This is a genomic window from Myxococcus sp. CA056 (assembly GCF_013336715.1).
Lineage (GTDB): Bacteria > Myxococcota > Myxococcia > Myxococcales > Myxococcaceae > Myxococcus > Myxococcus llanfairpwllgwyngyllgogerychwyrndrobwllllantysiliogogogochensis.
Map to the genome: position 1 here is coordinate 414,545 of NZ_JABUMT010000005.1, position 57,671 is coordinate 472,215.

At 69.3% G+C, this 57,671-nt stretch carries 38 protein-coding genes (2 of these 38 running past the window's edge); 13 read left to right on the forward strand and 25 right to left on the reverse strand.

The window, feature by feature from the left end:
• From HUA76_RS23875 to HUA76_RS23890, 4 genes are all read right to left on the reverse strand, one after another.
• On the reverse strand, positions 1 to 1,074 hold the 5' portion of the coding sequence (locus HUA76_RS23875; RefSeq protein ID WP_141640646.1) for a glycosyltransferase family 4 protein. The gene continues 231 nt to the left of window position 1, outside the view; 1,074 of the gene's 1,305 nt are visible here — the first part of the coding sequence; the start codon lies at positions 1,072 to 1,074; its stop codon lies beyond the left edge, outside the window.
• A 31-nt stretch (positions 1,075 to 1,105) separates the two neighbouring features.
• Entirely contained in the window at positions 1,106 to 4,186 is a 3,081-nt protein-coding gene (locus HUA76_RS23880; protein ID WP_371823512.1) for a type I polyketide synthase, read from the reverse strand.
• 15 nt (positions 4,187 to 4,201) lie between these two features.
• Positions 4,202 to 8,809 (reverse strand): type I polyketide synthase, encoded by a 4,608-nt coding sequence (locus HUA76_RS23885; RefSeq protein ID WP_174462165.1) that lies wholly within the window; start codon positions 8,807 to 8,809, stop codon positions 4,202 to 4,204.
• Positions 8,810 to 8,977: 168 nt separating this feature from the next.
• A complete protein-coding gene (locus HUA76_RS23890) occupies positions 8,978 to 10,021 on the reverse strand; it encodes an LLM class flavin-dependent oxidoreductase (protein WP_141640648.1) in 1,044 nt (347 codons plus the stop codon).
• A gap of 232 nt (positions 10,022 to 10,253) precedes the next feature.
• Between HUA76_RS23890 and HUA76_RS23895 the strand changes: the two genes are divergently transcribed.
• Complete coding sequence (locus tag HUA76_RS23895; RefSeq protein ID WP_141640649.1) at positions 10,254 to 11,624, forward strand: MFS transporter; 1,371 nt, start codon at positions 10,254 to 10,256, stop codon at positions 11,622 to 11,624.
• Positions 11,625 to 11,643: 19 nt separating this feature from the next.
• On the opposite strand, the gene HUA76_RS23900 is transcribed toward HUA76_RS23895, so the two are convergent.
• Positions 11,644 to 13,089, reverse strand: coding sequence for a hypothetical protein (locus HUA76_RS23900; protein WP_254614427.1), 1,446 nt, complete (start codon positions 13,087 to 13,089; stop codon positions 11,644 to 11,646).
• Between the two features lie 74 nt (positions 13,090 to 13,163).
• On the opposite strand from HUA76_RS23900, the gene HUA76_RS23905 reads away from it, so the two are divergent.
• Both HUA76_RS23905 and HUA76_RS23910 read left to right on the forward strand, forming a co-directional pair.
• A complete protein-coding gene (locus HUA76_RS23905) occupies positions 13,164 to 13,526 on the forward strand; it encodes a hypothetical protein (RefSeq protein ID WP_141640651.1) in 363 nt (120 codons plus the stop codon).
• 104 nt (positions 13,527 to 13,630) lie between these two features.
• Positions 13,631 to 14,980, forward strand: coding sequence for a DUF2254 family protein (locus HUA76_RS23910; protein ID WP_174462166.1), 1,350 nt, complete (start codon positions 13,631 to 13,633; stop codon positions 14,978 to 14,980).
• A 35-nt stretch (positions 14,981 to 15,015) separates the two neighbouring features.
• Here HUA76_RS23910 and HUA76_RS23915 read toward each other — a convergent pair whose 3' ends face one another.
• From HUA76_RS23915 to HUA76_RS23930, 4 genes are all read right to left on the reverse strand, one after another.
• Positions 15,016 to 15,483: a hypothetical protein gene (locus HUA76_RS23915; RefSeq protein ID WP_174462167.1), complete on the reverse strand. Its 468-nt coding sequence runs from the start codon at positions 15,481 to 15,483 to the stop codon at positions 15,016 to 15,018.
• 136 nt (positions 15,484 to 15,619) lie between these two features.
• Positions 15,620 to 17,194 (reverse strand): AbgT family transporter, encoded by a 1,575-nt coding sequence (locus tag HUA76_RS23920; RefSeq protein ID WP_217440075.1) that lies wholly within the window; start codon positions 17,192 to 17,194, stop codon positions 15,620 to 15,622.
• A 72-nt stretch (positions 17,195 to 17,266) separates the two neighbouring features.
• A complete protein-coding gene (locus HUA76_RS23925) occupies positions 17,267 to 18,082 on the reverse strand; it encodes a YdiY family protein (RefSeq protein ID WP_174462168.1) in 816 nt (271 codons plus the stop codon).
• A gap of 228 nt (positions 18,083 to 18,310) precedes the next feature.
• Complete coding sequence (locus tag HUA76_RS23930) at positions 18,311 to 20,008, reverse strand: alpha/beta-hydrolase family protein (protein WP_174462169.1); 1,698 nt, start codon at positions 20,006 to 20,008, stop codon at positions 18,311 to 18,313.
• 340 nt (positions 20,009 to 20,348) lie between these two features.
• Between HUA76_RS23930 and HUA76_RS23935 the strand changes: the two genes are divergently transcribed.
• Positions 20,349 to 21,170, forward strand: coding sequence for a siderophore-interacting protein (locus HUA76_RS23935; RefSeq protein ID WP_174462170.1), 822 nt, complete (start codon positions 20,349 to 20,351; stop codon positions 21,168 to 21,170).
• Positions 21,171 to 21,226: 56 nt separating this feature from the next.
• Here the strand turns inward: HUA76_RS23935 and mxcL are convergent, their stop codons facing one another.
• From mxcL to HUA76_RS24000, 13 genes are all read right to left on the reverse strand, one after another.
• The gene (gene mxcL, locus HUA76_RS23940) at positions 21,227 to 22,495 is read right to left on the reverse strand and encodes a myxochelin B biosynthesis transaminase MxcL (protein WP_141640657.1); all 1,269 of its coding nucleotides are present in this window, start codon (positions 22,493 to 22,495) and stop codon (positions 21,227 to 21,229) included.
• Positions 22,443 to 23,705, reverse strand: coding sequence for a myxochelin export MFS transporter MxcK (mxcK, locus tag HUA76_RS23945; RefSeq protein ID WP_174462171.1), 1,263 nt, complete (start codon positions 23,703 to 23,705; stop codon positions 22,443 to 22,445). The genes mxcL and mxcK overlap by 53 nt, the downstream gene beginning before the upstream one ends.
• 40 nt (positions 23,706 to 23,745) lie before the next feature.
• Entirely contained in the window at positions 23,746 to 24,579 is an 834-nt protein-coding gene (locus HUA76_RS23950; RefSeq protein WP_174462172.1) for a TonB family protein, read from the reverse strand.
• Positions 24,566 to 25,021, reverse strand: coding sequence for a biopolymer transporter ExbD (locus HUA76_RS23955; protein ID WP_141646971.1), 456 nt, complete (start codon positions 25,019 to 25,021; stop codon positions 24,566 to 24,568). Before HUA76_RS23955 ends, HUA76_RS23950 begins: the two co-directional genes overlap by 14 nt.
• Before the next feature lie 2 nt (positions 25,022 to 25,023).
• Positions 25,024 to 25,713, reverse strand: a complete 690-nt coding sequence (locus HUA76_RS23960) for a MotA/TolQ/ExbB proton channel family protein (RefSeq protein ID WP_141646970.1) — start codon at positions 25,711 to 25,713, stop codon at positions 25,024 to 25,026.
• A 131-nt stretch (positions 25,714 to 25,844) separates the two neighbouring features.
• Positions 25,845 to 27,095: a hypothetical protein gene (locus HUA76_RS23965; protein ID WP_174462173.1), complete on the reverse strand. Its 1,251-nt coding sequence runs from the start codon at positions 27,093 to 27,095 to the stop codon at positions 25,845 to 25,847.
• A gap of 43 nt (positions 27,096 to 27,138) precedes the next feature.
• Positions 27,139 to 29,691: a TonB-dependent siderophore myxochelin receptor MxcH gene (mxcH, locus tag HUA76_RS23970; RefSeq protein WP_254614428.1), complete on the reverse strand. Its 2,553-nt coding sequence runs from the start codon at positions 29,689 to 29,691 to the stop codon at positions 27,139 to 27,141.
• 114 nt (positions 29,692 to 29,805) lie between these two features.
• Positions 29,806 to 31,185: a class II 3-deoxy-7-phosphoheptulonate synthase gene (locus HUA76_RS23975; protein WP_174455420.1), complete on the reverse strand. Its 1,380-nt coding sequence runs from the start codon at positions 31,183 to 31,185 to the stop codon at positions 29,806 to 29,808.
• Positions 31,185 to 35,552, reverse strand: a complete 4,368-nt coding sequence (gene mxcG / locus HUA76_RS23980) for a myxochelin non-ribosomal peptide synthetase MxcG (protein WP_174455421.1) — start codon at positions 35,550 to 35,552, stop codon at positions 31,185 to 31,187. The genes HUA76_RS23975 and mxcG overlap by 1 nt, the downstream gene beginning before the upstream one ends.
• A 69-nt stretch (positions 35,553 to 35,621) precedes the next feature.
• Positions 35,622 to 36,548: an isochorismatase family protein gene (locus HUA76_RS23985; RefSeq protein ID WP_174455422.1), complete on the reverse strand. Its 927-nt coding sequence runs from the start codon at positions 36,546 to 36,548 to the stop codon at positions 35,622 to 35,624.
• Positions 36,549 to 36,588: 40 nt separating this feature from the next.
• Positions 36,589 to 38,220 carry a (2,3-dihydroxybenzoyl)adenylate synthase gene (locus HUA76_RS23990; protein WP_174455423.1) on the reverse strand — a complete coding sequence of 544 codons (1,632 nt, stop codon included), beginning with the start codon at positions 38,218 to 38,220 and terminating at the stop codon, positions 36,589 to 36,591.
• Positions 38,217 to 39,449, reverse strand: coding sequence for an isochorismate synthase DhbC (dhbC, locus tag HUA76_RS23995; RefSeq protein WP_141646963.1), 1,233 nt, complete (start codon positions 39,447 to 39,449; stop codon positions 38,217 to 38,219). Before dhbC ends, HUA76_RS23990 begins: the two co-directional genes overlap by 4 nt.
• 135 nt (positions 39,450 to 39,584) lie before the next feature.
• Positions 39,585 to 40,358 carry a 2,3-dihydro-2,3-dihydroxybenzoate dehydrogenase gene (locus HUA76_RS24000; RefSeq protein WP_141646962.1) on the reverse strand — a complete coding sequence of 258 codons (774 nt, stop codon included), beginning with the start codon at positions 40,356 to 40,358 and terminating at the stop codon, positions 39,585 to 39,587.
• A 241-nt stretch (positions 40,359 to 40,599) separates the two neighbouring features.
• Here HUA76_RS24000 and HUA76_RS24005 point away from each other — a divergent pair, with 241 nt between their 5' ends.
• Positions 40,600 to 41,280 (forward strand): Crp/Fnr family transcriptional regulator, encoded by a 681-nt coding sequence (locus tag HUA76_RS24005; protein ID WP_174462175.1) that lies wholly within the window; start codon positions 40,600 to 40,602, stop codon positions 41,278 to 41,280.
• Positions 41,281 to 41,439: 159 nt separating this feature from the next.
• On the forward strand, positions 41,440 to 42,246 hold the full coding sequence (locus tag HUA76_RS24010; RefSeq protein WP_371745681.1) for a cyclic nucleotide-binding domain-containing protein: 807 nt from the start codon (positions 41,440 to 41,442) through the stop codon (positions 42,244 to 42,246).
• Here the strand turns inward: HUA76_RS24010 and HUA76_RS24015 are convergent, their stop codons facing one another.
• Positions 42,247 to 43,443 carry an OmpP1/FadL family transporter gene (locus HUA76_RS24015; RefSeq protein WP_174462177.1) on the reverse strand — a complete coding sequence of 399 codons (1,197 nt, stop codon included), beginning with the start codon at positions 43,441 to 43,443 and terminating at the stop codon, positions 42,247 to 42,249.
• Positions 43,444 to 43,674: 231 nt separating this feature from the next.
• Between HUA76_RS24015 and HUA76_RS46105 the strand changes: the two genes are divergently transcribed.
• The 5 genes from HUA76_RS46105 to HUA76_RS24040 are packed head-to-tail and all read left to right on the forward strand — an operon-like array spanning position 43,675 to position 52,217.
• Entirely contained in the window at positions 43,675 to 48,576 is a 4,902-nt protein-coding gene (locus HUA76_RS46105; RefSeq protein ID WP_174462178.1) for a non-ribosomal peptide synthetase, read from the forward strand.
• Between the two features lie 6 nt (positions 48,577 to 48,582).
• A complete protein-coding gene (locus tag HUA76_RS24025; protein WP_174455427.1) occupies positions 48,583 to 49,797 on the forward strand; it encodes an aminotransferase class I/II-fold pyridoxal phosphate-dependent enzyme in 1,215 nt (404 codons plus the stop codon).
• Positions 49,798 to 49,817: 20 nt separating this feature from the next.
• A complete protein-coding gene (locus HUA76_RS24030) occupies positions 49,818 to 50,708 on the forward strand; it encodes an aldolase/citrate lyase family protein (RefSeq protein WP_174455428.1) in 891 nt (296 codons plus the stop codon).
• Positions 50,705 to 51,232 (forward strand): MaoC/PaaZ C-terminal domain-containing protein, encoded by a 528-nt coding sequence (locus HUA76_RS24035; RefSeq protein ID WP_141642298.1) that lies wholly within the window; start codon positions 50,705 to 50,707, stop codon positions 51,230 to 51,232. The genes HUA76_RS24030 and HUA76_RS24035 overlap by 4 nt, the downstream gene beginning before the upstream one ends.
• On the forward strand, positions 51,219 to 52,217 hold the full coding sequence (locus HUA76_RS24040; RefSeq protein ID WP_174455429.1) for an NAD(P)H-quinone oxidoreductase: 999 nt from the start codon (positions 51,219 to 51,221) through the stop codon (positions 52,215 to 52,217). The genes HUA76_RS24035 and HUA76_RS24040 overlap by 14 nt, the downstream gene beginning before the upstream one ends.
• Positions 52,218 to 52,220: 3 nt before the next feature.
• Here the strand turns inward: HUA76_RS24040 and HUA76_RS24045 are convergent, their stop codons facing one another.
• Together HUA76_RS24045 and HUA76_RS24050 are read right to left on the reverse strand one after the other, a co-directional pair.
• The gene (locus HUA76_RS24045) at positions 52,221 to 53,291 is read right to left on the reverse strand and encodes an ornithine cyclodeaminase family protein (RefSeq protein WP_371745617.1); all 1,071 of its coding nucleotides are present in this window, start codon (positions 53,289 to 53,291) and stop codon (positions 52,221 to 52,223) included.
• Between the two features lie 222 nt (positions 53,292 to 53,513).
• On the reverse strand, positions 53,514 to 54,548 hold the full coding sequence (locus tag HUA76_RS24050) for a formylglycine-generating enzyme family protein (protein ID WP_174455431.1): 1,035 nt from the start codon (positions 54,546 to 54,548) through the stop codon (positions 53,514 to 53,516).
• 274 nt (positions 54,549 to 54,822) lie between these two features.
• Between HUA76_RS24050 and aspD the strand changes: the two genes are divergently transcribed.
• On the forward strand, positions 54,823 to 56,496 hold the full coding sequence (gene aspD, locus HUA76_RS24055) for an aspartate 4-decarboxylase (protein WP_174462180.1): 1,674 nt from the start codon (positions 54,823 to 54,825) through the stop codon (positions 56,494 to 56,496).
• Between the two features lie 35 nt (positions 56,497 to 56,531).
• On the forward strand, positions 56,532 to 57,671 hold the 5' portion of the coding sequence (locus tag HUA76_RS24060; RefSeq protein WP_174462181.1) for a type II asparaginase. It continues 18 nt past the right edge of the window; the window shows 1,140 of its 1,158 coding nt (coding positions 1–1,140); it begins with the start codon at positions 56,532 to 56,534; its stop codon lies off the right edge, out of view.

Below are 57,671 nucleotides of genomic sequence, written 5' to 3' on the forward strand. Positions count from 1 at the left end.
CGCGCCGGGCAGCACCGGGACGAGCATGCCCGTCTTCTCGTGCTCGACGATCTCCGCCGGGCCTCCAGACCTCGTCGCCACGAGCGGGAGCCCGGAGGCCATGGCCTCGATGGCCGTGTAGCCGAAGGGTTCGTACAGCGAGGGCACCAGCGCCAGGTCCGAGATTCGGTGCAGCAGTCCGAGCTGGCGACGCGGCAACTTGCCCAGCAGCTTGATGCGGTGGCGCAGGTGCGCGTAGCGCTGGGTCAGCCCTTGCACCATCTGCGTGGACTCGCGCGAGTCGGTGCCGCCCGCCAGGAGGAAGCGCACCTCTGGACGTTTGGCGAGCACGCGCTCGGCGGCGGCGAAGATGGCGGTGATGCCCTTCTGCGGATGGAGCCGGCCCGTGTAGAGGACGACCGGGTCATCGGGCGTGGCCACCGTGGCGCGCAGCCGCGCGTACTGCTCGGGAGTGTGCGAGGGCTCCAGGAAGGGCCCCGCCTCCATGCCGCAGTGGATGGTGTGCAGCAGCGACGCCGACAGCCCGTAGGTCTCCCGGATGAGCTCGCTCATGGACTCACTCACCGAGATGACCGGCGTCGTGCCGTCGTAGAAGCTGCGCTCCTCCTCGAGGATCTCCGGGTCGGGCGTCTGGCCCCACCAGCGCTCGGCGGGCTCGGAGATGTAGTGGCTGGTGCCCAGCACGGGCACGCCGGCCTCGCGGCCGAGCACCCGCGCGGCGCGGTGTGTGTGCCACTGGTGGAAGTGGATGAGGTCCGGCTGCTCCTCGCGGATGCGCTCGCGGCCGTGGTGGACCAGGTCCTCGTTGAAGAGGCGGATGCCACGCACCAGCGAGAGCTGCGCCGCTTGCGAGAGGCTGCCCCGGCTTGGCGGGACCAGGTGCACGGTGAGGTTGGGCTCGCGAAGCACGGCCGGCTCGCCCGGGGTGTACGCCACGACGGTGACCTTGCACCCGCCACGGGCCAGCCCGCGGGCCAGTTCGTAGACGTAGGTGCCCACGCCTCCGGCCACGTTCGGGGTGTACTCCATGGCCAGGATGAGGGCCTTCAGGGGTGCGGAGTTGGGAGATGCCATCGGCTGTTTCTCGAAAGGGGTGGGAGCGCGGCTAGCGACTGGCCGCGACCTCTTCGGGGGTGAGCTCCGCCAGCATCTTCAGCAGGGCCTCGACTTCCGGATCATCATGGCCGGGGCTCTTGCGCTGCTCGGCCACCAACGCCGCGAGGCGGGCGACCGTCGGTGCCTCGAACAGGGACTGCAGTGGCACCGTGAAGCCGAAGGTGTCCCGCAGGCGACCCACCACCGTGGTGGCCAGCAGCGAGTGCCCCCCGAGCGCGAAGAAGTCGTCGTTGAGGCCCACCGGCCGCACGCCCAGCACGTCCTCCCAGATGCGCGCCACCGTCCGCGCGTCGTCCGTGTCGGGTGACACGTACTCCGTGGACAGCGCGGGGCGCGAGTAGCCCGCGGACGCCGCCTCTTCATACTCCCGGGCCTCGAGCGTGCGCTCCGGTGCTGGAGCGGAAGCCAGCGCGCGGTGTCCATCCGGGGAGACCCAGTAGCGCTTGCGCTCGAAGGGATACGTGGGCAGCGGGACGCGCAGTCGTCGCTCCCCTCCGTGGAAGGCCTCCCAGTCCACGTCCACGCCCGAAAGCCACAGCTGCCCCAGCGCGCCGAGCAGCACGGCCGTATCCGGCTGCCGCGTGTCCGGGTGGCGCAGTGCGGTCATCGTGGTGGGCGCCTGCGGGAGCGCGCCGGGCTGGGCGGCGAAGGTGGACAGCGTGCGTCCGGGACCGACCTCCAGCAGCACCTGCGCGGGCCGCAGCAGCGAGAGCCCCGCCGCGAAGCGCACCGGCTGGCGCAGATGGCGGGCCCAGTACGCCGGGTCCGTCGCCTCGGCGGCCGTCACCCAGGTGCCCGTGACGTTGGAGAGGTAGGGCAGTTGGGGCGCGGACAGCTTGACCCGCCGCACGCGCTCGGTGAACGGCGCGAGGATGGGGTCCATCATCGCGGAGTGGAACGCGTGCGAGGTGTGCAGCTTGCGAGCCTGCACGCCGCGCTCCTCGAGCCGGGCCCGCAGTGCTTCCACCGCGTCGTCGGGTCCGGCGACCACCGTCAGCGAAGGCGCGTTCACCGCGGCCACGGACACGCGCGCGTCCAGCAGCGGCGTCAGCTCCGCATGCGGCAGCGCGACGGAGAGCATGGCCCCCGACGGCAGCTCCTGCATGAGCTTGCCGCGCGCGGCCACCAGGGCCAGCGCATCCGGCAGGCTGAAGACGCCCGCGAGGCACGCGGCCACGTACTCACCGATGCTGTGGCCAATCATCGCCTCGGGCTGAACGCCCCAGCTCATCCATAGCCGGGCGAGCGCGTACTCGATGGTGAAGAGGGCGGGCTGTGCCAGTCGCGTCTGCTGCAACTGGCGCTGGGCCTCCTCCGCGCGGTTCGCCGCGGGGAAGAGGACCTCGCGCAGGTCCTGGCCCAGGTGTGGCGTGAGCCGGGTGGCGCAGTCGTCCACTACCGCGCGGAAGGCGCGCTCGCTCTCGTAGAGGCCCTGGGCCATTCCCGCGTACTGCGCGCCCTGGCCGGGGAACATGAAGACCGTGGAGCGGCCCGTACGCTCCTCGGCGGCGGACAACTGCCGCGCGGTGTCTCCCAGCGCCGTGAGCGCGTCCTCACGTCCCTGACACACGATGGCGCGGCGATGCGCGTGGCGACGCCTGCCGACCTGGAGGCTGTACGCCGCGTCCGCGGGCTCCAGGCCCGGGTTCGCGCGAAGGTGCTCCGCCAGCCGCTGGGTCTGCGCGGCGAGCGCGGCGGGCGTGCGAGCCGACAGGAGCAGGAGTTGCTGCGCGCGGGCGGCCCGGACAGGGGCTCGCGTCGGCGGCTCCTCGAGGATGACGTGGGCGTTGGTGCCACCCATGCCGAAGCTGCTCACGCCAGCGCGCCGGGGCCCGTGGGCGGAGGCCTTCCACTCGCGCAGCGTGGTGTTGACGTAGAAGGGGCTCTCGTCCCAGGGGATGTTGGGGTTGGGCGTCTCGAAGTTGAGGCTGGGCGGCAGCTTGCGGTGCTTGAGCGCCAGCGCCGTCTTGATGAGGCCCGCCACGCCCGCCGCCGCGTCCAGGTGGCCCACGTTGGGCTTGAGCGAGCCGATGGCGCACGTGCGCGGCCCCGCCGCCTCGTCACCGAAGGCCCGCGTCAACGCCTGCACCTCGATGGGGTCTCCCAACGCCGTGCCGGTGCCGTGCGCCTCCACGTAGCCGATGCTCGCGGCGGACACGCCCGCGCTGCCCAGGGCCTCGGAGATGACGGCGGCCTGTCCCTCGACGCCCGGCGCGGTGTAGCCCACGCGCGCGGCGCCGTCGTTGTTCACCGCGGAGCCCTTGATGACGGCGTAGATGTGACTGCCATCCGCGAGCGCGTCCTCCAGCCGCTTGAGCGCCACCACTCCCGCGCCGCTGCCGAAGACGATGCCCTTCGCCTGCGCGTCGAACGAGCGACAGCGCCCATCCGGCGAGAGGATGCCACCTTCCACGTAGCGATAGCCGCCCTGGAGCTGGAGGTTGATGGACACGCCTCCCGCGAGCGCGACGTCACACTCCTGGTTGAGCAGGCTCTGGCAGGCGACGTGGACCGCGACGAGCGACGTGGAGCACGCGCTCTCCACGTTGAAGCTGGGGCCGCGAAGGTCCAGCTTGTAGGAGACGCGCGTGGTGAGGAAGCTGCCCGCGTTGCCCAGGTTGAGCTGGAGCGGGTCCGCGGTGCGAAGGAGCTCCGCGTTCCCCATCAGGTTGAGCAACAGATACGTGCTCAGGGCCTGGCCACCGAAGACGCCCACCAGCACGTCCTGGGGCGGCGCTCCCTGGCCCGCGTCCTCCAGTGCCTCCAGCGCGCACTCCAGGAACAGGCGCTGCTGCGGGTCCATCACCTCCGCCTCGCGCGGCGTGTAGCCGAAGAAGGCCGCGTCGAAGCCCGCCACGTCCTCCAGTCGCGAGGCCACCTTGATGAAGTGGGGATCCGCGAGCACCTCCGGGGGCAGGCCGGCCTTCAGCACCGCGTCGTCCGACAGAGGCTCGATGGCCTCCACGCCGTCGCACAGGTTGCGCCACAGCTCATCCAGGCCGCGTGCGCCCGGGAAGCGCCCGGCCATCCCGGTGATTGCGATCTCCATGCCCGTGTTGCCTTCCGACACGCTGGTTCCTCCCCCTCAATTGCCGGACTGGCGGCGCTGCTGGATTTGCTCCCGGCGCCGCGCTCCTCGGCTCCTCCGGTCGCTGGTGGTCGTCGTCGGCGCCGGGTCCTGTCCGCGCGTCAGGAGCCGCGCCATGGCGCTCAGGGTGGGGTTCTCGAAGAGCGCCACCACGGGCACGTCCGTGCCGAAGCGGCGCTTCACCTCGTTGATGACCTTCAGGCCAATCAGCGAGTTGCCACCCAGCTCGAAGAAGTTCTCGTGCAGCGACACGCTCTCCACACCCAGGAAGCGCCGCCAGATGTCCGCCAGCTCGCGCTCCGCGTCGTCCATGTTCGTGGGCGCAGCGCGCTCTCCCTTGGGCGCGTCGTCCGTCTCCACCGGGCCCATCAGGTCCTGGAGGAAGCTGGCGCTGCGGGCCATGGCCGCGCGCAGGTCCTGCGTGGACACCACGACGTGCGTGGGCATCTGCGCGAGCACGCGCTCGAACACGTCCACGCCCTCGGTGGGGGACAGGGCGTGGGTGAGCATCGCCTCGCGCAGCGCGTCTGCCCCGCCGGGAATCTGGGTGGTGACGGCCTGGCCCACCTCGCGCCACGTGTCCCAGCCCAGGGAGATGACCGGCAGGCTCCCCGTCGCCGAGGCCTGATAGGCGAAGGCATCCTGGAAGGCGCACGCCGCGCAGTGGTCGATCTGCCCGGGCTCGGCGGTGAAGGCCGTGCGGGACGAGCAGAGCAGGAGGAAGTCGAGGGGCATGCCCTTCAACAGCTCGTGCAGGACCCACGTGCCTCGCACCTTCGGACGGAGGACATTTTCCACCGCCTTCCGGGTTCGAAGCTGCGCGAGCCCACCCGCGGGCACACCCGCGGCATGGATGACGCCATGCGGATCGCCAAAAGTCTCACGCGTGCGGCGCATCACCTCCGCCATCTGCCCCGCGTCGCCCACGTCCGCCTGGAGTACCAGGACCTCGGACCCGAGTGACTCCAACACGAGGACCCGGCGAATCCGCTGGCTCACCACGTCCTGCTCATCGTGTGCGCCCAGCCACGCATCCCAGTGGCTTCGTTCCGGCATCGCGCGGTGACCCACCAGCACCAGCCGGGCCTGCACCCTGCGCGCGAGAGACTCCGCCAGCACCAGGCCGATTCCGCCCAGGCCACCGGTGATGAGGTACGTGCCCCGAGGCCGCAGCCGCGTCGGCGCGCCCGTCTCCGGAGGCGTCAGGTGCGCGGGCTCCAGGGACTGCTCCCAGCGGTGGGCGCCTCTCAGCGCGACCGCGCCGTTGGAGGACGCCGCGGTGACCTCGCCCGCCAGTCGTGCCGCCAACGCCAGCAGCTCCGTCGGACTTTCGGGCAGCTCCACATCGAGCGTCCGACACGTGAGGCCCGGCACCTCATGGGGCAGCACGCGACATGCGCCGAGCAGCGTGGCCTTCTCCGAGGCGAGTGACTCGTGGCCGGTGACGGACTGCACTCCAGTGGAGACCACCGTGAGGTGTACCGACCCGGACGAACCCTGGCCTCCCAGCGCCTGCGCCAGGAAGAGCAGGCTGAAGAAGCCCGTGTCCTGGGCGCGCTCCACGCCTTCCAGGCCCGCGCCCGTCGCATCCACGCTCCACAGGTGGACGATGCGGTCGGGTCGCGGCCCGTCCTCGGTGAGCGCGGCCAGCAGCGTCGCGTAATTCTCCGCGCGGCCCGGGTTCACCTCGAAGTCTCCGTCCTCCAGCCGGCGGAAGTCAGGCCCGGACTTCACGCGGGTGACCCGGCCGCCGGTCTCCATGAGCCGCGCCGCCAGCGCGTCACCCAGCCCCCGCTCGTCGACGAAGACGAGCCAGTGACCCAGGGTGGCCGCGGGCACTCGCGGGGCGAGCGTCCGCTTCCACGACGGCAGGTAGTACCAGTCGGAGGCGTCCTTGCGCCGGGCGAGCGAGGCCTCTCCGCCCACGATGGCGCCCACCAGCTTCGGGTCCAACCAGTGCCGCTTGCGCTCGAAGGGGTAGGTGGGGAGCACCACGCGCCGCCGCTTCTCTCCGGCGTACAGGCGCTTCCAGTCCACCGGCACGCCGGCCATCCAGAGCCGCCCCAGCGTGGTGAGCACGAAACGCACGTCGGAGCCCGGCTCGCGAGGAGCACGCATCGACGTGAGCACGACGGTGGACTGGTCGCGAGCCACCTGGAGCCGCGCGAGCGAGCCCAGCGTCCGGCCGGGGCCCACCTCCAACAGCACGCGCGAGGTGTCCTCCATCAGGCAGCGCAGGCCGGGGCCAAAGCGCACCGTCTGCCGGAGGTGCCGCACCCAGTAGCGCGGGTCCGTGGCCTCCTCCTCCGTCACCCACGTCCCCGTTACACCGGACACGAAGGGCAGCTTGGGGGTCTGCAACTTCAGCCGGCTCACGAAGGCGGAGAACGCCGGCAGGATGGAGTCGATGATGTGCGAGTGCGCGGCCACGTCGATGTGGACCCGACGGTGCTCGATGCCACGCGCCGCCAGCTCCGTCGAAAGCGCGTCCACGGCGGCGGTGTCTCCGGCCACCACGCACTGAGTGGGTCCATTGACGGCGGCCAGCGACAGCCGCTCGCTCAGCAGCGGCAGCAGTTCCTCCTCGGACAGGGCCACGCTCACCATGGCGCCCGAGGGGAGCTGCTCGAAGAGGCGACCCCGCTCGGTCACCAGGGCGAGCGCATCCTCCAGCGAGAAGACACCCGCGAGGCAGGCGGCGACGTACTCGCCCATGCTGTGGCCAATCATCGCCTCGGGCTGGATGCCCCAGGACTCCCACAGCTTCGCGAGCGCGTACTCCACGGTGAAGAGCGCGGGCAGGCCCACGGACGGGCGAGGCAGGGGCGCCGAGGCGTCCGCGTCTCCAGGCGGGTAGAGCACCGCGCGCAGCGACGGGCCTCCCCGGCGCGACAGCAGGGCGGCGCACGCGTCGAACGCCTCGCGAAAGGCGGGCTCCGTCTCGTACAGCTCCTGCCCCATGCGCACGTGCTGGGCCCCGCCACCGGGGAAGAGGAACACGACGGGACGTCCACCGTCCTTCGCCATGCCGGTGAACACGCGCTCCGGTGCCCCATCGGTCAGCACGGTGGCCGCGTCCTGGCCGTCCTCGCAAATCACCACGCGCCGATGGGCGAAGGCCTTTCGGCCGATCTGGAGGGTGTAGGCCACGTCCGCCAGTTCCTGCTCCGGATGCGCCGCCAGGTGCGCGCCGAGGTTGTGGCTGAGCGTGTCCAGCGCGCCCGGCTTCTTCGCGGAGAGGGCCACCAGCTTCCACGGCCGGGTGGGGCCGGAAGGCGCGGGAGGAGGAGGCGCTTCCAGCAGCGCGTGGGCGTTGGTGCCGCCAATGCCAAAGGAACTCACGCCCGCGTGGCGCCGGTGGCCATGGGGCTGCCAGTCCTTCAGCGTGGCGTTCACATAGAAGGGGCTCCGGGCCCAGTCGATGTTGGGGTTGGGCGTCCGGCAGTGCAGGGTGGGAGGGATCTGCCCGTGCTCCACCGCGAGCGTCGCCTTGATGAGGCCGGCCACGCCCGCCGCCGCGTCCAGGTGGCCGATGTTCGACTTGACCGAGCCCAGCGCGCAGAAGCTGGTGGCCTCGGTGCCCGCGCGGAAGGCGCTCGTCAGCGCGGAGACCTCCACCGGATCTCCCAGCAGCGTGCCGGTGCCGTGCGTCTCCACGAAGCCCACTTTGTCCGGCGTCACGCCCGCCAGCGCATGGGTGCGGGCAATGACCTCCGCCTGCCCCTCGGAACTGGGGGCGGTGTAGCCGAGCTTCGAGGCGCCGTCGTTGTTGACGGCCGTGGCGCGGATGACGGCGTGGATGTGGCTGCCGTCCGCCAGCGCGTCCTCCAGCCGCTTGAGCACCACCACGCCCACGCCACTGCCGAAGAGCGTTCCCTGGGCCTCGGCATCGAAGGGGCGACAGTGCCCGTCCGGCGACGCGATGCCACCGGGCTGGTGCACGTAGCCGGTGCGCTGGGGCATGTCCACGGACACGCCCCCCGCGAGCGCCACGTCACACTGGAAGCCGAGCAGCGCCTGACAGGCCAGGTGGGTTGCGACCAGCGAGGTGGAACATCCCGTCTGCACGTCGAGGCTCGGACCCTTGAGGTCCATGTGGTACGCGAGCCGCGTGGCGAGGAAGTCCTTGTCGTTGCCAATCATCACCTGGAAGCTGTCGCCTGAATCGAGCAGCTCCGGGTGCGTGTGCAGGTTGAAGAGCAGGTAGGTGCTCAGGCTCGTTCCCGCGAAGACGCCCACCGAGCGCGACTCCGTGTCCAGCCCGTGGCCCGCGTGCTCCATCGCTTCCCAGGCGCACTCCAGGAAGATGCGGTGCTGCGGGTCCATCAACGCCGCCTCACGCGGCGAGTAGCCGAAGAAGCCCGCGTCGAAGGCATCCACCTGCTCCAGCACCGCCCCGGCCTTCACGAAGCCCGGCTGCCTCAGTCGCTCTTCGGGGACACCCCGCGCGCGCAGCTCGTCGTCCGTGAAGAAGCGGATGCCCTCCACGCCGTCGCGGAGGTTGCGCCAGTAGGCTTCCACGTCCGGAGAGCCCGGGAAGCGGCCGGCCATGCCGACAATGGCAATGGCCAGTGCATCGCCGTCATTCAGGTTGTCTTCGCTCATGGCGGTCGAAGCACTCACAGGCAGGAGGAGAATCAGGGGGAGGCGTGTCTGGAACGTACGAACGGTCCGCACATACGGTTTCAAGGCGGAGGAACGTCCGTGACGAATGTGCTGGAGCCGTCGCCCGCGGCGGTCCCCCGGCCGCCGCGAGTCACCCGAGGCCGCGAATCAGCTCGCGGTGCGGGCGGTGGGTAGGGCTTCGTCGCGCGTGTTCGTGAGCGAGAACGCGTCGGCGAGCAATTCGTAGGACCGCAGCCGGGCGCGGTGGTCGTGGACGATGGTCGTGATGAGCAGCTCGTCCGCCTGGAACTCCTCGGCCATGCCCAGCAGCTGCTCCTTCACCTGGGCCGGAGCTCCGCAGACGACGCGCTTGCGGTCGAACTCGAGCGTGGCCTGGTCCTCGGGCGTATAGGCGTAGGCCTCCGCCTCCTCGATGGAGGGAATGGGCTCTTCGTTGCGGCCCCGGCGGGTGTTGATGGTCAGCAGGTCGCTGCTGCGGGCTATCCGCCGAGCTTCCTGCTCCGTCGGTGCACAGATGACATACACACTGACGGAGGAACGAGGCGCCGATTGCACGTGAGAGGGCTGGAACCGCGCGCGGTAGCCGCGCGTCACCGGACCGCCGTGAATCGGATTGAAGAAGTGGGCGAAGCAGAAGGAGATTCCCAGCCGCGCGGCGAGCACGGAGCTCTGCTCACCCGAGCCCAGCGCCCACAGCTGCGGCATCCCCGGCGCCATCGTCCGCAACCCCAGCCCCTGGAACTCCGCCGTCGCGGGCGTGCTCCCCGAGATGAAGGCGATGAGGTCCTCGAGCTTCGTCGGGAAGCTCTCGTTGCTCGCGGGGACGCCGTACGCCAGCGCCTTGGCCACCAGGTCCGCGCTGCCAGACGTCCGCCCGATGCCCAGGTCGATGCGACCCGGGTGGAGCGCTTCCAACAGCCGGAAGACCTCGGCGACCTTGAAGGGGCTGTAGTTCGTCAGCAGCACACCGCCCGTGCCTACACGGATGCGCGACGTCGCCGCCGCGACATGCGCCACCATGATTTCGGGAGCGACACCGGCGAAGTGTCCGGAGCCGTGGTGCTCCGCGACCCAGAAACGGTGATAGCCGAGCTGCTCCGCCGCACGGGCCAGCTCCACCGTGTTCTGGAATGCCTCACGTGTCGTGCTGCCTCGGGCGACGATGGAATGGTCAAGGACACTGAGCTTCACGGCGAGCGCTTCTCCCGGGGCAAGTGACACCCTCGGCCGTGGACGACACGGGCCGGGGCGTCGAGTTGACCGCGTTTCGTTGGGGGTCGTTACTATAATAGCACCGTCAGCCGTGAGAAATGAGGCTTGGCTGATTTTGTTTGAACTCCGAGAAAATGTGACAGGCAGGAGTGCTGTGGTTGCGCGGACTCCTCCTTCTTCCCGGCCGCGACCTGTTATCAGCACCTCCCACATGTTCCGACGCGTCATCACGCACCCGCCCGCCGTCTTCGGGCTCACCTGGTTCGCGCAGCTGGTCTCCTCGCTGGGCTCGGCGCTGGCGGGCTTCTCGGTGATGGTCCACGTGTATCGGAGCAGTGACTCCATCACCGAGTACTCGCTCGCCTCGTTCTTCTCGTTCCTGCCGATGGTGCTGATTGCCCCCGTCGCCGGGGCGCTCGTGGACCGGTGGGACCGCCGCCGCATCATGGTGCTGGCGGACGTGGGCGCGGGGCTCACCATGCTGCTGATGTGGCTCATGCTGGTGGCGGACGGGGCGGGGCTCTGGAGCCTGCGCAGCTGGCACCTGTACCTGCCCATCGCGGTGTGCGCGGCCGCGGGCACGTTCCGGGCGCTGGCCTACTCGGCCTCCACGGCGCTGATGGTGCCGAAGCAGCACCTGGGGCGGGCCAATGGCCTGATTGAGCTGGCGCTGGGAATCGGCCAGTTGGGCGGGCCCGCGCTGGCGGGACTCCTGGTGGTGCGAATCGGCCTCCAGGGGGTGCTGCTCATCAACCTGGGGTCCTTCTTCCTCTCGGCGCTGGTGCTGCTGTGTGTGGGGTTCCCCCAGCCCGAGCAAAGCGCCACCGCGCGTGCGGCGAGAGGCTCCCTGCTGGAGCAGATGGCGGTTGGGTGGGGTTTCATCCAGGCGCGGCCCGGCCTGCTGGGGCTGTTGACGTGTATCGCCGTGGCCAACCTGTTCGTGAGCCTGGTGACGGTGCTCATCACTCCCATGGTCCTGAGCTTCGCGGACGCGTCGACCCTGGGGTGGATTGCCTCCTGCTCGGGCATGGGGGTGCTCACGGGGGCCTTGTTGATGAGCGTGTGGGGTGGGCCCCGGAGACGCATCCTCGGCGTGCTCGGCTTCGAACTGCTCGCGGGCCTGGCCCTGTTCGCGGCGGCGCTGCCGGCGGATGCGCGACTGGTGGCGGGCGCCGCCTTCGTCTTCATGTTCACCACCCCAGGGGTCATGGGGTGCTCTCAGTCCATCTGGCAGAGCAAGGTGCCGTCGGAGCTGCAGGGCCGGGTCTTCGCCGTGAGGCGGATGATCGCCCTGTCCACGCCGCCGGTGGCGGCCTTGCTCTCGGGACCGCTGGCGGACCGATTCTTCGAGCCCTGGATGGCCCCGGGCGGCGCGCTGGCGGGGCGCTTCGGGCCCATGCTCGGCGTGGGCCCGGGGCGGGGCATCGCGCTGCTCTACCTGGTGCTGGGCGTGCTGTGCGCGGTGAACGTGCTGGTGGCCTGGCTCTCCCCCCGCGTGAGGAACGTGGAGCTGGAGCTGCCGGACGTCCTGCGCGAGCCGCCTTCGAGCGTGGGGCCCCAGCCGGCGCCGACCTCGGCGTGACGGAGGGGCCCGGACGGGCTTACTCGACGACGACGAGCGCGCACATCAGCGCGCCCTGCGTCGCGTTGACCACGTCCTTGCCCCGACCCATGGGATTCATCCGGACCATCGTCCCGCCGTAGCGCTCACCGAAGACGAAGGAGCCCCAGATGAGGATGTGCGGGCCCACGGAGCCGTCGTCCCGCATGAAGTGGTAGGGGCGGGGTTCGACGCGCTCCTGGATGATCCACCCGCCGCTCTCCAGCGCCTCCTGGATGGCCGCGTCCCACGCCTCGGCGGTCATCGACCGGCCGATGAGCACCGACTTCCCTCCGTAGGCGCGGCCCGCCTTCAGCACCAGCCCATCGCGCTTCGAGGCGACGACCTGGTCGGGCAACCACACGCGCTCACCGGCCCGCCAGGTGTGGGTGCGCTGGAGCCGCCGCGTCCAGGGGATGTGCTGGCGGATGAGCTCGCGCTCCTCGGCGGAGAGGGCAGGGGAGTCCTCGTTCTCCGACAGCAGCGAGATGTTGAGCTTGTCGTCGAGGATCTCCTGCGCGGGGCCGTTGTAGAGGCAGAGGGTGCGGGCGGCGAGCGCGGCGCCGACGCGGGCATCGAACGCCGCTCCCACCACCTCCAGCCTGTCCCTCGCGTCATGCTCCTGCACCGCATGCACGCGTCGGCCGCGCATCGTGAAGCGGTGTCCCTCCGCGTCGTGGACCTCGCCGTAGGTGCCAATGAGCACCTCGCCCTTCGCACCCTCCGCTTCGAGCAGCTCCGTGAAGGTGGTGTTGAGCAGCAGGGTCGCCATCTCGACACCCACCGGGTCCGGCAGCTCGTTGTCCGGGAAGAGCACGGCCAGGTTGCATTCGCCCTCCCATGCAACGGTCCGGCGCACGTCGTCGATGACGTGGGAGAGGAAGGCCTTGAGGGTGTCCTGGAGCTGGACGCGCAGGCCCTGCTCCTGGGTGAAGCGCTGGAGCACGGGCTGGTCCATCACCACCTGGGCCTTGAGCGCCGTCTCCCAACCACCCAGGCCCGCCATCATGTTGATCTCAAGGCACTTGAGCCCGTCCGCGGAGTCGATGAAGTCGCCCCGGCTGAGCACGCCGCGCGCGTCGTCCGTGAGGGCCAGGGCCTCCACCGCCACGCGTGCGCGCTCGGGCGGGAGACCGAAGTACTCGGCGACACGTGCCGGGTCACCGCCGAGCAGCAGCCGGGGCCCGCGCTTGACGAGCCGGCTGAGCTTCACCGAGACGTCCTCCAGCAACTGGTTCCGGCGCGCGTCGATGAGGATGGGCCAGCGGTGCAGCTCGTAATACATGAGCGGCGACTCCTCGAACTTGCCGAAGCGGTGCTTCGCGAATGCCTCGGGAGTCCGCTCCGCGAACTTCAGGAAGGCCACCGCCGCGGCGGACAGCTCGCCGTGCAGCACGTGGGTTTCCTCGGAGAACATCTTGCCCTGCCGCCCATCTGCGCCTGACATCACGAAGGCTCCACGCCAAGAAATTCACGCAATTGCACTCTGTCGCAGTGTGCATGTAAAGCCTTCGTGACACCATGAAGCTTGAACGCCATGTCGGAGGGCTCTCCCTCGCGCGGAAGGCCAACTACCTGCGGGCGCGCGGTTGGCGTGAAGACGAGGGTCGGTGGTCGCATGAGATCTTCGGCCAGCATCCGCTGGCGAAGGCCATCCACCACCAGCTCACGGACGACCTGGCCCAGGCTCTCTGTCAGCGGGGATGGCAGGTGCTTGGGTACTCGGAGCGGGGCTATGTGCAGCTCCGCGATGGAGAGCGCGGCAAGCCATGCTCGCTGCCCAAGGCGCTGCGTACGCAGGCGCGCCGCGAGAAGCGTCCCGTGGCGGAGCTGACCTACTCGTTGTTCCTGGCGGCGCTCGTCGAAGTGAACGACGCCGGGTAGGGCGCGACCGTGCACCGAGTCCACGGGCTGCTGCCTGTCCGTGTGTCTGCTGCGTGCCACGCCCGCCGGGGCCACATTCTCCTTCTGGCCGAGAGGGAGTTCGAATGGTCGCCCGCCGTCTCCGCAGGCTCATCCGTGACCCCTACTGGCTGGTGCTGCTCGCCTGTCTCGGCATCGGCGGCCTGCTTGGCTTGGAGCTGGCGCGGGTTCAGACGGACTACGCGTCGGCCTTCTTCGGGCTGGCCTGGCGGGGGGACCCCTCCGAGACACGCTCCGCGCTCACGGCGCTGTTTGGACTGCAGATCACCGTCCTCACGGTGGTCCTGTCCCTGAATGCACCGGTCATCCAGTCCGCGGCGAATCAATACTCACCCCGGCTCGTCCCGCTCTACTTGAAGAGCGCGCCGCTGCGCCGCGCCATCCCGCTGTTCTGCGTCTCCAGTGGGTACATCCTCGTGGCCGGACGGGAGCTGGGTTTGATCACGGACGCGGGAGTCCGTCCACGTCCCGTGCTCTCGGGGGCCTTCATCCTGGTCCTCATCGCGCTCGTGTCCCTGGTCATCTGCATGATTCGCACGTTCCGTTACATGCGAGTGGAGCGCGTGCTCGGACTCGTCCAGGAGTTGGTCGTCTCGGCGGCTGAGCGTCGCATCCGGGCTCGACTGCTCCGACTCCCGTTGGACCCGGCGGCGACGCTGCTGCTGCCGCCCGAGGCCTCGGCGCTCACGGCGCCTTCATCTGGCTACCTCACCGAGGTCGACCTTCGTCGACTCACTCGACTCGCCCGGCATTGGCGCGTGCGGGTGCGCATCGACGTTTTCGTCGGCGACTATGTCGACACGGGGGAAGTCGTCGGCTGGGTGGTGGGGGAAGTTCCTGGACCCATGGACCCGCGCGCGATGCACGGCCTCGCCTCGGCCCTGCTCCTCACCGCGGCGCGTGAGCCCGATTGCGACCCCGCGCTCGGGATTCGCATCCTCGTCGACGTCGCCAACCGGGCGCTCTCGACCTCCGCGAACGACGCCTATACGGCGCGACAGGCGCTGCAGCAGGTCCGCTCGGTGATGCGCCGGCTGGGGCATCTGCCGCTGGGGGACTGGAACGTGGTCGACCCCGATGGACAGGTGCGTGCGTCAGTCGCGGGGATGCGCCTGCGCGACTATCTCTTCATGGCGGTGGATGGTCCGCTGCACCATGGAATGGGCAGTCCCGAGGTCCTCGAAGAGGTGCTCCAGATCGCGCTCGCCGTGGGGCTGACCGCCTGGGATGCGGAAGACCGGGCAGCGGCGCATGCGCTCGTGGCTCGCGTGCTCGCGAAGGCCACCGCACAGGAGACCCCCGAGCGTGAGCGCCTCCATCGACGGCTCACGGAATCCAGGCGCATTCGCGCTGCATTCGAGAACCGCTCGCCAAGCGACCCCGGAGCCAACGCGGGCGAGTGGGGTCCGCACTGAGCCGAGCCCGGCTCAGCAGGTCGCCACCTGTCGTCCTAACGCGGTTCCCCAGTGGGAGAGGAGGGGGCACTGGACAGACGAAGGAGCTCGGGCAGGGTCGTGAGGTCGCGGACAGCCATGTACGCCAGGCTGCCCACCACAAACGCCATGAACGTTCCGATGCCCATCATCACCATGGCGAGGGTCAAGAGCACGACGGTGGTCACCCAGTGCGCTCGGATGGCCCACTTCCCGGCGACGGTCGCCACCATCGCGCGACGAACCTCAAGCGCGGTTTTCGCGGCGCGGATTGCATCGGGAGCCGCCCTCAGGCTGCGTGCCTGAAGCGTGCCGACGATGACGCCGCAAAGGGCGCCCACGGCGGGCGGGAGGGCCGGCATCGGAGTGACCCACGGGGCCAGTAGCGCTGATGCCGCCGCGAAGGTCACAGCGAGCGCGGCGCTCTTCGCGGGTTGCAGGGTCCAATGAAGGCCAGTCCGCTCGACACCTGCATCCGGATTCATGGACGTAAGGTATCAGCTTCACCTCGTGGTCGACGAGCGAGTCCTTCGGCTCCTTGCCGTGCCCCACCTGCTCACCCTCGAGCCGTGCCAGGGCACTCGGCCCCGGCACGGCCTTGGTTCAGGTGTCCTCTTGGGCCTACCCGAGTCCCCACGGGAGCCCCAGCACCTGCCACGCCACCAGGAGGAGGATCCACGCGATGAAGACGACCACGACGTACGGCAACATCAGCGCCACGATGGTGCCCACGCCTGCTTCCTTCTGGTACTTCTGCGCGAACGTGACGATCAACGCGAAGTAGGCGTTCAGCGGCGAGATGGCGTTGAACGGACCGTCACCCACGCGGTACGCGGCCAGCACGGCCTCCGGGTCGACATTCAGCCGCATCAGCAGCGGCACGAAGACGGGCGCGAAGATGGCCCACTTCGGAATGGCGCCCGTCATGATGAGGTCCAGCACCGCGACGACGCCGACGAACCCGACGAGCAACGGCAGCGCCCCGAGCCCCGCGTCCTCCAGGATGTCGCCCATCTTCACGGCCGCGAGCGTCGCCATGTTGGTGTACGTGAACAGGGCGATGAACTGGCTGATGATGAAGAGCAGGAAGATCAGCGCGCCCAGCCCCGACACCGCCTTCTCCATCGCCTTGATGACGTCGACGCTGCTCCGGATGGTCTTCGCGCCGATGCCGTAGGCCGCGCCCGCCACGAGGAACAACACGGTGATTGCGACAATCAGGCCGTTCATGAACGGCGAGTCGCCGACGATGGCTCCCGTCTCCGGATTGCGCAGCGGCGCCCCCGGCGGCAGCGTCAGCAGACCGAAGAACACGAGGACCGCCAGCACCCCCAACCCCGCGAACTTGAGTCCACGCGACTCGTCCGCGCTCATCGTCGCACCCGCCGTGTCCGGCTTCTCGCCCTTGTACTCACCCAGTCGGGGCGAGATGACCTTGTCGGTGATGAGCGAGACGATGAAGGTCAACATGATGACCGACGCGACGGAGAACCAGAAGTTCGCCGTCAGGTCGATGGAGCGCTCGGGATTCAGGATGTGGATGGCATCGTTGGTGATCTCCGTCAGGATGCCGTCCAACGGCTTGATCAGGATGTTGACGGTGAAGACCGCGGCCACGCCGGCGAACGACGCCGCCAGGCCCGCCAAAGGATGCCGCCCCACGGTGAGGAAGGCCGCCGCCGCCAGCGGAATCAAGACGAGATACCCGGCATCCGCGGCGATGCTCGACAGGATGCCGACGAACACGAGGATGTACGTCAGCGCCTTGCGGGGAGCGACCACCACCAGCTTGCGAATCAGCGCTCCCACCAGGCCCGCCGCGTCCGCGACACCCACGCCCAACATCGCGACGATGATGACGCCCACCGCGTTGAAGTTCATGAAGTTCTGGACGACGCCTTCGAACATGAAGCGAAGGCCTTCACCCGTCAGCAGGCTCTTCGCCGCGGCGGTCGTCTCCTCCGGGACGTGGGTCTCCGGATTGATGGTCTGGTACGTGACGCTGGCTCCCATCATGTAGAAGACATGGGAGAGCAGGATGACGATGCCAATCAGCGCGACGAAGATCACCGCCGGATGGGGGACCTTGTTTCCCACCCGCTCGACGGTGTCGAGAATCCGCTCCAGTCCCTTCTTCTTGGGCGGTGTCCCGGTCTGCCGTTCCGGCATCGAATCGTTGAAGTGAGCTGCCTTCATGGTCGTCCCGATCCTTTCCATCCGGGGACACGCTTGCCGCTCAATCCCGCGACGACGCGCGAGCCCCCTGCCTCAGAGCGTCAGTTCTGCTCCCACCGTGAGCGCGGTGTCCGTGGAGGCCTTTCCCTCGGCCGGTGAGCTGTCATGCCGTACGTCGAAGAACGTGGTGAGCGCCAGGCGCCCCGTCAGGTTCACGGAGAGCTTCGTGGTGGAGGTCAGCAGCACGCGCGTGTCGCCAAAGACATCCGGAAGCAGCATGGCGTACTCCCGGAACTCCACCCGCTCGTTGATGTCGTAGCGGAACATCACAGCGACCGAGGGAGACCACAGGTCGACGCTGGGGAGATCCTTCCGCGTGGGGACGTACTGGAACCTGCGGTCATGGGCGTAGTGAGCACCCAGGTAGGCCCGCAGGAACAGCTCGTCCGTCTTGCGCTTCTTCTGCTCAATCAACGTGAAGCCGACGCCCAGCTCGGCTTCCGCGCGCAGCTCGAGGCTCGACAGGTGATCGGTCTCCGCCCCCAGATACGTGTACGCGCTGAGCAGGGGCGTGGCCCGGTACTCTCCACGCACCCATGCTCCGAGCGCCTCCGCGATGAGCTCCTCTTCGTCCTCGGACGCCGCCGCTCTCCCGTAGGCGCCATCCGCCTCCAGGGTGAGTGCCCACTTGGGTGACTCGTATTCCGCCAGGGAATTGCCTGTCAGCGTGTACGAGCGACTGTTGCCGGTGAAGAACGAGAAGCCGACGCCGAAGGACCCTGTCCAGGGCCCGACGTCCTCTTCCTCATCCTCGGTGCATGGGCGCACCGGGCCGTCCTCCGGCACCGTGTCGGGCGGCGGCGTGGGAGTCTGGGCAAGGACCGTGAGGAGGAAGAGAAGAGGGCTCATACACACTCGGGTGAAGCAGTGAGGCGCTCCTGGAGCGATGCCAGGAGACGGGAGGCGCGGAGTTCACGGCCAGGACAGCGAGCAGGCGCGTGCCGCCCTCTCGGGTTCCGTCAAACACTCGTCATGCATGACAGGGCGCGCAATCGCCCAAGGGGGCAGCGCGGGACGCTCGCGTGCGCGTCAGGGCCCGACTCCGATTCACTGCCTTCATCCGACGCGCGACACTCGTCACGGCTCGGGCCGCAGGCGCTCCCTCAGTCGCGCGGTCTTCTCCAGGGTCCAGCCTTCCGGCCGCAGCAGCGCGAGCCAGCCGTCCACGTGCTCGCCCGTGTAGACATGGCCATAGCCGGGAGGGACCGCCATCCCCAGCGGCAGGTCGGCTGTCACCTGCCAGAACGTCACGAAGGGGAGCCACACCATCGCGTCCACGACGTCATCGCCCCGGGGCTCTCTCAGCCAGTCGGGACGGCTCAAGAGCAGCTGCGGGCTCCACCAGGTGATGGGGTCCGACGGGTGGAGCAGGTAGAGCACCCGGGAGTTCCCCCAGGGTGCGGACGCCGGAGGAATCTCCACGCCCGGCCGCCTGCTGAAACGCACGATGCGGCCATTGCGATAGGTGGGCTCCACCTCGGGGCTGCCAGCATCGCGCTGGTCGGTGAACTCGCGATACAGCGTGTTGAAGTGTGGCGGTCCGACGAAGAGCGCCCCGCTCGTGCGGTTGGCCAGGTCCCGCTCTCCACTGAACGCCGTCTCTCCGCCGTAGGAGCCCAGGCTCTCTCCGAACACGAGCAGCTTCGGACGACGGCCTTCGGGGAGCCGCGACCAACGCTCGTAGACCTCATCGAAGAGGGCGCGTCCCGCTTCCCGCGCGCGCTGCTGGTCCACCAGGACGGAGAGCCAGGACCACAGATGTGAGTACTGCATGGAGATGATCGCGGAGTCGCCGCCCGTCACGTACTCGAAGGCGTCCACGGACTCCGGCACCACCCAGCCGCTGCCCGTGGTGGTGACGACGAGCAGGTACTCGCGCTCGAAGCCACCGGCTCGCTCCAGGTCCTGGACGGCCAGCTTCGCGCGGCCCTCCGCGTCCGGCGCGGAGGCGTAACCGGCATAGACGCGGATGGGCTCCTTCGCGGCGGCGCCGTTGAACGTGGAGATCTCCTCGACCGAGGGACCCCGGCCCACGAAGTTGCGTCCCTCGCGGCCCAGCGTGTCCCAACCCACTCTCGAACCAGGGCCCCCGGAGCGCAGCGCGCTGCTCGGCGGATACACGCCCTCCGCGGTCGTCGTGTCCTTCACGGCGAGGGTGCGGTCCGCCAGGGAGATGAGCCCGTCCCACAGCACGCCGCTGGCGAGCAGGAAGGTGAGCGCCGCCACCACGACGCCGCTCGTCGCCCGGGCCGCACGCGGGCCGACGTGCCGCGCGAGCCGCGAGTCCAGTCGGCGATACACCGCGCGCAGCCCGCGCCCCGCCGCGACGAGCAGGACGAAGATGACCGCCGCGACCACGGGCGCGAACAGGTAGCCGGCGCGGCCAGGGTGGGGCATGCCCATCCGTTCGCGAATGCTTGCCTGCCAATGCCAGCCCAACGCCAGCGCGGCGACCAGGGCCACGCCCCCCACCACGAAGAAGCCGAGCCAGGCGCGTGGACTCGGAGCTCTCGGAGGTCGGTTGGCGAACTCGCGCCAGAGCCAGGCGCCCAGGACGCCCAGCCCGTAGCCGATGACCGCGCTCATGCCACTGACCAGGCCTTGAAAGGGACCGCTGCGTGGCAGCAACGACGGCGTGAAGGACAGACACGCGAACACGAGCGCGACCCACGCGCCGGGGAGCGTGTAGTGGAGCCACCGGGAGGAAGTTCGACTCCCATGCCAGACACCGCGCGCGGGTGGCTTCGGCGCGGCGCGATCAAGAAGGCGCTCCATGCGAACCCCCGGGGAGACGTTCTCGCGGCGCGGCACCGCATCCCTCGTTCCATGCAGAGGGTAGGACCTGCGAACGCGGCCCACAGCGGGCGCTCGTCATCCCTGCCAGGGACAAAGGGCCCGGGAGCTGTCCTGGGGTAGACGCACAGGCCTGCTCGCCTGACGTGCGCCCAGGCGGCGCTCGGCCAGGGCTCCGACTTCCCACCCGTCAGGCCTTCAAGCCTGGAGACGAACCCGGCCTCTTGTGATAACGAAATTGCGAGTCAATATCGTAGTCCTGGCTGTCGGACCGTCCTTCGGGGCGGGCCTCGAGGCAGCGTGAAGAGAAGAGGAGCGCGGCGTGACGACGAGCGTGAGCGAGAAAGTGTTCCGTCGGGGGCCCTTCCCCGTGAAGTTCCGACTGCTGGAGGTGCTGCGGGTGATTCCCATCACCCCGCATGTGGTGCGCATCACCTTCGGGGGCGAGGACATCCAGGGCTTCAACAGCGAGGGTGCGGACGACCACGTGAAGCTGCTGTTCCCCGAGGAGGGGAAGCTCAAGCCGGTCATCCCCACCATGGGGCCGAACGGTCCGGTGCTGCAGCCGGGTGAGAAGAAGCCGGACTCGCGCGACTACACGCCCCGGCGGCATGACGCGGTGGCGGGCGAGCTGGACATCGACTTCGTCCTCCACGGCTCGGGTCCCGCGTCGTCCTGGGCGTCGAAGGCGAAGCCGGGCGACTTCCTGGGCGTGGGCGGGCCCAAGGGCTCGCTGTTCGTGTCCAACGACTTCGACTGGTACCTGCTCGCGGGCGACGAGACGGCCATCCCCGCCATCGGCCGCAGGCTGGAAGAGCTGCCCGCGGGGGCTCGCGCCATCGTCTTCATCGAGGTGTCGGACGCCAGCGAGGAGCAGAAGTTCGACACGAAGGCGAACGTGACGCTGACGTGGCTTCACCGCAATGGCGCGGAGGCCGGGACAACAGACCTCTTGAACCAGGCGATTCGCGGGCTCGACTTCCCGCCCGGCGACTACTTCGCCTGGGTGTCGGGAGAGTCGCTCTCCATGCGCCCCATCCGCGACCACCTGCTCAACGAGCGGGGCACGAAGAAGAGCTGGGTGCGCGTCACCGGCTACTGGAAGCGCGGCCTGTCGGACCACCACCACGACTCGCAGAACTGAGTCGTCGCCCGGGGAGGCCGAAAACACCTCGACCTCCCCGGGACTTTCGACGAAGGCTACGCGGGCTTCGCGAGCGAGCGGAGCACTTCGCCCGCCATCTCCACCGTGTAGTCGATCTGCTCCTCGGTGTGCGCGGCCCCGGGGAAGTTCACGTCACGACGCAGCAGGATGCCCCGGCGCGCCATGCCGCCCTGGAAGGGCGTCATCAACTTCGCGTGCTCGACCATGTCGGTGGAGTAGCGGAAGAAGGGAATCGCGTCGTAGCCGAGCACGCGCAGCGGGGAGCCCACGGCCTCCGCGTGGGCATTGATGCCCTCGCGCAGCTTGCGGCCCAGCTTCGCCACGTGCTGGATGTGGTTGCCGTTCTTGTAGAACTTCAGGACGGCTTCCGTCACGGCCAGCGTCAGCAGCTCACCGCCGAAGGTGGTGGACACCTGGAGGTCGGCCAGCTTGCTCAGGTACTTCGCCGGGCCGGAGATGGCCGACAGCGGCATGCCCGCGGCGATGCCCTTGGACATGCACACGATGTCCGCCTGCACGCCGAAGAACTCCTGCGCGCCGCCCATCGCCAGACGGAAGCCGGTGACGACCTCGTCCATCACCAGCAGCACGCCGTGCGCCGTACAGGTCGCGCGCACCTGCTGCATGAACGCGGACGTGAGCACGCGGTTGTAGGGGATGGAGAGAATCACCGCCGCCAGCTGGCTGGCCTGCTTCTCGATGGTGGACAGCAGCACCGCCTCGTCCGGAGGCGTGAAGAGGGGCAGGCGCGTCGTCAGGCCCGCGTGCGCGGCCGGCACGCCCGGTGTGTCGAACATGAAGTGGTCGTGCCACCCGTTGTAGCCGACCGTGATGATGCGCTCCTTGCCGGTGACGTAGCGCGACAGCCGCACCGCCGCGGACGTCGCATCCGCGCCCGTCTTGAAGAACCGCGCCTGCTCCGCGCCGGGGACCAGCTCCAGCAGCGCCTGGATGGAGGTGACCTCGACGGGCGTGGGCAGCGAGTGGAGGACGCCTTCCTCCAGGTGCTTGCGGATGGTGTCCACCACCGCGGGGTGGTTGTGGCCCAGCATGTTGGCGCCGAGGCCGCTGATGAAGTCGATGTACTCCTGGCCGTCCACGTCCTCCACGAGCGCGCCCTGGCCCTTGGAGAGGAACACGGGGAAGGAGCCGGGAGCGAAGAACTCCGGCTTCTTCATCATCGACTGGGTGACGCCGGGGACCGTCTTGCGCGCCTCGGCGAGCAGCTGGTTCGAGCGCTCCAGCTTCAGCTCACCCAGGATGGGACGGGGGAGGGAAGGGTGCTTCCTGACGGGCATGTCCATGAGGCTTCCTTTGGCTTGATTCGAGTAACGTCCAGAGCAGGCACAGCGAGAGCGCCGTCACCGCCACGGCCATCCACCCCACCTGGCCGAAGCCGATGAGCGCTCCCTCCGGTGACGTCGCGATGAGCATTCCGCTCACCCAGGCGGACAGGCCGGAGGCGCCGTCGCTCGCGGCCATGTTCACCGCGAGGAACCGCCCCCGAAGCGACGGAGGCACCCGCGCCGTCACCAGCGCGATGGTGGGGATGGCCCGCGTGGACGTGAGGGCCATGAACAACACGAAGGCCCCCATGACGACGGGCAGCGGCGAGGGCGACAGGTGCGTGAACAGCAGGTGCGGGCCCACTGTGCCCACCAGGAGCAAGGCGAGCATGCGGCCCGGTCCGAGCCGGTCCGTGAAGCGTCCCACCAGCTTCGCCGCCACGAGTGTTCCCGCGCCGCCGCCCAGGTAGACCCAGGGCAGGTCCGTCTGCGACAGGCCCAGGTTGCCGACCATGTACGTGCCCAGGTAGGGGATGAGCAGGAAGCTGGCGAACGCCACGCTGAAGGTCAAAAGCCAGCCCAGCGCGAGCCCCGGCGCCGCCAGCGTGGACAGGGGATTGCGGCGGGTCTCCTCGGCGCTCCGGGACAGGTGCTGGTCCAAGCGGGGCAGGGCCTTCAAGAGCCCCAACCACAACACGCCCGCCAGCCCGCAGATGGCCCAGAACGGGGCGCGCCAGCCCAAGAGGTTCGCCAGGGCGAGACCGAGCGGAACGCCCGCGACGGCGGAGAGGCCGATGGTGGACATCACCGTGCCGATGGCGCGACCCCGTCGCTCGGGGGGAACGACGTCCGCGATGATGGCCATGATGACCGCGCCCATCAGCCCCGCGCACGCTCCCGCCAGCGAGCGCGCCACCAACATGGACACGTAGCCGGTGGCCGCGCCGCAGGCCATCGTGGAGAGGATGAAGCCCGCGAAGATGGCCAGCAGCGTGCGCTTGCGGTCGAACCGATCCAACCAGAACAGGCCCAGCACACCCATGGCCGCGGAGGCCAGGGTGTACGAGGAGACCATCGCCCCGAACTGCGCCGTCGTGATGCCGAAGCGCCGGATGAACTCCGGCCCCAGCGGCATGATGATCATGAAGTCCAGGAGGTGGCTGAACTGGACCCCGGCGAGCAGCAGGGTCAGCACTCTCTCCTGTCGAGGCGGAGATGCGGGGTTCACGAGGGGACTCCAGGTGTCGCGCGCGGCGGGGGCCGCGAGGCTAGGGGCGGACGAATCGCACCCGAATCGGTGGCGAGGTCGCCGCGTAGGGCCGGCCCTCGCGGTCCAGCGCGGTGTCGAAGCGCGCCTTGCGTGCACAGTCCAGGGCCGCCTGGCCGAAGCCATGTCCCGGGTCTGACAGCAGCTCCGTCGACGTCACCTCGCCGTCGGCGTCCACGGCGACGCGCAGCACGACGAGCTGGTCATCGATGCGCAGCGCATCCGCTTCCTTCGGCCAGGGGCAGCTCCAGCTTCGCGCCGCGAGCTGGATGGAGCGGGCCCGGCCGCCTCCGGTGCCCTGGCCCTGCGTCTCTCCGCTCGGCACGGTGTTGACCGCCGTCGCCGAGCGACCCGTGGACGCCGTCACGCCTCCCGCGTAGCGAGGCGCATTGCCGCTGGTCATCTCGAAGTCCGTGAAGTCGAGCGGGGCCGCCGGCTCCTTCGCGGCGATGACGGCGCCGGCCTGCGCGGGCTCGGCGGGCGTGGGACGTGACGACTCGCGAGGCGCGGGGCTGGGCGTCTTCACGCGCGGCGGTGGCGGGTCCGCCCTCGCGACGCGCTGAGGCGCGGGCGGCGGGGGCTCGGGAGGCAGCGGGGGCGGCTTCAGGTCCACCACGTGGTCGATTTGAAGCGTCTGCTTCTTCTGGGTGACCCTGGGCGCCAGCGACTCACCCTTGCGCCAGGCCTGCCAGGCGACGACGCCGGCGACGCCGTGCAGGGACGCGGTGGCCACCATGGCCCAGACGAGCCCGTGTCGCCGCCGCGCGGGCGGCGGGCCCAGGATGATGCTCGCGATGCTCGCGTCGGGGCGCGCGGTGGGGTCAGGGGATGACACGCCCGTCCTCCGTCGCAGGGGTCTCGGGCGTCGCCGGCTCGGCGGGGCGCACGGTGCCGAAGGCGACCTTCGTGAGCCCGGCTTCCTTGAGCTGATCCAACACCGCGATGACCTGCCGGTGCGGCACGGCGCCATCCGCCTGGATGACCGCGCGCAGCTCCGGGTCCTTCACCAGGGCATGCCGCGCGCTGTCTCGCAGCGCGGCCTCGGTGATTCCCTCGCCGTTCACCAGGAGCTGGCCCGTGGCGGTGATGGAGACGGCGAACACCGTCTGCACGTCCTCGCTCTGCGAGGCCTTGGGGAGATCCAGGGGCACGGCGGGGCTGTCCACCAGCCGGGCGGTCACCATGAAGATGATGAGCAGCACCAGCATGATGTCCACGAGCGGCGTGACGTTGATGCCCTCAATCAGGCCGCCTCGGGGCTGCGTTCCGCCCGCCATGGTCAGGCGCCTCCGGTGGAGGAGCGCGCCGCCGCCCGCTCACGGGCGGAGACGTAGGCCAGCACCAGGTTGGTGAGGGCCTCGGCGTCCGAGAGGATGCTCGCGATGCGCCGCTGGAAGTAGTTGTAGGCGGCCACGGCGGGCAGGGCCACGCCGATGCCCACGGCCGTGGCGACCAGCGCCTCGGCGATGCTGCCCATCACCGCGTTGGAGGCGACCTGGCTCGTCTTGCCCACCACCGCGCCCGCGGTCGTCTCGCTCAGCGCCTCGAAGGCGAGCAGCACGCCGATGACGGTGCCGAACAGCCCGATGAAGGGCGCGTTGTTGCCCAGCGTGCCCAGGAAGGCCAGCCGGTTCTCCAGCGTGGAGCGCTCAATCGCGAGCGCGCTCTGCATGCCCTTCTCCGCCGCTGTCATGCCCTGCGGCGCCAGCCGGAGCCCGGCGCGGGCCACCGTGGCGCCCACGGACGTGCGCTTCTCCAGCTTGGAGATGGCCGAGGGGAAGTCGCCGCTCGCCAGCGTCTCCTCCAGCGTGCCGGACAGCTCGCGCACCAGGTCCTGCTTGGTGCGGAACACAATCCACCGCTCGATGATGATGCCAATGCTCACCAGCGACAGGGCGAACAGCAGCCAGAGCACCCAGTTGGCACCCCACTGCACGAAGACATCCTTGACGATTTCCACGATGTGCATGGTCGCTCTCTCAGGCGTCGTCGTGATGACCGCTCGTCATCGCCGCGTCGTTGTCTACGGGTTGCCTTGAAGCAGGACTCCACGGCGCCGGATGCGACCTCCGCACCCGGCGCCATGGGATGAAAAAGTGACTAGCGCAGCTGCAGGAAGGAGAAGACCAGGCCCTGCGTGCTGAAGGCGACCGCGCCGTTCTGGCTGGTCAGGTCGCGGAAGTTCGTCGTGGAGGTGCTGGTGAACTCCGTGAAGAGCGTGCGGCTGTCCGTCACGTCATACAGGAACGTGCTGCCCGTGGAGACGGGGAGGGTGGTGACCTCCGTCGCGGTGAAGGTGCTGAGGTTGAGCTGCCAGAACTTCCAGGCGACGGCGCTGGCCACGGGGCGGGGGTGCACGCCCGGAACCACGGTGTAGGTGGTCTCGTCCAGGACGCGCAGGTACGCGGTGCCGTTGGGGCCGCGCAGCAGGGAGCCCGTGGCGTTGCCGTTGGTCAGGTCGGCCAGGTTGCGGAAGAACGCGCGGTCATAGGTCTGCGTCGTCGCGTTGAAGCGCAGCAGGCAGGGCACCGGCGTGGTCTCCGGGCCCGCCGTGCGGTACACGGCCGCGCCGTACGCCTCGGTGGCCAGGTACACCAGGCCGTCCGGACCGACGACGCCGTCACGCACGTAGCCGCAGCGGTCATCCGTCACGATGGTCGCCGTGTCGGCCACCGTGTCCACCACGACGACGCCGGCCTGCTTGGTGATGCCGATGCCCGCGCTCGGGCGCCAGCCGATGGGGATGATGATCTTGTTGCCGACGCGCACCGGCATCGTCGCGAAGGTGCTCAGCGCGCCCTCGATGGTCAGCCCGGTCAGGGTGATGGCGCTGGTGACCGTCATCGCGGTGGGGTTCCAGACGATGACCTTCCCCGAGCGACCGTCGATGTAATACGCCTTCGTCTCCGAGACGTACTGGAACTGGTGCTGGTACTCGCCGATGGAGCTGACGCCGCTTCCCTGGAAGCTGACCTCCGCGTCACGGCCCTGCGCGTCCTTGTCCTTCTCCAGCTTGCCTTCCGCGGTGAGCTTGTAGCGGGTGACGACGGCGCCCTCGCTGCTGCTCACGTACAGCAGGCCATTCTTCGCGATGCCAGAGCCCAGGGCGCGGCCCGGAACCTCGATGGCGTTTTCCAGGGCGAGCGGCGTGGTGACGTCGACCTTGTCGGTCAGGACGATGTAGCTCTGCGACTCACCGTCGACGCTCACCTGGGTGATGGCGGCATAGACGGGACCGGTGTTGGGGGTCGGCTCCGGATCCTTGTCGTCGTCATTGCAGCCCGCGAACAGCGACAGCGCGAGCGCCGCGGCGGTGATGCGCGACAGGGGGAAGAACGAGCGAATCTTCATGGGGGGCAAAGCCTTTCGGAGAGGATGACTGCGTGTTGGTGACTCAGAGCTCCGCGACCACCTTGGCGGAGACGCTGCGGCCGGGACGCTGAACGCCCATGAAGTCCATGGCGGTGGCGTCGGTCAGGTTCTGCACGTCGACCGTCCAGCTGAAGGTCGCGCGCGCGGTCCGGGTGACATAGGTGAGGGCCAGCGAGTGCAGGAGCTGCGCGTCGATGTCCTGCTTCGAATCCTGGGTGCCCAGCTTCTCCCAGCCCCGGTAGAACGAGTGGATGTACCGGGTGTGCCAGGTCAGCGACAGCTCGTCGCGTGACGAGGCCAGGCCGCTCAACTGGAAGCGGGCGCTGCCGTTGGCCAGCAGGTGCGGCCGGTTGGGCAGCCGCTGCCCCTCGAAGATGCCGAAGGCCCCCTCGCTGGAGACATTGCGGACGTCCTGCCAGGTGACGTTGCCGTCCAGCGAGAAGTACTGCTCCGGAGACGTCCACCCGGCCGCGCCGGTGCCGCCCAGGGCGCGAGCCGCGAAGACGTTCTGGTACGTGAAGTAGCCCTCGCGCCCCTGGGGGATGATGAGCTGGTCCGCCAGTCGCGCGAAGCCCATCACGCCGCCCCGGAACGAGCCGTGCCGCGTCTCGCGCGTGTCGAGCGCCAGCTCCAGGTTGAGGTTGTGGCTGGTCTCTGGATCCAGCTCCAGGTTCGCGTCGATGAGGATGCCATCGCCGAACAGCTCGTCGGGCCGGGGCAGGCGCGTGGCCCACTCGTAGGAAGCCTTGGCGATGAACAGGGACGACAGCCGATAGCGGAGCGAGTCACCGACGCCGAAGGTGAAGGTGTCCCGGTCCACGGGCATGAAGCTGTTGTCGGGGCTCAGCCGGTCCGCGCGGGCCAGCTGCACGTAGCTCTTCACGAAGGCGATGTTCTCCAGCCGCTCGTCGAAGGCATCCAGTTCGTGCTCCAGCCCGGTCACCTGGGTGTAGAGGCCGCGGCGGGCGCTGAGCGGATCCACCAGTCCGGTGTTCCGGAGCGCGCGGTCCTCACCGGTCCGCTTCACCCAGGTCGGTGACACCGCGAGCCGCAGCATCTGGTTGGGAGTGAAGCTCCAGCCCAGGTTGATGCGCGCGAAGCCGGTGTGCTGCCCCACATGACGGTCGACGGCGCGGCTCTCCATCTCTCCGGCCTGCGGGAGCTCGGCGACGCACCGGCCGAACCAGTCGTAGGCGCAGCGGCCCTGGTCGCTCAGCCGCGCCTGCCGGAAGACATAGCCGCCGACGGCATCGGCGATGAGGCCGCCGTCATAGGTGTGCTCGAAGCGGAGCGTGGCGCCGCCGGACTGGTTGCCCGAGTCGACCTCGCCGTAGGGCACCTTCATCGTCGTGTCGTGCTGGATCTCCTGGGTGGACGCGGAGGCGAAGCCACGCAGGATGAGGCGCCGCGCCCAGGGCTTGTCCAGGAAGCCGACCTCGACGCCGCCGCCTCCCGCGCGGAAGGCATCATTGAAGCGCGGCAGCCGCGCGTCGCTGAGCTTCCCCGAGCTGTCCTCCACCCGGACGTCGACGCGGTAGTCATTGGGGCTGGAGTCGAAGAAGCCGCTGGCTCGGACGAACAGGCCGGAGGCGCTGGCCACGTGATGCGCGCTCGCGGCGACGCGGTGGGTCTCGAACGAGCCAATCTCGTAGGACGCGGAGGCCCCGCTGCCCTGGAGGTTCTCGGTGGTGACGATCTGCACGGCGCCCCCCAGCGCGTCCGCGCCGAAGCGCACCGGCACGACGCCCTGGTACACCTCCATGCGCTGCACCAGGTTGACGGGGACGTTTGCGAAGTCCGGGCCGTAGCCCGCGAGCTCCAGCGGCACGCCGTCGATGAAGAAGCGGACCTGGTCATCCGCGAGCCCCGCCAGGGAGAAGCGGGCCCGGCTGCCCAGGCCTCCCGCGCGGCGCACGCCGACACCCTCGCTGCGCGCCAGCGCCTGGCCCATGTCCACGGCTTCGCGCTGGAGGTTCTCCGTCTCGATGACCTTCACCGCCTCGGCGGAGCGACGCCGGCGGTTGGCCACGGACTCACCCTCGACGGTGACGTCGATGGCCTCCTGGCTCACGTCGACCGGCGCCGCGGTGACCCCGGGCGTTTCGGGCTGAGCGGGCGGCTGGGCCACGGCCTCCGGTGCGGGCGTCGGAGCCGGAGCGGGAGTCTCGACCACGGGGGCGGGCGTGGGCTCCACGGGGAGGCGGAACTCGTAGCTGTAGGCGATGCGCGAGGCCACGGCGACGCCCTCACGCCGGGCCGGCTCGAAGCGGAAGCTCAGCGCGGCCTGTCGCGCCGCCTCGTCGAACCCGTGTCCCTGGGGCTCGAGGACCTCCGCCTCCGTGACGACGCCCTGGTCATCCAGCGTCAGCTTCAACCGCACCGTGGCTTCCAGCCGGGCCTGCTCCGCCTCGGCCGGGTAGGCAGCCTCCACGAACGTCACCAGCTTCGGCGCCACCACGGCCGGCACCGGCGCCGGGGCTTGCGCCGCCGCCGGCACCTGGGCCTCACCGGCCACCTGGGCTCGCGCCGGAAGGGCGAACGCGAGCCACACCATCACCGCCACGCTCCAACGCATCCGGCCAACGACCTCTCGTCCGCGCCCAGTGGGGATTATGAAAATGGTTCTCATTTTCATTTGCGAGGCCGTGTATTCCTGTAGACCCAGTGCTGTCAAGGGTTGATGGGTGACTCAGGCTGCCCTGGCGTGGGGGGTCTTCAGGGCCTGAAGCTTTTCCGCGACCATGAAGGAGAGCTGGAGTGCCTGGTCCGCGTTCAGGCGGGGGTCGCAGTGCGTGTGGTAGCGGCTGTGGAGGTCGTCCTCCGTCACGGCCAGCGGGCCTCCCAGGCACTCGGTGACGTTCTGCCCGGTCATCTCCAGATGGATGCCGCCCGGGTGGACGCCTTCGGAGGAGGCGACCTCCAGGAAGGACTTCACCTCGGAGAGGATGCGGTCGAAGGAGCGTGTCTTGTAGCCGTTGCTGGCCTTGTGGGTATTGCCGTGCATCGGGTCGATGGACCAGATGACGGGGCGGCCGTCGCGGCGGGTGGCGGCCATCAGGCGCGGGAGGCAGTCGGCGACCTTGTCGGAGCCGAAGCGGCCGATGAGCGTGAGGCGTCCGGGGATGGCCTCCGGGTTGAGCGCGTCCATCAGGCGCAGGAGGTCGTCGGGGTCCATGGTGGGCCCGCACTTGACGCCGATGGGGTTACGGATGCCGCGCATGAACTCCACGTGGCCGCCGTCGAGCTGGCGGGTGCGCTCGCCAATCCACAGCATGTGGGCGGAGGCGTCGAACCAGTGGCCGGAGCCGGGCTCCATGCGCGTCATCGACTCCTCGAAGTTGAGGAGCAGGGCCTCGTGGCTGGTGAAGAGGTCCACGGGCGTGGGCGTGGGCGCGGCCGTGTACTCCGGGGATGGCGCCAGCGCGCTCATGAAGCAGAGGGACTCGAAGATGGAGTCCGCGAGCTTGCGGTACTGGTCTCCCTGCGGTGAGCCGGAGACGCCGTCGAGCGTCCACCGGTGCAGGTTGCACAGGTCCGCGTAGCCGCTCTGCGAGTAGGCGCGCAGCAGGTTCAGCGTGGCGGAGGACTGGTGGTAGGCCTTGAGGAGCCGCTTGGGGTCGGGGATTCGCTCGGCGGCCTCGAAGTCCATGCCGTTGATGATGTCGCCCCGGTACGCGGGGAGGGTGACACCGTCGAGCGTCTCCACGGGGCTGGAGCGCGGCTTGGCGAACTGGCCGGCGATTCTTCCGACCTTCACCACGGGGCGTCCGCCCGCGAAGGTGAGCACCACGGCCATCTGGAGGATGAGCCGGAAGGTGTCGCGGATGTTGTCGGTGGTGAATTCCTTGAAGCTCTCCGCGCAGTCTCCGCCTTGCAGCAGGATGGCCTTGCCCTGTGCCACCTGCGCGAGCGAGGCGGTGAGCCGCCGCGTCTCCGAGGGGTGGACCAGCGGAGGGAGTCGGGACAGCTCTTCCTCCACTCGGTGGAGGGCGCGCATGTCCGGATAGTCATCCGGGATGTACTTCACGGGCTTCTCCCGCCAGGTGCGGGGATTCCAGGTTCGGTTCATCACGAGGGGGCCGTTTCCTTGGGGGAGCCAGGCGTCGCGGGCAGCAGGCCGCGCGTGACGCACCAGGCGAGGTATCGGAAGAAGAGGTCGCGATCCGCCTGGGGGCAGGTGATGCCAGTGCCCTCCAGGGCTTCATGCAACCGCTGACAGCGGATGGGGCCCAGGCCGAACGCGGGCGCCAAGTCACCGGAGCGCAGGTCGAAGAAGGCCAGGGTGGTGGTGTTGTCCGCGGTGCCGGCGCGCTCGGCGACGCGGGCGCGCCAGGCGGGGATGGGGAGCAGGTCCACGGGGTAGCCGTACTCGCCCACCCAGCGGAACAGGTCCGGCAGTCGCACGTCGGGCACGGGCGTCACGTTGAACACCGTGCCGGGCGTGGCGACGCGGGAGAGCTTGACGATGGCGCGCGCCACGTAGTCCACGGGGGTCCAGGTCTCTCCCACGTCGAGCAGCGGGAGCGAGCCGGAGGGAATGCCCGCGAGCAGGATGCGCCAGACCAGATCCTGCGGATTGACGATGGCGGTGTCCGTCGCGCCGACGACGCGGCCCAGCCGGTAGACGGCGACGGGCAGGCCGCGCTCGGAGGCGTGCTGCACCAGTCGCTCCGCGACCCACTTGCTCTGCTGATAGCCGTCACGCAGTCCGGGGTGGGCCTGCACGAAGTCCTCGGGCACCTCCGGGCTCACGTTCGCCTGGGGCGCCACGGCCAGCGTGGACACGTAGTGGAAGGGCTTGAGGCGCACGGCGGCGGCCAGTCGCAAGAGCTCGCGCGTGCCCTTGACGTTGACGGCTTGGACGCTGCCGTACTCGCGCACGACGCTCACGACGGCGGCGTTGTGCAGGATGACGTCACACTCCGCGGCCAGCCCGTGGAAGCGCGCGCTGTCCAGTCCGAGCATCGGCTGGGTGAGGTCCGACGGCAGCGCGAGCACCCGCTCGGCGAGGCCCGACGTCGGAAGCTGCTGGGACGTGAGCGCGGCGCGGATGCGCTCCATCGCCTGGGCCTCGTCGCTGGCGCGGACCAGGCAGACCACGCGGGCGCGCGTCTGGCGCAGGAGCTGGTCCAGCAGGTGGGCGCCGACGAAGCCCGTGGCGCCCGTGAGCAGCACCTGACGGGGTTCCGGGAAGCGCGTCTCGAAGCTGCCGCCCACGCCCTGGGGCGCGGTGGTGCTCGGACGGGGGACGATGTCCTCGGACAGCTCCGAGTCGGCGAGCATCGTGGTGCTCGGGCCGCTTGCTTCGGAGCCGGTGGCCTCACCGTGCTCCAGCGCCTGGGCCAGCGCGGCGGCCGTCGGGTAGCGGAATACCGTGGCGACGGGGACCTCCCGGCCCAGGGCGATGCCCAGGCGGTTGGCCACCTGGATGCTCTGGAGGGACTGGCCCCCTCGGTCGAAGAAGTCGTCCTGCGCGGTGAGGCCCGTGGCGCCGAGGACCTCCTCCCAGATGCCGAGCACCACGCGCTCCAGCTCCGTGGTGGCCTGCGCCACGGTGGAGGAGGCGTCGGTGGTGGTGGCCTTGCGCAGCTCGGCGCGGTCGATCTTCCCCGTGCTGGTGCGAGGCAGGCGCTCGGCGAACACGATGGCGCCCGGCACCATGGGCGCGGGCAGGTTCGCGAGCAGGTGCTTGCGCAGGTCGGCGGCGGAAGGCACGGGGGCCTCCGCGACGATGTGCGCGCAGAGCCGGCGGGCGCCGCCCGGGAGCACCTGTCCGACCACCGCGGCCTCACGCACGCCGGGGTGGCCCAGGAGCACCGTCTCCACCTCGGCCGGGTCGATTCGGTGTCCGCTGATCTTCAGCTCGTCGTCCACGCGACCGACGAACACGAGCTGTCCGTCCTCCCGCAGCCGGGCCTTGTCGCCGGTGCGGTAGGCGCGGGGCTGGCCGGGCAGCGCGGCCAGGGAGATGAAGCGAGCCTTGTCCAGCTCCGGCCGGCCGAGATAGCCCCGCGCGAGCGCGCCGCCCATGAGGCACAGCTCGCCCTCCGAGCCCCGAGCGACGAGTCGTCCTTGCGCATCCACGAGCACCGCGCGGACGCCGGGAAGCGGCAGGCCGATGGGGACCTCGTCACGCTCGGACTCCGGACCACCGGCGTCCGCGAGCGACGCCACCGTCGCCACCACCGTGGCCTCCGTGGGGCCGTAGGTGTTGAGCAGCTGTACGCTCGGACCGACGGTGGCCCGCCAGCGGGCGACGCGCTCTGGCAGGGCCGCCTCGCCCCCGATGATGACGGTGCGCAGGGAGGATGGCAGCCGCGCCGCGCCCGTGGACACCGCGTAGGCCAGCTCGTGCCAGAACGCGGTGGGCAGGTCGAGGATGGTGATGCCGTGGACCGCGCAGGACTCGAGCAGGCGGGGCACGGACTGGAGCATCTCGTCGGTGCGCAGCACCAGCCGCGCGCCCGAGGTCAGCGCCAGGAAGACCTCCTCCACGCTCGCGTCGAAGTGCAGCGGCGCGAACTGGAGGATGCGGTCCTCGCGGGTGACGGCGTAGCGGTGCGTGGCGCCCGCGACGAAGTGTGCCAGCGCCTGGTGAGGAATCTGCACGCCGTTGGGCTGGCCCGTCGAACCGGAGGTGTAGATGACGTACGCGAGCCGCTCAGCCTCGGCGCGAGGGGTGACCGTCTGCGCGGCGACGTCGCGCTTCAGGACGGTCAGGTGCCCGGCCGCGCGGGGGCTCGCGTCCGTGGCGGAGACGGTCTCCGACGGGAGGACCATCAGCGAGGGCGCGGCGTCGTCGAGGATGGCGGCCGAGCGGGAGGCGGGGCCGGTGGGGTCGAGCGGGAGGTAGCCCGCGCCGGAGCGCAGGATGCCCAGCGACGCGACGATGGCGTCGATTCCGCGTGGCACCTTCACCGCCACGGGCGTGTCGGACTGGACGCCTTCGGCGACGAGGCGCTCCGCGAGCGACCCGGCGACCCGCCACAGCTCGCCGTACGTCAGGCGGTGCTCGCCATGCTCCACGGCGATGACGTCCGGCTGCTCACGGGACTGGCATTCGATGAGCTCCAGCACCGGGTGGGCGGGCGCGGGGAGCGGGCCTCCATCCAGGACCGACGCGTCGCCACCGGTCGACAGGACCTGCTCGCGAACGGCCTGCTCGGGCGCGCCGAGCCACGTGTCCAGGTGCCGGAGGAATTCCTGCTGATGGGAGTCCACGGCGCGCGCGTCGTAGCAGACCGGGTTCGCGTCGAAGTCGACGCGCAGGCCACCGCCGTCCGAGCGGGCATAAATCCCGATGGAGAGGTCCTCGACGGGCCCCGCGGAGATGTTGTGCGCGATGCCGGGCAGGCCCGCGAAGCGCACGCCGTAGTCGAACGGCATGATGTTGACCACGGGGCCGAACAGCTTGCGCTGCCCACCCACGCGGCGCAGATCGCGTCGAAGCTGCTCGTAGCGGTAGCGCAGGTGGGGCCTGGACGCGCGCATCTCCGCGGCGACATGCCGGGCCAGTGAGGCCAGGGTGGCACCGGGGGAGACGGGCACTCGCAGCGGCACGATGTTCATGGCCATGCACGGCACGCGCAGCGCGGCCGAGCCCAGCCGTGTCATCACTGGAAGGCCAAGCACGACCTCCGGCGCGTCGGTGCGCAGGTGAATCCAGGCCGCCGTCGCCGCGAGCACCAGGTCCGGCCACGTCAGTCCGAGCTGCTTCGCCACGGCCTGCATCCGCTCCACATCGGTGCCCGCGAGCATCCGGGTGGAGCGAACGAACGACGCGGACATGGGGGCCGGCGGCGCCAGCGTCACCGGCAGCGGAGCGTCCGCGAGGCGGCCGACCCAGAAGTCACGGTCCTTCTGGAACTGGGGACCGGCGCGATAGGCCGCGTCCTCGTCCAGCACGGGGCGCAGGGGACCGAAGCCCGCGGGCGCGGCCTTGCCCGTTACGCGAGACGTGTAGAGGTCCGCCACGCGCCGGGTGAGCAGCGAGAAGCCATACCCATCCATGGCGATGTGGTGCACGCGCTGGAACCAGAAGTACCGCTCCGGCCCCGCCTTGAAGAGGACCTGGGCGAAGAGCGGCCCTCGGGTGAGGTCCACCGTGCGCGTCAGGTCTTCCTTCATCCACGCCTGGGCGGCGGCCCACGGGTCCGCTTCGGTGGACACGTCCACGTGCTGGAGCGCCCACTCCACGCGGGGGCTGACCAGCTGGGAGGAGCCTTCCTGGGTGGACTCGAAGCGCGCGTGGAGGGCCTCCGCCTCGTCGACCGTCTGACGGACGGCGGCCTCGAAGTGCTCGGGGACGATGGCGCCACGAAGCTCGATGCACTCCCCGGCGTTGTAGATCGGGCTCGCGAGGTCGAGCTGTTGACCGACCCAGATTCCGTGCTGGGCCGCGGTGAGCGGCCAGCGTGCGTCGTGTGTTTCGGTCATCGCAGGTCCTTCGAGAGGGGGCATCGGCATGGAGCGAGGTGGGGGGAGCCTCGCTTCCGTGGGCGGCGCTTAACGGTGGAGGGCCACCTGGACGCTGCTCGCGTCAGGAGGCGGAAGGGGCATGGCGCGCAGGAGCACGTACCACTCGGTGAGCGTGGGCCGCTCCGCCAGCTCCACGAAGGTGACCTCCGCGCCCGCGCTCCGCCACCGCTCCACCAGGCTCATCAGCCGGATGGAGTCCAGGCCCTGCTCGAGCAGGTTCGCATCCTCGTTCACCTCCATCACCGACTGCTGCAACAGCTCCGCGACATCCGCGCGCACCTGGTGCTGGCTCAGTCCGGGAGCACCCTTGACGGCGGGCAGGCCCAGCGAGTCGATGACCTGCTGCGTGGTGGTGGTGACGGCGCACAGCTGCGACGCGTAGCTCAGCGCGAGCTGGTGGTGCGCCAGGGAGAAGTCGCCCAGCGCATCCGCCACCAGGAAGGGCTGGATGTTGCTCATGAAGCCATCGCTGGCCGTCTGGAGGCAGCCGATGTGCGCGTAGATGCCGCAGATGATGAGCTGGTCCTTGCCGCGCGCGCGCATCATCTCCAGCAGGTCCGTGCGACGAAACGCGCTGTAGGTCCACTTGGTGAGCTGGACGTCACCTTCGCCCGGCGTGAGCGCGTCGATGATCTGCTTCTGGAGCGGACCGCCGTTGATGCCGCCGCCCCAGAAGTCGAGCAGCAGGCCGCGCTGCTCCGGCGTCTGGCCGCCCGGCTGCGCGGAGTAGACGACGGGGATTCCCAGCGAGAGGCAGTGCGCGCGAAGCCGCTGGATGTTGGGCACCAGCTCCGTCACGGGGGACTGGCCGGGGGTGAATGCCTCCACGAAGTAGCGCTGCATGTCGTGGATGAGCATCACGGTCCGCTTGGGGTCGGGCGTCCACGCGACCTTGTTCTTCGGCAGGTCGGCGGCACCGGGCATCGGATAGGGGGTGATGGCTGGGAGCGCCATGAGGGGTCCTTTTCTGGAAGGAAGGAGAGGGGAGGGTGTGTCAGCGGGGAGCGGTGGGGCGGCTCAGCGTCTCGCGGAGCGCCTTCTTGCTGACCTTGCCGACGCCCGTCTTGGGGAACGTCTCGACGAACTCGACCCGGTCCGGAATCTTGAAGGCCGCCAGCCCCCGCTCCCGCAGGAACGCGGTCAGCGACGTGGCGGCGGGAGGCGTGCCCCGGGGGATGACGAACGCGCAGGTGCGCTCGCCCAGGAAGGCATCCGGCATGGAGACGACGGCCGCGTCGTGAACCTCCGGGTGGGCCAGGAGGTGGTTCTCCACTTCCTCCGCCGCGACCTTGTCGCCGCCCCGGTTGATCTGATCCTTCGCGCGGCCCTCCACCACGAGGTAGCCGTCCGCGGTCATCCGCACCAGGTCTCCGGTGCAGTAGAAGCCGTCGGACGTGAAGGCGCGAGCGTTGTGCGCCTCCGCCTTGTAGTAGCCGCGAATGGTGTACGGCCCTCGCGTGAGCAACTGGCCCGTCTCACCCGTCGCCACGTCCTGGCCGTCCTCGTCGACGATGCGAATCTCGTCGTCCACGCTGATGGGGCGGCCCTGCGTGTTGACGATGAGTTCCTCGGAGTCGTCCAGGCGCGTGTAGTTGACCAGTCCCTCGGCCATGCCGAAGACCTGCTGCACCGTGCAGCCCAGCGCGGGCTTCACGCGCGCGGCGGCCTCGGCGCTGAACTTCGCGCCGCCCACCTGGAGCACGCGCAGGCTGGACAGGTCATGCCTGCGCGCCTTGGCCGCGTCCAGCCACACCATGGCCAGCGGAGGCACCAGCGCGGTGATGGTGACCTTCTCCTTCTCGATGAGCGGGAAGGCCACGTCGGGGCTCGGGTGCAGGGCCAGCACCGAGGTGCCTCCCGCGTAGAACGTGCCGAACACGCCCGGCGAACTCATGGGGAAGTTGTGCGCGGCGGGCAGCGCGCAGAGGTACACGCTTGACGTGTCCAGCTGGCAGATCTCCGCGCTGGCCCGCAGGCTGTACAGATAGTCGTCGTGCGTGCGGGGAATCAGCTTGGGCACGCCCGTGCTGCCGCCGGAGAGCTGGAAGAAGGCGACGTCGTCGGGACGCGGCTCCGTCAGCTCCACGGGCGAGTCGGCATACAGGCTCTCCAGCGAAGTGAAGGGCCCCGCGTCTCCCACGACGATGACGTGCCGGAGCGACGGCGTCTTCGCCTGCACGCTGGTGGCGAGGTTGCGGTAGTCGAAGCCGCCGTGCCGGTCGGCGATGACGTAGGCGACCGCCTCGGTGAACTCGCAGAAGTAGCCGATCTCCGAGGCGCGGTGCGCGGGCAGCGCGAAGACGGGCAGGGCCCCCAGGCGGAAGAGGGCGAAGCACACCTCGTGGAACGCGCCGATGTTGGGCAGCTGCACCACCACGCGGTCCTGGGGCTGGATGCCCAGGCCCTTGAGGCCCGCGGCGAGCCGGTCCACGCGCGCGTCCAGCTCGCGGTACGTCCAGCGCTCCTTGCCGGACACCAGCGCGGTGCGCTCGCCATGACGCTCGGCGCGCTCGCGCAGCATCCGTCCGAAGGTCTCACCCTTCCAGTAGCCCGCGCGGCGGTAGCGCTCCGCGTAATCCTGGGGCCACGTGGGGCAGCCGGGCAGCCGGGAGTCGCCCTGGCTCACGGCTTCACCTCGACGCCCTGACCCAGGCCCATGGCGACCAGCATCGTCCGGAACTTCGCCTCGGTCTCCGCCAGCTCCGACTCCGGCTTGGAGCCCGCGACGATGCCCGCGCCCGCGAACAGCCGCAGCGAGTTCTCGTCCGCCTCCGCGCAGCGGATGGTCACCGCCCACTGGCCGTCACCATTCACATCGCACCAACCCACGGTGCCCGTGTAGTAGCCGCGGTCAAATGGCTCGATGTGGCCGATGGTCGCGTGCGCCAGCTCCGTCGGGTAGCCACAGACGGCCGGGGTGGGGTGGAGCGCGACGGCGAGCGTCAGCGACGTAATGGACGGGTCCGCCAGCTCTCCCACGATGCGGCTGGACAGGTGCCACATCGTCTGGGTGCTGACGAGCGACGGCTTCGCGGGCACATCCAGCGTCTTGCAGAACGGCCGCATGGCCTCCGCCACCGCGTCGATGACCACCGCGTGCTCGTGCAAATCCTTGGGGGACTGGAGCAGGGCCGCCGCGCGGGCCTGGTCCTCCACCGGGTCCGGGCTGCGCGGAATCGAGCCCGCCAGCGGGTTGGCCAGCACCTGCATTCCCGAGCGCGACACCAGCAGCTCCGGGCTCGCGCCAATCAGCGTGCGCCGACCCTCGCCGGGCATCAGCCCCGGGCGCGTGGGCAGGTCCGCCGCGAAGGTGTAACCAGACGGGTTGCGCCGGGCCAGGTTGTGCAAGAGCCGCTGCAGGTCGATGGGCGTCGTGGAGCTCAGGTGCAGCGAGCGCGACAGCACCACTTTGCGCAACGGGCCGCTCTCCATCAGCTTCAGCGCCTGAGCCACGCCGTCCAGGTAGGCGGCCGGCTCCGGCACGGGCTGCACGGTGTAGCGCGTGGGCACGCCCTGGTGGGGCATCGCCACGTCGTCGAATACGAGAGGCCCCGCGCGCTGGATGGTCATCGGCACCACGAGCTGCGCCGGGACGCGCCCGTCGAAGGGCACCGCGCCCACCGCCACCGGGATGTCGTGGTCCGCCTGCCGCGCCTCGCTGAGCACCGCCGCCACGCGCTCGGGCAGCCGCGCGAGCGAGCTCGTCCCGCCCACGTGCGGCACCGTGGCGAAGGTGCCCTGCGCCAGCAACGTGCGGCGGGGTGAGGCGAAGAAGAATGAGGAGCCCGCTTCGTAGCTCTCGAGCAACTGCGCGGCCAGCTTCTGGGTTGCCACTGCGCGTTCGGTCGTCTTCACAGCCAACCTCCTGTTCCGAAGGCCACGCCCTCGTCGCGGGCGCGGCCCTGGAGCAAACCTGTCGTTTCAATCCTGAAACAAAGAATCCATCTCAACTTCGAGCCACCCGGGCGCCGGGTGGAGGAGGGCGCGGGCTCAGACGCCCAGCGTGGCGCCGCCGTCGACACAGAGGTCGTGCATGGTGATGTGTCGCGCGCGGTCCGACGCGAGGAACTGCACCGCCTCCGCGATGTCCCGGGGCGTGGCGATGCGCCGCAGGGGAATGCCCACGCGGAACGTCTCCGAGGCTCCGGCGATGACGGCGTCGGCGCCGTGCTCGTCCTTCCACATGCCCCGCTGCATGGCCGTGTCGGTGGAGCCCGGAGACACCACGTTGCAGCGGATGCCGTACTGAGCCAGCTCCAGGCCCAGGCACTTGGTGAACATGGTGGACGCGGCCTTGGACGCGGCATACGCGGCCATCTGCATCCGGGGTGTCCCCGCGGCATTGGAGCCGACGGTGACGATGACCCCCGCGCGGCGAGGCACCATGCGCCGGGCCACCGCGCGCGAGACATGGAACACCCCGTTCGTGTTCACCCCGAACGTCGTGGCCCAGTCCTCGTCGCTGAGCGACACCACCGGATTCATCCGCAGCACCCCCGCGACGTTGACGAGCGTGTGGATGGGCCCCAGCTCCTTCTCGATGCGCTCCACGACGGTCTCCACCGCGGAGGCGTCACTCACGCTCACGGGCCAGGCCGTGGCCCGCTGGCCTTTGCCGCGCAGCTCCGCCACCAGCGACAGCAGGCCCTCCGCGTTCGTGTCGAGCGCGGCGATGGTCGCTTCACCGGCCAACACCCGCGCGACCTCGGCGCCAATGCCTTGCGCGGCACCCGTCACCAGTGCCACTCGCGGTGTGTCTCCCATCGGGGCCTTCTCCTGCCGGTACCCGAGGGGTCCGAGGTAAAAGTGGGATAATGAGAATGGTTCTCATTATCGTTATTGGGCGACTAAGTGCCATGTGCGCCGCGCGGTGTCAAGAGTGCTGAGACTCCGGGGCGAATGCGTTGACGCGTTTCCACCCGGGCGGGGGTGATGCAATGTGGGGTGTGAGTGGGTTCTGATTCGCGTGGGCGCGAGAGCGTCTGGGTGAGCCATGGGGGATGCCATGTCACACGCTGCGCTGCTGTCCGAAGTCTCGCTCTTCGCTGGACTGGAGGACGAAGCCCTGGAGAGTCTTTCCGCGCTGCTGCGTCCGCGACGTTTCGCGCGAGGCGAGGTTGTCTTCCATCAGGGAGACGTGGGGACGTCGCTGTTCATCATCCGGCGCGGTGAGATTGACATCCGGCTGAGCTCGCCCGACGGCAAGGAAGTCATTCTCTCGTTGCTGGGGCGGGGGGACTTTTTCGGGGAGCTGGCGTTGCTGGATGGAGAGCCCCGGTCCACGGATGCCGTCGCGCGCGAGGAGTCGGAGCTGCTGACCCTCCAGAGGGAGGACTTCCGCCGGTTCCTGGAGACCCGTCCGGGTGTCTCGCTGGGCTTGCTGGCGACCTTGAGCCAGATGGTCAGGCATGTCACCCAGCTGGTTCATGACACCCATTTCCTGGATGCGCGGGAGCGGCTGGTTCGGGTGTTGCTTGACCTGGGGAGGGAGCAGGGTGTTCACGGGCCCGGAGGTGTGGTCATCCCTTGCAACCTCACGCAGACAGACCTGGCGAACCTCTGCGGGTTGACCCGGGAGAGCACCAACAAGTGGCTGCGCTTCTATGTGCGCGAGGGATTGCTGTCCTACGAGGGGGGAGTCATCACCCTGGTCCATCCCGAGCGCCTGGGTAGGGAAACCCCTTAGTACCGCTGGGCATTCGGGATGTGAAGCCGTTCACTGCGGCATATTTCAAAGGCGTCTAGGTTTGTCATGCGGCTCCACCGTGGAGGCAGCATGGCGCGTCTGGCTTCCCCAGGTCCCTGTTCGACTCAGACTTCCGAGCCTGGGGAATCGTCCCCGCGCGTGGGCGCCACGATTCCCGCGCCCGAGGCGTCGCCGGTGGGGCCCGCTCCACTCCCGGTGTGGACGCGGTTCCTGCCCGCGGGCCGCGTGGTGGTTCGCGAGGGAGACCCGGGTTCGTCGATGTTCGTCATCCTGGAAGGCAAGGTGGGCGTGTACCGGGAGGCCGGGAGGCGCGAGGCCCGCCTGGTGACGCAGCTTTCGGGCGGCGGCTTCTTCGGAGAGCTGGCGATGATGGCGAAGTGTCCCCGGACCGCGAGCGTCGTCACGCTGGAGCGGACGGTGCTGCGGGAGCTGTCTCACACGGGCCTGTCGCTGACGGGCTCGCGCTACGGACTGGACGCTCCGGTGGTCGCCATGCGGTGTCGCGAGAGGCTGCTCGCGGATGCCTTGTGCGGCAGTCCCGTGTTGAGCGAGTTGTCGCCGGAGCTGTGGGCGCAGCTGGGCAGCGCGCTCGTCCCCTGCGCGGTGGAGGCCGGTGCGCAACTGCTCACCTACGGCCAGCCAGGTGAGGCGCTCTACATCCTGTTGCGCGGCCGCTGCGGCGTCTTCCACACGCACGCGGATGGGCACACAACGGCGTATCCCGACATGGTGGAGGGAGACCTCTTCGGCGAGGTCTCCCTGCTGCGAGGGCACCGGGCCACGGCGACGGTGAAGGCCCTGACGCCCTGCACGCTGCTGCGGTTGGACCGGGACGTGTTCCGGAAGCACTTCTGGGGGCAGGCGGAGATGCGACGCGCGCTCGTGCGGCTGGGACTGGCGCGCATGCACCGGACGATGGATGTCATCGCCAATCCCGGGGGCTGATTACAGGGCGTAGCCGAGCGTCACGCCGAGCACGTGCGCGGAGCCGGAGTAGGTTCCGTCAATGCCCGGCGCGGTGCTCTCCGTGTCCGCGAGGAAGACGAACTGGTAGCCCACGTCCGCGCGCAGGCCGGCCGTGGTGCTGTAGCCCGCGCCGATGGCCACCTTGTAGCGGTCCGCGTCCGGAAGGTCCGGCGTCAGCGTGTCCGAGGGGCTCGGCGACAGGTCGGCCACCAGTCCCGCGCGCGCCTGGAGCTGGGGCGTGACGGCGTACTCGGCGCCCAGGTGGTACTTGATCTTCGTCGACCAGCTCTTGGCCAACGGGTTGTTGAGCTGCGGCGTGTCGGGGAAGGTGATGGCCAGCTCCTCGAAGCTGGACCAGTAGGTGACCTGGGCGTCCAGGGCCATGGTCAGCCGCTCCATCGGATAGAAGGCCAGGCCGATGGCGAGCGTGGCGGGGAAGGTGACGTCCGCGCTCACGCGCTGGTCCGACATGCGCTGCTGGAACTCCACGGGGATGTTCTGGAAGTCCGCCTTCCCCTCGAACGTGACGGCGACCGAGCTGCGGTAGTGCACGCCCAGCGTCAGCTCCCCGGGGAGCAGCTCCGCCTGGAGCCCCGCGTTGAAGCCCACTCCCCAGGCGCCGCCGCCCAGGTGGATGGAGCCCTCGCTCTCCAGGAAGTTCAGCGCCCGGCGGATCTCCACCGTGGAGCGCACGACGTCCACGCCCGCGCCCACGCGGACGGACTCGTGGAGCTGATACGCGACGGTGGGGTTGATGTAATACGCGGCGAGGTTCGACTCCTGCCCGCGGAAGCGCCCCACGAAGTCCTCTTCCCAGTGGCTGCGCGCGCCATAGGGCGTGTACGCACCCACGCCGAACGCGAGCTTCTCGAAGGGCCGAAACACCGCGAAGACATGCGGCGGTGGTGACAGCGTCAGCTTCTGTCCCTGCGTGGTGCCCCCCGTCGGCGTGAACTTCAGGCTCGGGAGGATTCCGGTGTCGCCCACGGTGAGGTCCAACGTCTTCACGCCCAGGATGTTGGCCGCGTTGGAATAGATCGCGGACGAGTCCTCCAGCCACGCCGTGGCCGCGTTGCCCAGGCCCGTGGCGCGAGCGCTCTGCGTGTCGATCTGAAACCCCGCGGCGTGGCTGACACCAGCGGCGAGGAGCGTCATGAGTGAGAGCGTTGTCTTCATGGTCGGTTTGAAACGAGCACTATAGGACAGTCTGCTTTGGCGCAGTGCGCTGGTCATCCAGGCTTGAAGCAATTTTACGGATGCCCTGCCCTGAACGATGCATCCCCGGGTCAGTCGTACACCACGCGCCCAAGTGTGAACCCGTCATCCTTGGTAGGGGGCTGCGTGCATTTGCACAGGTTTTCTCAGTAAGACTTGTTTTACCTGGACTCCCCTCCCAGGCCCCTCGCCATGACCCAGCCACGCTCCCAGGACCTCCTCGTAGAGCGCAGCGTCACCCGTGCGGTGGAACCCCGCACCGACACGGAGCGCGCGGTCGCGCACATCTGGAGTGAGGTGTTGAACATCCCGCAGGTGGGCGCGCTCGACAGTTTCTTCGAACTCGGTGGCCACTCCCTGCTTGCGACACAGGTGCTCTCGCGCATCCGGACGTCGTTGCGGGTGGAGCTGTCGCTTCAGGAGATGTTCGACCTGGTGACTGTATCGGCGCTGGCGGGACGTATCGATGCGCTGGTGGCGTTGCAGCCCGGAGAGGTGCTGGAGCCACTGCATCCCTCTCGTGAGGCGCGGCCGTCATCGCTGGTTCCGTGCGAGCGTCAGGCGGAGTTGTCGTTCGCGCAGCAGCGGCTGTGGTTCCTGGACCAGTACGCACCGGGCAGCCCGCTCTACAACCTGCCAGCGGCGTTGCGGCTGGAGGGGACGCTCGACGTGGCGGCGCTGGAGCGGGCGTTCACGGAGCTGGTGTGTCGACATCAGTCGCTGCGCACGGTGTTTCCCGCGAGGGATGGGCGGCCGCTCCAGGTGGTGGCCCACGCGGGCAACGCGCCCATGGCCCTGGAAGTGGAGGACCTGCGCTACCTGCCGGAGTCGGAGCGTGAAGCCATCGGCTTGCGCACCGTGCGCGAGGAAGCTCGGCGGCCGTTCGACCTGGTCCGGGGTCCGCTTTTGCGCGCGCGGGTGTTGCGACTGACGGAGCGCGAGCATGTGGTCGTCGTCACGATGCACCACATCATCTCGGATGCGTGGTCCATCTCCGTGCTCATCCGGGAAGTGGTCGCGCTCTACGAGTCCTTCAGCGCGGGCCGGCCCTCGCCGCTGCCGGAGCTGCCCCTCCAGTACGCGGACCATGCGGTGCGGCAGCGCGAGCGGCTGCGAGGGGAGGCGCTGGAGCGACAGCTCTCGTGGTGGAGGCAGCGACTGGAGGGCGCCCCGCCCGCGCTGGAGCTTCCGGCGGACCACCCTCGCATCGCCGGGGCCTCCAACCCGGGCGCGGTGCTCAAGGTGGAGCTGCCGGTGGGGCTGGTCCGCATGCTGCGTGGTTTCTGTCGTCAGGAGGGCGCCACGCTGTTCATGGGGCTCCTCGCGGGGCTTCAGGCGCTGCTGTCGCGGTACTCGGGGCAGGACGATATCTGCGTGGGTGCCCCTGTCGCGGGACGCACCTCTCCGGAAACGGAAGGACTCATCGGCTTCTTCGTGAACACGCTGGTGCTGCGCACCAAGCTGGACGGAGACCCGACGTTCCGCGAGCTGATGTCTCGCGTGCGTGAGACGACGCTGGGGGCGTACTCGCACCAGGACGTGCCCTTCGAGAAGCTGGTGGAGGCGCTCCAGCCGGAGCGCCAGCCCAAGCGCTCGCCGTTCTTCGAGGTGGCGCTGGTCCTGGTCAATACCCCCATGGCCGCGCTGGAGAGTCCGGGGCTGCGCTTTCGTCCGCTGGATGTGGACAGCGGCACCTCGAAGTTCGACTTCACGCTGACACTGAGCGAGTCGCCCACGGGGCTGTCGGGGATGCTGGAGTACCGCACCGACCTCTACGAGCCCGCGACCGCGGAGCGCCTGGTGGCGCATCTGGAGCGCTTGCTGGAGCGAGCGGTGGTGGCGCCTCACCTGCGCCTGTCCGAGCTGTCCCTCGTGACGGAGCTGGACCGACGCCTCGTGCTGGAGGCGTGGAACGCGACGACCGTCGAATCACGCGTCGAGGTCTGCGCGCACGAGTTGGTGGAGGCGCAGGCGGGGAGGACGCCGGAGGCGGTGGCGGTGGTGTTCGAAGGGGAGGAGCTGACGTACGCGCAGTTGGAGAAGCGAGCGAATCAACTGGCGTGGCACCTGGGCGGGGCGGGAGTGGGTGCGGGGGACAGGGTGGGGCTGTGCATGGAGCGCTCGCTGGAGCAGCTGGTGGGGGTGCTGGGGATATTGAAGGCGGGGGCGGCGTACGTGCCGCTGGACACGAAGTACCCGGCGGAGCGGCTGGGGTACATGGTGGAGGATGCGAAGGTGGTGCGGGTGCTGACGCGGGCGAGTCAGCGCGCGGTGCTGCCGGAGCGGGCGCGAGAGTTGGCGCTGTGCGTGGACGAGGAGTCGGGGGAGATAGGGAGGAGGCCGGACATGGCGCCCCCGAGGGCGGTGCCACCTGGAGGCACCTGCTACGTGGTGTACACGTCGGGGAGCACGGGGAAGCCGAAGGGGGTGGCGCTGTCGCACGCGGCGCTGTGCAACCTCTTGCTGTGGCAGCGAGCGCACTCGGTGAAGGCGGAGGCGACGACGTTGCAGTTCGCGTCGCTGAGCTTCGACGTGTCCTTCCAGGAAATCTTCTCGACGTGGAGCGCGGGAGGAGCGCTGGTGGTGCCGCCGGCGGCGCTGAGGCAGGACGTGCCGGCGCTGCTGGACTTCATGGTGAGTCACCAGGTGGAGCGGTTGTTTCTGCCCTTCGTCGCGCTGCAGGCGCTGGCGGACGCGGTGGCGCACGGGGCGAGTGTGCCCACGTCATTGAGGGAAGTGGTGACGGCGGGAGAGCAGTTGCAGGTGACGCCGGCGGTGGTGGCCTTCTTCGAGAAGTTGCCGGGGTGCGTGCTGGAGAATCAGTACGGCCCGTCGGAGACGCACGTGGTGAGTGCGCACCGGTTGAAGGGGCCGCCGGGGAGCTGGCCGAGACTGCCGCCGATTGGAGTGCCGCTGCCGGACACGAAGCTGCTGGTGTTGGACGGGCAGGGGAGGCTGTGTCCGATTGGAGTGGCCGGAGAGTTGTACATCGGCGGGGCGCAGCTGGCGCAGGGGTACCACGAGAGGGCGGAGCTGACGGCGAAGCGCTTCGTGCCGGACGGGTACGCGAGGGAGGCGGGGGCGAGGCTGTACCGGACGGGGGACAGGGCGAGGTGGAGAGGGGACGGGGTGGTGGAGTTCCTGGGCCGGTTGGACGAGCAGGTGAAGGTGAGGGGCTTCCGGGTGGAGTTGGGGGAGGTGGAGGCGGCGCTGAGGGAATTGGCGGGGGTGAGGGACGCGGCGGCGGGGGTGCACGAGGACGCACCGGGGGACAAGAGGTTGGTGGGGTACGTGGTGCTGGGGGAGGGCGTGGAGTGGGAGCCGGAGGTGCTGCGCGAGGCGCTGGCGCGGAAGCTTCCGGAGCACATGGTGCCGCCTGCGCTGATGAAGCTGGAGGCGCTGCCGCTGACGCCGAGCGGGAAGCTGGCGAGAAGCAAGCTGCCGGCGCCAGACGTGGAGAGCCTGCGGGGCGCGGCGCCCTTCGTGGCACCGAGGGACGCGCTGGAGGTGCAGTTGGCGGAGGCCTTCGCGGCGGTGCTGAAGCTGCCGCGCGTCAGCGTCACCGACAGCTTCTTCAGCATGGGCGGCCACTCCCTGCTGGCGACCCAGTTGGTGTTCCGCCTCCGGAATCAACTCAAGGCGGAGGTCCACCTCAAGACGTTGTTCGAGGCGCCCTCCGTCGCGGCGCTGGCCCGGCGCATCGAGTCCACGCCGCGCGAGCCCTTGAGTGTGCTGCCTCCGCTGGTTCGTGCCTCTCGCGGTTCACTCCCGCCGCTGTCCTATTCGCAGGAGCGACTGTGGCGGTTGTTCAAGGCGAACCCCACGTCCACGGCCTACAACCAGCCTGCGGCCTACCGGTTCAAGGGCGCGCTGCAGGTGGAGGCGCTCCGGGCCGCGGTCCAGGGGCTGGTGGATCGCCACGCGTCGCTGCGCACCACCTTCACCGAGGAGGACGGCAGGCCCGTGCAGAAGGTCGCCGCGTCGATGCGAATCGACCTCCCGATGGAGGACTTCCGGGGCCGGGAGGACGCGGAGACGGAGCTGCTCAGGCGCATCGCGGAGGATGCTCGCCGGCCCTTCGACCTCACCCGGGGGCCGCTCGTGCGCGGCTCGCTGATACGCCTCGCGGACGACGAACACCTGTTCATCTTCAGCAAGCACCACATCCTCTCGGATGGCTGGTCGGAGAGCATCATCACCCGCGAGGTGGTGCACCTGTACTCGGCCTTCGCGCGCGGGGAGACGCCCTCGCTTCCGCCGCTCCACATCCAGTACCCGGACTACGCGGCCTGGCAGCGTCGCTGGCTCTCCGGCGCGGAGCTGGAGGCTCGGCTGGGCTACTGGCGTGGGGCGCTGGCGAAAGCCCCGAAACTGCTGAACCTCCCCGTCGACAAGCCCCGTCCGACCACGCGCACGTTCAACGGCACGTCGATCTCCGTCGCGCTCGGGCGCGCGCGCAGTGATGCCCTCAACCTGCTCTGCCAGAAGGAGCGGGTGACGCCGTTCATGGCGCTGCTGTCGCTCTTCGGCACCTTGCTCTGCCACCGGGCGCGCCAGGAAGAAATCGTCATCGGCTCGCCCATCGCCAACCGGGCGCTCCCGGAGCTGGAGTCGCTCATCGGCCTCTTCGTCAACACCGTGGCGCTGCACGTGGACCTGCGGGGCAACCCGAGCTTCCGACAGCTCCTGTCACGGGTTCGCGATGTCACGTTGGGCGCCTACGCGCACCAGGAGGTGCCGGTCGACCAGGTGGTGGATGCCCTCGTCCCCCAGCGACAGCCGGATCGAGCGCCGCTCTTCCAGGTGATGTTCGTCCTCCAGAACACGCCCATGGAAGCGCTGGTGCTCCCGGAGCTGACCCTGGTCCCCATGCCCGCGGACCGGGGCGCGTCCATCTATGAGCTGACCTTGTCCTTGCAGGAGCGGGGGGATGGCTTCTCCGGCCTGCTGGAGTTCAACACCGACCTCTTCGAGCCGGACACTCCGCGACGTCTCCGCGACGCCTTCGTCGTGCTCCTCGAGCGCGTGCTGGCGTCGCCGGACCTGGCGGTAGGAATCGATGCGGTCGTCCCCGGATTCGAAGTGCAGGAGTGAGCCGTCATGGAACTCAAGAATCGCTATCGCAACACGGAGTCGATGATTGGCCACGGCAATCCCTCCTTCACCGCCGCCAAGGAGGCGGGGTTGTTGGACTTGTCCGTGCACAACACCGGGCACGGCTCGCTGTCGCTGCCGGATGGACGTGAGTTCTTCAACACCTGCTCGTGCTCCTACCTGGGACTCGACTCGCACCCGGACGTGCTCCAGGGCGCCATCGAGGTCCTCCAGCGAGAGCGGACGATGACCATGTCCATCTCCCGCCTGCGCGTGCGGCTGGCGGACCTGGATGCGCTGGAGGAGGAGCTGACCGCGCTCTGGCGCGCCAAGACGGTCGTCACCAACTCCGCCAGCTCCGCGAGCGCGGGCCTGTTGCCCCTCATCGCCTCCGGGCACCTGCTGCCGGATGGCCAGAAGCCCATCCTCGTCTTCGACAAGTCCGCGCACTTCTCGATGAACCTCATCAAGCCCATCTGCGCCGATGAGACGCACGTCATCACCGCGCCACACAACGACCTGGACTTCCTCGAGGACCTCTGCCGCAAGCACGCGCGCGTCGCCTACGTCGCGGACGGGTTCTACTCGATGGGCGGCGTGGCCATCGTGAAGGACCTGTTCGCCCTCCAGGACAAGTACGGGCTGTTCCTCTACTTCGATGACTCCCACTCGCTTTCCATCTACGGCGGCGCGGGAGAGGGCTACGTGCGCGCGATGATGGGCGGGGAGGTCAACCCGCGCACCATCATCATCGGCTCGCTGGGCAAGGGCTTTGGCACCGCGGGTGGCGCCATCATGCTCGGCCCGGGGCAGCACGCGGACCTCGTGGGCCGCTTCGCGGGACCGCTCGGCTGGTCGCAGAGCCTGGCGATTCCAGCCATCGGCGCGAGCCTGGCCTCCGCGCGCATCCATGGCGGGCCGGAGCTGGCCGCGCGTCAGCAGACCCTGCGCGCCAACGTGCGCTACTTCGACGAGCGCGTTCCCACGCGAACCGCCGGCGAGGACTTCCCCATCAAGATCATCGACGTGGGACCCGAGACGGCCGCGGTGGAGCGCTCGCGGAAGTTGATGGAGCGGGGGTTCTACGCGTCCGCGGTGTTCTTCCCCATCGTCCCGAAGGGACGGGCGGGGCTGCGCATCATGCTGCGCTCCAACATCTCCCCCGAGGACCTCCAGCGGCTCTGCGATGCCGTGGTGGAGCTGTCCTCGCCTGAGTCCTGAGCGATGGAGCCAAGCGCATCATGACCATGCCATTGCAGTGCAGGTCCTTCCTGGTGACGCCCGCCATCGACCCCATGCGCTTCGACAAAGCGGTGGAGGTGGGGGCGGACCTGGGATTGCTGGACCTGGAGGACGGTGTCCCGGAGACCCTCAAGTCCGAGGCGCGTCGACTGGCCATCTCCTATCTGTCCTCGTCGAGGCCCCGCGGCCCCCTGTGCCTGCGCATCAACAGCCTTCGCACCGAGGCGGGTCTTCGCGACGTGCTCGCCCTCCTGGACTCCAACGCCCGGCTGGACGCCTTGCTGCTGCCGAAGGTGGAGTCCCCGTCGGAGCTCCACCAGGTGGAGGCGCTGCTGGGGGATCGCTTCCCGGAGCTGGCGCTGCTGGCCATCATCGAAACGGCGCGCGGCGTGGAAGCGGTGGACGCCATCGCCATGGCCACCCCCCGGTTGCGGGGCCTCATCTTCGGCGCCGCGGACCTGTCCGCGCAGCTGGGGGTGCCCCTGGCCTGGGAGCCGCTGCTCTACGCGCGCTCACGCATCGCCATGGCGGCGGCCATCGCCGGGGTGAATGCCATCGACTCGCCGTTCTTCGACCTGGAGGACCTGGCGGAGCTGGAGGACGAGACGCGCCGGGTCTGCGCGCTGGGCTTCACCGGGAAGATCGTCATCCACCCGGACCAGGTGGGCGTCGTCCACGCGGCGCTGCGGCCCACCGCGCAGATGGTGGCCCACGCGCGTCGCGTGCTGGCGCAGGCGGGGGATGGAAAAGGCGGCATCCACGTCGTCGGAGGGAGCATGATTGGTCCTCCGCTGGTGACGGTGGCTCGGCGCGTGCTGGCCAGCGTCCAGCTCGAGGAGGCTCTGGCACCCGTCCAACTCCGGGCGGGTTCCAGGAGTGGAGACTCATGAAGAAATTGGTGGCTGCCCACAAGAAGGTGGGCAAGCAGCGCTACCGGGAGACCCACGGCCTCTTCTACGAGGACTTCGAGGTGGGGGATGTCTTCGAGCACCGTCCGGGTAGAACCATCACCGACGTGGACAACATGTGGCAGTCCCTGCTGAGCCTGAACACGCACCCGCTCCACATCGACGCCGTCTACGCCAGCAAGACGGAGTGGAAGCAGCCGCTCATCTCCAGCCTCGTCACCCTGGCCATCGTCGGGGGGATGAGTCTCAACAGCACCAGTGCCAAGGGCGTGGCGAACCTCGGGTGGGATCGCATCCGGTTGACGGCCCCCGTCTTCGTGGGGGACACCCTCTACGCGGAGAGCCGGGTGCTGGCGAAGCGAAGGTCCCGCTCTCGCGCGAAACAGGGAGTCGTCACCGTGGAGACGAAGGGCCTCAAGGCGGACGGCACCGTCGTGATGACCTTCGAGCGCTCCTTCCTCGTGCCCTTGCGGCGCCATGGCGTGGACGTGGATGCGAACTACTGAAGTGATGACGGCGGTGGTGGTGCGGCGTCCAGGCGGTCCGGAGCAGCTTCATCTGGCGGAACTTCCTCGCCCGGTTCCGGGCCCTCACCAGCTCCTCGTCAGGGTGCGCGCCTCCGCCCTCAACCGGACGGACACCACGCAGCGCGCCGGGGGCTACGCGCTGCCTCCGGATGTCACCAGTCCGTTGCTCGGGGTGGAGGTCTCCGGTGTCGTGGAGGCCGTGGGAGTGGCCGTTCGTTCCTTCGCGCCCGGCCAGCGGGTCTTCGGGCTGGTGGACGGCGGCGGCTATGCGGAGGCGTGCCTGATGGAAGAGGGCATGGCGGTCCTCATGCCGGAGGGCTGGTCCTTCGTCGAAGCCGCGGCCACGCCAGAGGCGTACTGCACCGCGCATGAGTCCCTGCTGGAGCTGGGCGGTCTGGGCCCGGGCCAGTCCGTGCTCGTCCACGCGGGGGGCAGCGGGATTGGCACCGCTTGCATCCAGGTGGCGCGCGCGGTGGGCGCACGCGTATTCGTCACCGTGGGCAGCGAGGAGAAGAAGCGCCGGTGTCTCGAACTCGGCGCCGACGCGGGCGTGGTGCGCACCCAGGAGGACTTCGCGCCGGTGCTCGCGCGGTGGACGGACGGGCGCGGCGTGGACCTGGTGGAGGACTTCGTTGGCGGCGCGGCGCTGGAGCGCAACCTCGCTTCGCTGCGCCTGGGCGGATGCCTGCTGCTGGTGGGGCTGATGGATGGGATGCGCGGAGACGTGGACCTGAAGCAGGTGGTGCTGCGCCGGCTTCAAATCAAGGGCATGGCCCTGCGCCCGTTGCCGCTCGAGGCCAAGGCGGCCGTCACGCGGCGCTTCCAGGCGCGGTGGCTGCCGGAGTTGGTCGCCGGCAGGGTCCGCCCCATCATCGACTCCACCTTCCCGCTGGCGCGCGTGGCGGAGGCTCACCGCCACATGGAGTCCAACGCGAGCTTCGGGAAGATCGTCCTGGAGGTCTGAAGCTCAGCTCCCCGTGGCGCGGCGGAGGTCGCGCACCGGCGCGGCGTCCGGCTCGCGCAGCAGGGCGTAGGGGTCCAACGCGTCGCCGCCGACCGTCTCCAGGCCCACGGACGTGCCCAGCCCCAGCCGCTCCGCGTGCCGCAGCATCAGCGCGGTGACGACCTGGTCCTCCAGCGCGTAGCCCGTGGAGTCGAACACGGTGGAGCGCTGCCGCCACGACTCGTACACGTCCGGGTTCTTCACCAGGGTGGTGAGGTCCGGGCCCACCTGCTCGGGGCGAATCTGCTGGCACTCGCCCTCCACCAGGCACTGCACGAGGAAGTCCGGGCACACCAGGCTGCGCTCGAGCAGCTCCTTCGGCAGCTCCGTCTTGCCGGGCAGGTCCGAGCCCACGGCGTTGATGTGGACGTGCGGCTTGAGCGCCTTGCCGGAGATGACCGGCCCGCCTCCCACGGCGACGGAGGTCGCGGTGCAGATGATGTCCGAGCGCTCCTCCAGCTCCGCCAGCGTCACGACCTTCACGTCCAGCCCCAGGAACGCCGTGCGGCGCGCGAGTGACTGCTGCGCCTCCGGATTCGTGTCGAAGGCCAGCACCTCGTTGATGGGGAACACGCGCCGGATGGCGTGCAGCTGCGTGACAGCCTGGGCCCCGCAGCCAACCAGGCCGATGACGCGGCTGTCCGGCGAGGCCAGCGCGCGCGTGGCCACCGCGGAGGCCGCGCCCGTGCGCAGCGCCGTGGCGAAGACGCCGTCCATCAATGCAATCAGATGGCCGGTGTGCACGTCGTAGAGGCTGTTGGTCGCGATGATGGTCGGCAGCCCGTGAGCCTCGGGGTTGAACGGGCTGTAGCTCACCATCTTCACCGTCACCGCGCTGCCCCGCTGCATCACCGGCATCCACTCCAGGCAGCCTGGCTGACGCGGGTGATCCAACAGGAAACCGTCACGCTTGCGCACTTCCGTGAGCTCGCCGTCAAACGTGCGCAGCGCTTCGGTCAGTGCACGGATGAGCTCGTCCATCAGCGCGTCCGCGCCCAGCTCCTCCACGATGCAGCGCAGGTCGGACCGAGTCACCAACAGTGTCCGTGTCGCGTCGCTCTTCACTCGTAATACCCCTGGGCTGATTCACTGTTTCAGCAGTTGGCGAGCGAAACAGGGCCTGCTGATAACACAGGTCTGTAGTGGGAGCGCAAACTAGCAGGGCTTTCATGTTCGCGACCAGGGGGTGCCCAAACCGGCGGAAACTGGCGTGTTTGCCGCGGTTCCATCCAACGGCTCGTGGTTTCCGAGGATGCGTCACTTTTCTGGAACACGGACGAGACATCGGAATCCGATGTGTGTGGTTCCACTGTCCACGGCTTGCGGAGAACGTGCGGCGGGTCGGTAGCGCAAGCAGTAGTTGGACGCGCACAGGTGGCTTCCGCCCTTGAGGACGCGGCGCGGAATCTTCACCTGTGGCGTGCAGGGGTCCAGGCTCTTGCCGCTCGACGGAGGGCCCCGTGGATTGACGGGGATGCAGCACGCCTTGCCCCCGTTGCCCTGGTGCCGCTCCTGGAACCAGTCCGTGGTCCACTCCCAGACGTTGCCCGCCATGTCGAACAGGCCGTACCCGTTGGGTGGGAAGGTCCCCACTGGCGAGGTCCCCTCGAAACCATCGGTGTTCAGGTTTTGCCAGGGGAACTCTCCCTGCCAGATGTTGGCCATGTGCTGGCCTCCAGGGGAGAACTCGTCGCCCCAGACGTAGACCTTGCGGTCCAGGCCCGCGCGGGCCGCGCGCTCCCACTCCGCTTCGCTGGGCAGGGCCTTTCCGACCCAGGCGGCATAGGCCTCCGCGTCCTCGTAGGCGACGTGGAGCACGGGATGCGACTCGAGGCCCTTCCAGGTGCTGCCGTGTCCCTCCGGCTGCTTCCAGCAGGCGCCGGGGGTATAGGCCCACCACTGGGACAGGTCCTTCAGGTCCACGCGTTGGGCCGCCTTGCGAAACACGAGCGAGCCGGGCACGAGCAGCTCCGGGGCCGCGCCCGGAAAGTCGTCCGGATTCAGCGGACGCTCGGCCACGGTGAGGTAACCCGTTGCCTCCACGAAGCGCGCGAAGTCGGCGTTCGTCACCGTGTGGCGGTCCATCCAGAATCCGCTCACCGTCACCTGATGCGCGGGCCGCTCCTCCGGATAGTGGTGGTCCGAGCCCATCCAGTACGTGCCACCGGGGATCCACGCCATGCCCGGGAACGGTGCGTCTCCGGGCGCCGCATCCGTGACGACCTCGTTGCCGGCGCGCGAGACGCGCGCCTCCAGGGGCGTGGCATCACCAACGACCTCCGTGCCGCTCATTCGTCGCCTCGCTCCTTGGAACCCCGCCAGGAGGGAACGTGTCCGGTCCCCATGGGGCAAGCTGGGTGGCGCCGTTCCGGACGACAAGCCGGCCCTCCAGGGCGGGGCTCGCGACGTGCCGCCGCGGTCGAGCACCCGGACCTGCGAGCGCCCGGCGCGAGTCCTCGCGTGGATTGGCGGCCTGTACACGCGTGGACAAAGTCCTCTCGCCAACGTGGTTCGACCCGAACCGACAGCACCCAAGCCGGTGGGGCGTCGCAGGAGCGAGACGGATATGAGCACGGAGACGACGACCGAGACGCAGACGGGCGCCCCACGGGACGCGGATGCCCCCGACACGCAAGAGCTCCGCAAGCTCAGTCCGTTCGAGCTGAAGGACACGCTTATCGAGCTGGCGGATGAATCCGCGAAGACGCGAGCGGCGGTGATGCTCAACGCGGGCCGCGGCAACCCCAACTGGATTGCCACCACGCCCCGCGAGGCGTTCTTCCTGATGGGACAGTTCGCGCTGCGCGAGTCCCGCCGCACGTGGAACGAGCCGGACGTGGGGCTCGCCGGCATGCCGAAGTCCCCGGGCATCGCCGCGCGGCTGCGCAAGTTCCTCGACGAGAGCGAGGACAGCGCGGGCATCCGGCTCTTGCGCGACGCGCTCGACTACGGCGTCTCCACGCTGGGCTTCGATGCGGACAAGTTCGTCTGGGAGCTGACCGACGCGGCCATCGGCGACAACTATCCGGTGCCGGACCGGATGCTCGTCCACTGCGAGCGCATCGTGCGGGCCTACCTGGCCAAGGAGATGTGTGACAGCCGTCCGCCGCCAGGGCGGTTCGACCTGTTCGCCGTCGAGGGTGGCACCGCGGCCATGACGTACATCTTCCGGTCGCTGATGGTGAACGGCCTGCTCCAGAAGGGCGACACCATTGCCCTGGGCACGCCCATCTTCACGCCCTACCTGGAGATTCCGCGCCTGGAGGAGTTCGGCCTGCGCACGGTGGACATCCGCCAGAGCGCGATGACGGAGGAAGGCCGCCACGCGTGGCAGTACCCGGATTCGGAGCTGCGCAAGCTGGAGGATCCGCGCATCAAGGCGTTCTTCGTCGTGCATCCGGGCAACCCCGGTGCGACGGCCATGCGGCGTGAGTCGATGGACCTGCTCGTGGACCTGGTCCGGAAGAAGCGGCCCGACCTGCTGATCCTCACCGACGACGTGTACGGCACCTTCGTCGAGGGCTTCCGCTCCCTGGCGGCGGAGCTGCCGCACAACACGCTCCTGGTCTACTCCTACTCCAAGCACTTCGGCTGCACGGGGTGGCGCCTGGGTGTCGTCGCGCTCCACGAGGACAACATCGTCGACGGGATGATCGCCCGGCTGCCCGAGGCCCAGCGGGAGATGCTCAACGAGCGGTATGGCTCCATCTTGCTGGAACCGGAGCGCCTGAAGTTCATCGACCGGATGGTGGCCGACAGTCGTGCCGTCGCGCTGAACCACACCGCGGGACTGTCCCTGCCGCAGCAGCTCCAGATGTCGCTCTTCTCGCTGTTCGCCTTGCTGGACAAGGACGACACGTACAAGAAGCGCTGTCGGAAGATCTGCCGGGACAGGCTCGCGGCGCTGTATCAGGGGCTGGACATCGACCTGCCCGACGATCCGCTGCGCACGTCGTACTACCAGACGCTCGACCTGGACGTGTGGGCGCGCAAGCACGTGGGGCAGGCCTTCGTCGAGTACGCGGAGTCGCGGCACGATCCGCTCGACATCGTGCTCGCCCTGGCGCGCCAGCACGGCGTGGTGCTGCTCAACGGCAGCGGCTTCGAGGGGCCGGAGTGGTCGGCGCGCGTGTCGCTCGCGAACCTGGATGACGACGACTATCCGCGCATTGGCCAGAGCCTCAAGGACATCGTCATCCGCGCCATCCAGGAGTGGAAGGGCACCCGCCTGGACTCCTGAGCTTCCGTGACGCCAACCCCCAATCGAGGTCCACCATGAACGGTTCCAAGAACACGGTGCGAGGGCTGCTGGCCGCGCTGGGCTTGCTGCTGACAGGCGCGGGAATCGCCGCGCAGGAGGGGCGGCCGCCGACGAACTCCAGCGAGTCGCAGGGCACGTCGGGCTCGAGCGGTGCCCAGGCGGCGCCAGGGAAGGCCCCCAAGGAACTGGCGTCCGTGCGCATCCTCGCCACCGGCGGCACCATCGCCGGGGCGCAGGCCAATCCGCAGGGGTATGGCTACAAGTCCGGAGCCTTCAAGGTCGAGGACCTCATCAAGGCCGTCCCCAACCTGGACAAGGTGGCGAAGCTGACCGGTGAGCAGGTGGCGAACATCGGCAGCCAGGACATGAACGACTCGGTGTGGCTGAAGCTCGCGAAGCGCACCAACGAGCTGCTCGCGTCGCCGGACGTGGACGCCGTCGTCGTCACGCACGGCACCGACACGCTGGAGGAGACGGCGTACTTCCTGGACCTGGTCGTCAAGAGCGACAAGCCCGTGGTGCTCGTGGGCTCCATGCGTCCGGCCACCGCCATCAGCGCGGACGGGCCGGGCAACCTCTACAACGCGGTGGCGGTGGCCGCGTCCCCGGAGGCAAAGGGGCGCGGGGTGCTGATTGTCATCAACGACGAAATCCACACCGCTCGCAACGTCACCAAGACGAACACCACCAACGTGGAGACCTTCCGCAGCCCGAACCGGGGCCCCGCGGGGGTCGTCAACACCGGTGACGTCCACTGGTTCGAGAGGATGGACAAGAAGCACACCGTCGACTCCGAGTTCTCCGTCACCGGCAAGGACACGCTCCCCCGCGTCGACATCCTCTACGCCCACGCCAACATGAGCCCGGACCTCATCGACTCCGCCGTGAAGAATGGAGCCAAGGGGCTGGTCATCGCGGGCGTGGGGGATGGGAACATGACCCAGCCGGCGCTCGACACGCTGGCCAAGCACGTGAAGAGGGGCCTGGTGGTGGTGCGCAGCACGCGGCTGCCCAGCGGACTCGTCCTCCGCAACAATGAAATCAACGACGACCAGAAGGGCTTCGTGGCCTCCGGAGAGCTGAACCCGGCGAAGTCGCGCGTGCTGCTGCAGCTGGCCCTGCTGGAGACGAAGGACCCGACCAAGGTGCAGCGG

What these genes read in the sequence shown, in the direction of transcription:
- HUA76_RS23885 (WP_174462165.1), bottom strand. Translation starts at nt 8,809, where the DNA reads ATGAGCGAAGACAACCTGAATGACGGCGATGCACTGGCCATTGCCATT.
- HUA76_RS46105 (WP_174462178.1), top strand. Translation starts at nt 43,675, where the DNA reads ATGACCCAGCCACGCTCCCAGGACCTCCTCGTAGAGCGCAGCGTCACC.
- HUA76_RS24050 (WP_174455431.1), bottom strand. Translation starts at nt 54,548, where the DNA reads ATGAGCGGCACGGAGGTCGTTGGTGATGCCACGCCCCTGGAGGCGCGC.
- HUA76_RS23925 (WP_174462168.1), bottom strand. Translation starts at nt 18,082, where the DNA reads ATGAGCCCTCTTCTCTTCCTCCTCACGGTCCTTGCCCAGACTCCCACG.
- HUA76_RS23955 (WP_141646971.1), bottom strand. Translation starts at nt 25,021, where the DNA reads ATGGCGGGCGGAACGCAGCCCCGAGGCGGCCTGATTGAGGGCATCAAC.
- mxcL (WP_141640657.1), bottom strand. Translation starts at nt 22,495, where the DNA reads ATGGACATGCCCGTCAGGAAGCACCCTTCCCTCCCCCGTCCCATCCTG.
- HUA76_RS23910 (WP_174462166.1), top strand. Translation starts at nt 13,631, where the DNA reads ATGGTCGCCCGCCGTCTCCGCAGGCTCATCCGTGACCCCTACTGGCTG.
- HUA76_RS24000 (WP_141646962.1), bottom strand. Translation starts at nt 40,358, where the DNA reads ATGGGAGACACACCGCGAGTGGCACTGGTGACGGGTGCCGCGCAAGGC.
- HUA76_RS23915 (WP_174462167.1), bottom strand. Translation starts at nt 15,483, where the DNA reads ATGAATCCGGATGCAGGTGTCGAGCGGACTGGCCTTCATTGGACCCTG.
- HUA76_RS23900 (WP_254614427.1), bottom strand. Translation starts at nt 13,089, where the DNA reads ATGTCAGGCGCAGATGGGCGGCAGGGCAAGATGTTCTCCGAGGAAACC.
- HUA76_RS24035 (WP_141642298.1), top strand. Translation starts at nt 50,705, where the DNA reads ATGAAGAAATTGGTGGCTGCCCACAAGAAGGTGGGCAAGCAGCGCTAC.
- HUA76_RS24040 (WP_174455429.1), top strand. Translation starts at nt 51,219, where the DNA reads ATGCGAACTACTGAAGTGATGACGGCGGTGGTGGTGCGGCGTCCAGGC.
- mxcH (WP_254614428.1), bottom strand. Translation starts at nt 29,691, where the DNA reads ATGCGTTGGAGCGTGGCGGTGATGGTGTGGCTCGCGTTCGCCCTTCCG.
- HUA76_RS24015 (WP_174462177.1), bottom strand. Translation starts at nt 43,443, where the DNA reads ATGAAGACAACGCTCTCACTCATGACGCTCCTCGCCGCTGGTGTCAGC.
- HUA76_RS24030 (WP_174455428.1), top strand. Translation starts at nt 49,818, where the DNA reads ATGACCATGCCATTGCAGTGCAGGTCCTTCCTGGTGACGCCCGCCATC.
- HUA76_RS23930 (WP_174462169.1), bottom strand. Translation starts at nt 20,008, where the DNA reads ATGGAGCGCCTTCTTGATCGCGCCGCGCCGAAGCCACCCGCGCGCGGT.
- HUA76_RS23960 (WP_141646970.1), bottom strand. Translation starts at nt 25,713, where the DNA reads ATGCACATCGTGGAAATCGTCAAGGATGTCTTCGTGCAGTGGGGTGCC.
- aspD (WP_174462180.1), top strand. Translation starts at nt 54,823, where the DNA reads ATGAGCACGGAGACGACGACCGAGACGCAGACGGGCGCCCCACGGGAC.
- mxcG (WP_174455421.1), bottom strand. Translation starts at nt 35,552, where the DNA reads ATGACCGAAACACACGACGCACGCTGGCCGCTCACCGCGGCCCAGCAC.
- HUA76_RS23975 (WP_174455420.1), bottom strand. Translation starts at nt 31,185, where the DNA reads ATGAACCGAACCTGGAATCCCCGCACCTGGCGGGAGAAGCCCGTGAAG.
- HUA76_RS24025 (WP_174455427.1), top strand. Translation starts at nt 48,583, where the DNA reads ATGGAACTCAAGAATCGCTATCGCAACACGGAGTCGATGATTGGCCAC.
- HUA76_RS23920 (WP_217440075.1), bottom strand. Translation starts at nt 17,194, where the DNA reads ATGAAGGCAGCTCACTTCAACGATTCGATGCCGGAACGGCAGACCGGG.
- HUA76_RS23985 (WP_174455422.1), bottom strand. Translation starts at nt 36,548, where the DNA reads ATGGCGCTCCCAGCCATCACCCCCTATCCGATGCCCGGTGCCGCCGAC.
- HUA76_RS24005 (WP_174462175.1), top strand. Translation starts at nt 40,600, where the DNA reads ATGTCACACGCTGCGCTGCTGTCCGAAGTCTCGCTCTTCGCTGGACTG.
- HUA76_RS23905 (WP_141640651.1), top strand. Translation starts at nt 13,164, where the DNA reads ATGAAGCTTGAACGCCATGTCGGAGGGCTCTCCCTCGCGCGGAAGGCC.
- HUA76_RS23965 (WP_174462173.1), bottom strand. Translation starts at nt 27,095, where the DNA reads ATGAAGATTCGCTCGTTCTTCCCCCTGTCGCGCATCACCGCCGCGGCG.
- HUA76_RS23895 (WP_141640649.1), top strand. Translation starts at nt 10,254, where the DNA reads ATGTTCCGACGCGTCATCACGCACCCGCCCGCCGTCTTCGGGCTCACC.